At 58.9% G+C, this 57671-nt stretch carries 49 protein-coding genes, 4 tRNA genes, 1 pseudogene and 1 riboswitch (1 of these 55 running past the window's edge); of the genes and pseudogenes, 39 read left to right on the top strand and 15 right to left on the bottom strand.

The features are described 5' to 3' along the window. A pseudogene (locus AACY36_RS26790) lies at positions 1-37 on the bottom strand (ribonucleotide-diphosphate reductase subunit beta); its annotated part reaches 140 nt to the left of the window's first position; the annotation flags it as partial. 484 nt (positions 38-521) lie between these two features. Here AACY36_RS26790 and vapB point away from each other — a divergent pair. Both vapB and AACY36_RS26780 read left to right on the top strand, forming a co-directional pair. Continuing rightward, positions 522-752, top strand: coding sequence for a type II toxin-antitoxin system VapB family antitoxin (gene vapB, locus AACY36_RS26785; protein WP_339497736.1), 231 nt, complete (start codon positions 522-524; stop codon positions 750-752). Further along, a complete protein-coding gene (locus AACY36_RS26780; protein WP_339420784.1) occupies positions 749-1162 on the top strand; it encodes a type II toxin-antitoxin system VapC family toxin in 414 nt (137 codons plus the stop codon). The genes vapB and AACY36_RS26780 overlap by 4 nt, the downstream gene beginning before the upstream one ends. Before the next feature lie 159 nt (positions 1163-1321). Here the strand turns inward: AACY36_RS26780 and AACY36_RS26775 are convergent, their stop codons facing one another. Next, on the bottom strand, positions 1322-1591 hold the full coding sequence (locus AACY36_RS26775) for a DUF2790 domain-containing protein (RefSeq protein WP_339420782.1): 270 nt from the start codon (positions 1589-1591) through the stop codon (positions 1322-1324). 397 nt (positions 1592-1988) lie between these two features. Here AACY36_RS26775 and acs point away from each other — a divergent pair, with 397 nt between their 5' ends. The 7 genes from acs (at position 1989) to argR (ending at position 9884) form a co-directional block, all read left to right on the top strand. Continuing rightward, a complete protein-coding gene (gene acs / locus AACY36_RS26770) occupies positions 1989-3944 on the top strand; it encodes an acetate--CoA ligase (protein ID WP_339420780.1) in 1956 nt (651 codons plus the stop codon). A gap of 632 nt (positions 3945-4576) precedes the next feature. After that, a complete protein-coding gene (locus AACY36_RS26765) occupies positions 4577-5362 on the top strand; it encodes an ABC transporter substrate-binding protein (protein WP_339420778.1) in 786 nt (261 codons plus the stop codon). Between the two features lie 90 nt (positions 5363-5452). Further along, a complete protein-coding gene (locus AACY36_RS26760) occupies positions 5453-6142 on the top strand; it encodes an ABC transporter permease (RefSeq protein ID WP_032886746.1) in 690 nt (229 codons plus the stop codon). Then, complete coding sequence (locus AACY36_RS26755) at positions 6139-6837, top strand: ABC transporter permease (RefSeq protein WP_339420776.1); 699 nt, start codon at positions 6139-6141, stop codon at positions 6835-6837. Before AACY36_RS26760 ends, AACY36_RS26755 begins: the two co-directional genes overlap by 4 nt. A 1-nt stretch (position 6838) precedes the next feature. Further along, positions 6839-7951: a succinylglutamate desuccinylase/aspartoacylase family protein gene (locus AACY36_RS26750; RefSeq protein ID WP_339420774.1), complete on the top strand. Its 1113-nt coding sequence runs from the start codon at positions 6839-6841 to the stop codon at positions 7949-7951. Positions 7952-7978: 27 nt separating this feature from the next. After that, positions 7979-8743: an ABC transporter ATP-binding protein gene (locus AACY36_RS26745; RefSeq protein WP_005790637.1), complete on the top strand. Its 765-nt coding sequence runs from the start codon at positions 7979-7981 to the stop codon at positions 8741-8743. Positions 8744-8903: 160 nt separating this feature from the next. Further along, on the top strand, positions 8904-9884 hold the full coding sequence (argR, locus tag AACY36_RS26740) for a transcriptional regulator ArgR (RefSeq protein ID WP_339420771.1): 981 nt from the start codon (positions 8904-8906) through the stop codon (positions 9882-9884). A gap of 3 nt (positions 9885-9887) precedes the next feature. Here argR and AACY36_RS26735 read toward each other — a convergent pair whose 3' ends face one another. Then, entirely contained in the window at positions 9888-15776 is a 5889-nt protein-coding gene (locus AACY36_RS26735; protein WP_339420770.1) for a dermonecrotic toxin domain-containing protein, read from the bottom strand. Positions 15777-16022: 246 nt separating this feature from the next. On the opposite strand from AACY36_RS26735, the gene AACY36_RS26730 reads away from it, so the two are divergent. The 7 genes from AACY36_RS26730 (at position 16023) to astE (ending at position 23882) form a co-directional block, all read left to right on the top strand. Then, entirely contained in the window at positions 16023-17243 is a 1221-nt protein-coding gene (locus tag AACY36_RS26730) for an aspartate aminotransferase family protein (protein WP_339420769.1), read from the top strand. A gap of 243 nt (positions 17244-17486) precedes the next feature. Then, on the top strand, positions 17487-18506 hold the full coding sequence (aruF, locus tag AACY36_RS26725) for an arginine/ornithine succinyltransferase subunit alpha (RefSeq protein ID WP_339420768.1): 1020 nt from the start codon (positions 17487-17489) through the stop codon (positions 18504-18506). Positions 18507-18558: 52 nt separating this feature from the next. Next, a complete protein-coding gene (gene astA, locus AACY36_RS26720; protein ID WP_065874005.1) occupies positions 18559-19584 on the top strand; it encodes an arginine N-succinyltransferase in 1026 nt (341 codons plus the stop codon). After that, the gene (astD, locus tag AACY36_RS26715) at positions 19581-21050 is read left to right on the top strand and encodes a succinylglutamate-semialdehyde dehydrogenase (protein WP_339420790.1); all 1470 of its coding nucleotides are present in this window, start codon (positions 19581-19583) and stop codon (positions 21048-21050) included. The genes astA and astD overlap by 4 nt, the downstream gene beginning before the upstream one ends. 154 nt (positions 21051-21204) lie before the next feature. After that, complete coding sequence (gene astB / locus AACY36_RS26710; RefSeq protein ID WP_339420766.1) at positions 21205-22551, top strand: N-succinylarginine dihydrolase; 1347 nt, start codon at positions 21205-21207, stop codon at positions 22549-22551. Positions 22552-22575: 24 nt separating this feature from the next. Beyond that, positions 22576-22866, top strand: a complete 291-nt coding sequence (locus AACY36_RS26705; RefSeq protein WP_003214319.1) for a hypothetical protein — start codon at positions 22576-22578, stop codon at positions 22864-22866. An 11-nt stretch (positions 22867-22877) separates the two neighbouring features. Further along, positions 22878-23882 carry a succinylglutamate desuccinylase gene (gene astE, locus AACY36_RS26700; RefSeq protein WP_339420764.1) on the top strand — a complete coding sequence of 335 codons (1005 nt, stop codon included), beginning with the start codon at positions 22878-22880 and terminating at the stop codon, positions 23880-23882. Positions 23883-23938: 56 nt separating this feature from the next. Here the strand turns inward: astE and AACY36_RS26695 are convergent, their stop codons facing one another. Beyond that, entirely contained in the window at positions 23939-24448 is a 510-nt protein-coding gene (locus AACY36_RS26695) for a 6,7-dimethyl-8-ribityllumazine synthase (RefSeq protein ID WP_065874001.1), read from the bottom strand. A gap of 96 nt (positions 24449-24544) precedes the next feature. Then, positions 24545-24714: riboswitch (FMN riboswitch) on the bottom strand. A gap of 190 nt (positions 24715-24904) precedes the next feature. Here AACY36_RS26695 and ltaE point away from each other — a divergent pair. The 8 genes from ltaE (at position 24905) to mgtE (ending at position 32643) form a co-directional block, all read left to right on the top strand. Next, on the top strand, positions 24905-25909 hold the full coding sequence (ltaE, locus tag AACY36_RS26690) for a low-specificity L-threonine aldolase (protein WP_339420761.1): 1005 nt from the start codon (positions 24905-24907) through the stop codon (positions 25907-25909). A 146-nt stretch (positions 25910-26055) separates the two neighbouring features. Beyond that, positions 26056-28674 (top strand): alanine--tRNA ligase, encoded by a 2619-nt coding sequence (alaS, locus tag AACY36_RS26685; RefSeq protein ID WP_339420759.1) that lies wholly within the window; start codon positions 26056-26058, stop codon positions 28672-28674. 92 nt (positions 28675-28766) lie between these two features. Further along, on the top strand, positions 28767-30008 hold the full coding sequence (locus AACY36_RS26680; protein ID WP_049711891.1) for an aspartate kinase: 1242 nt from the start codon (positions 28767-28769) through the stop codon (positions 30006-30008). A gap of 174 nt (positions 30009-30182) precedes the next feature. Beyond that, positions 30183-30371: a carbon storage regulator CsrA gene (gene csrA / locus AACY36_RS26675; protein WP_003175645.1), complete on the top strand. Its 189-nt coding sequence runs from the start codon at positions 30183-30185 to the stop codon at positions 30369-30371. 62 nt (positions 30372-30433) lie between these two features. Then, positions 30434-30524: transfer RNA gene (locus AACY36_RS26670), tRNA-Ser, on the top strand. Between the two features lie 108 nt (positions 30525-30632). Next, positions 30633-30709 (top strand) — tRNA-Arg (locus AACY36_RS26665). Between the two features lie 72 nt (positions 30710-30781). Further along, positions 30782-30858, top strand: a tRNA-Arg gene (locus AACY36_RS26660). Positions 30859-31197: 339 nt separating this feature from the next. After that, on the top strand, positions 31198-32643 hold the full coding sequence (gene mgtE, locus AACY36_RS26655) for a magnesium transporter (RefSeq protein WP_339420757.1): 1446 nt from the start codon (positions 31198-31200) through the stop codon (positions 32641-32643). A 136-nt stretch (positions 32644-32779) separates the two neighbouring features. Here the strand turns inward: mgtE and AACY36_RS26650 are convergent, their stop codons facing one another. The 3 genes from AACY36_RS26650 to AACY36_RS26640 form a co-directional block, all read right to left on the bottom strand. Further along, a complete protein-coding gene (locus AACY36_RS26650) occupies positions 32780-33106 on the bottom strand; it encodes an Arc family DNA-binding protein (RefSeq protein ID WP_003175643.1) in 327 nt (108 codons plus the stop codon). Positions 33107-33483: 377 nt separating this feature from the next. After that, complete coding sequence (locus AACY36_RS26645) at positions 33484-33663, bottom strand: PA3371 family protein (protein WP_339420755.1); 180 nt, start codon at positions 33661-33663, stop codon at positions 33484-33486. A gap of 11 nt (positions 33664-33674) precedes the next feature. Then, complete coding sequence (locus AACY36_RS26640; RefSeq protein WP_339420753.1) at positions 33675-33902, bottom strand: hypothetical protein; 228 nt, start codon at positions 33900-33902, stop codon at positions 33675-33677. A gap of 325 nt (positions 33903-34227) precedes the next feature. Between AACY36_RS26640 and AACY36_RS26635 the strand changes: the two genes are divergently transcribed. Next, positions 34228-34304 (top strand) — tRNA-Arg (locus AACY36_RS26635). Between the two features lie 96 nt (positions 34305-34400). Here AACY36_RS26635 and AACY36_RS26630 read toward each other — a convergent pair. Both AACY36_RS26630 and AACY36_RS26625 read right to left on the bottom strand, forming a co-directional pair. Beyond that, a complete protein-coding gene (locus AACY36_RS26630) occupies positions 34401-36419 on the bottom strand; it encodes a TonB-dependent receptor (protein ID WP_339428335.1) in 2019 nt (672 codons plus the stop codon). A gap of 171 nt (positions 36420-36590) precedes the next feature. Next, positions 36591-36980: a DUF2946 domain-containing protein gene (locus AACY36_RS26625; protein WP_339420752.1), complete on the bottom strand. Its 390-nt coding sequence runs from the start codon at positions 36978-36980 to the stop codon at positions 36591-36593. A gap of 196 nt (positions 36981-37176) precedes the next feature. Between AACY36_RS26625 and AACY36_RS26620 the strand changes: the two genes are divergently transcribed. Beyond that, complete coding sequence (locus AACY36_RS26620) at positions 37177-37644, top strand: hypothetical protein (RefSeq protein ID WP_339420750.1); 468 nt, start codon at positions 37177-37179, stop codon at positions 37642-37644. Between the two features lie 246 nt (positions 37645-37890). Beyond that, positions 37891-39276, top strand: a complete 1386-nt coding sequence (locus AACY36_RS26615) for an MFS transporter (protein ID WP_339420749.1) — start codon at positions 37891-37893, stop codon at positions 39274-39276. 59 nt (positions 39277-39335) lie between these two features. Here AACY36_RS26615 and AACY36_RS26610 read toward each other — a convergent pair whose 3' ends face one another. From AACY36_RS26610 to flgA, 4 genes are all read right to left on the bottom strand, one after another. After that, complete coding sequence (locus AACY36_RS26610; RefSeq protein WP_339420748.1) at positions 39336-40085, bottom strand: flagellar brake protein; 750 nt, start codon at positions 40083-40085, stop codon at positions 39336-39338. Positions 40086-40181: 96 nt separating this feature from the next. Then, positions 40182-40652 carry a flagella synthesis protein FlgN gene (locus AACY36_RS26605; protein ID WP_339420747.1) on the bottom strand — a complete coding sequence of 157 codons (471 nt, stop codon included), beginning with the start codon at positions 40650-40652 and terminating at the stop codon, positions 40182-40184. A 48-nt stretch (positions 40653-40700) separates the two neighbouring features. Next, positions 40701-41015: a flagellar biosynthesis anti-sigma factor FlgM gene (gene flgM / locus AACY36_RS26600; RefSeq protein WP_339420746.1), complete on the bottom strand. Its 315-nt coding sequence runs from the start codon at positions 41013-41015 to the stop codon at positions 40701-40703. Positions 41016-41155: 140 nt separating this feature from the next. Beyond that, positions 41156-41926 carry a flagellar basal body P-ring formation chaperone FlgA gene (gene flgA, locus AACY36_RS26595; protein WP_339420745.1) on the bottom strand — a complete coding sequence of 257 codons (771 nt, stop codon included), beginning with the start codon at positions 41924-41926 and terminating at the stop codon, positions 41156-41158. Positions 41927-42007: 81 nt separating this feature from the next. Between flgA and AACY36_RS26590 the strand changes: the two genes are divergently transcribed. The 7 genes from AACY36_RS26590 (at position 42008) to AACY36_RS26560 (ending at position 48232) form a co-directional block, all read left to right on the top strand. Next, a complete protein-coding gene (locus AACY36_RS26590; RefSeq protein WP_339420744.1) occupies positions 42008-42940 on the top strand; it encodes a chemotaxis protein CheV in 933 nt (310 codons plus the stop codon). 43 nt (positions 42941-42983) lie between these two features. Further along, positions 42984-43811, top strand: coding sequence for a protein-glutamate O-methyltransferase CheR (gene cheR, locus AACY36_RS26585; RefSeq protein WP_339420743.1), 828 nt, complete (start codon positions 42984-42986; stop codon positions 43809-43811). 241 nt (positions 43812-44052) lie between these two features. Further along, positions 44053-44460, top strand: coding sequence for a flagellar basal body rod protein FlgB (gene flgB / locus AACY36_RS26580; protein ID WP_010208346.1), 408 nt, complete (start codon positions 44053-44055; stop codon positions 44458-44460). 3 nt (positions 44461-44463) lie between these two features. Next, entirely contained in the window at positions 44464-44907 is a 444-nt protein-coding gene (flgC, locus tag AACY36_RS26575) for a flagellar basal body rod protein FlgC (RefSeq protein WP_065873987.1), read from the top strand. Positions 44908-44923: 16 nt separating this feature from the next. Further along, positions 44924-45649 carry a flagellar hook assembly protein FlgD gene (gene flgD, locus AACY36_RS26570; protein ID WP_339420741.1) on the top strand — a complete coding sequence of 242 codons (726 nt, stop codon included), beginning with the start codon at positions 44924-44926 and terminating at the stop codon, positions 45647-45649. Between the two features lie 31 nt (positions 45650-45680). Further along, on the top strand, positions 45681-46985 hold the full coding sequence (flgE, locus tag AACY36_RS26565; RefSeq protein ID WP_339420740.1) for a flagellar hook protein FlgE: 1305 nt from the start codon (positions 45681-45683) through the stop codon (positions 46983-46985). A gap of 179 nt (positions 46986-47164) precedes the next feature. Next, positions 47165-48232: a hypothetical protein gene (locus AACY36_RS26560; protein WP_370467922.1), complete on the top strand. Its 1068-nt coding sequence runs from the start codon at positions 47165-47167 to the stop codon at positions 48230-48232. 88 nt (positions 48233-48320) lie between these two features. On the opposite strand, the gene AACY36_RS26555 is transcribed toward AACY36_RS26560, so the two are convergent. After that, on the bottom strand, positions 48321-51218 hold the full coding sequence (locus AACY36_RS26555) for a ribonucleoside-diphosphate reductase subunit alpha (RefSeq protein ID WP_339420882.1): 2898 nt from the start codon (positions 51216-51218) through the stop codon (positions 48321-48323). 726 nt (positions 51219-51944) lie between these two features. Here AACY36_RS26555 and AACY36_RS26550 point away from each other — a divergent pair. Beyond that, positions 51945-52670 carry a response regulator gene (locus tag AACY36_RS26550; RefSeq protein ID WP_339467752.1) on the top strand — a complete coding sequence of 242 codons (726 nt, stop codon included), beginning with the start codon at positions 51945-51947 and terminating at the stop codon, positions 52668-52670. Then, complete coding sequence (locus AACY36_RS26545) at positions 52667-54277, top strand: ATP-binding protein (protein ID WP_339420886.1); 1611 nt, start codon at positions 52667-52669, stop codon at positions 54275-54277. Before AACY36_RS26550 ends, AACY36_RS26545 begins: the two co-directional genes overlap by 4 nt. A 36-nt stretch (positions 54278-54313) precedes the next feature. Here the strand turns inward: AACY36_RS26545 and AACY36_RS26540 are convergent, their stop codons facing one another. Further along, positions 54314-55030, bottom strand: coding sequence for a 4'-phosphopantetheinyl transferase family protein (locus AACY36_RS26540; RefSeq protein ID WP_339420888.1), 717 nt, complete (start codon positions 55028-55030; stop codon positions 54314-54316). 136 nt (positions 55031-55166) lie between these two features. Between AACY36_RS26540 and AACY36_RS26535 the strand changes: the two genes are divergently transcribed. From AACY36_RS26535 to AACY36_RS26525, 3 genes are read left to right on the top strand one after another with little or no spacing between them, the layout of a single operon-like run. Continuing rightward, positions 55167-55475, top strand: coding sequence for a hypothetical protein (locus AACY36_RS26535; protein WP_339437447.1), 309 nt, complete (start codon positions 55167-55169; stop codon positions 55473-55475). Between the two features lie 18 nt (positions 55476-55493). Next, positions 55494-56171: a response regulator gene (locus AACY36_RS26530; protein ID WP_339420892.1), complete on the top strand. Its 678-nt coding sequence runs from the start codon at positions 55494-55496 to the stop codon at positions 56169-56171. Further along, a complete protein-coding gene (locus tag AACY36_RS26525) occupies positions 56168-57514 on the top strand; it encodes an ATP-binding protein (RefSeq protein ID WP_339420894.1) in 1347 nt (448 codons plus the stop codon). The genes AACY36_RS26530 and AACY36_RS26525 overlap by 4 nt, the downstream gene beginning before the upstream one ends. The last annotated feature ends 157 nt before the right edge of the window (positions 57515-57671 follow it).

Genomic DNA, 57671 nt, shown 5'->3' with positions numbered 1-57671 from the left:
CTTCTTCTTCTTTGTCGAATTCGTCCCAGCTCAGCATGACGTGTCGTCTCCTGCGTGAGGGCTCAAAGGTGCCCGTGTGAAACCGGATGGTTGGGTGTTCACACGGCCCAGAGGCCGCGGTGGATCTTAAGGAATCGTTTGTTGCAGCAGCTAGCGCAGGCATTAAACGGAATAGGGTTACGGGTACTCTGCGTGAGGCTTGAGGTGCGGAGCGGTGCGTGCTTGCTCCTGCGGAGGCCTCAGGTCTGGCTCTTCGTCCCTATGTAAAGGGATATTGCAGGCCCGATTTACCCGCGCATTGTAGGGGAAAAAAATGGGTTTGTGTTGGGACGGATAGTCTCGGAGGGAGAGCAAAATGAACGTCGTTACGGCCAGGGTCTTGGTTTGCAAGGGTTTGCGACTTCAGGATTTTTTTCGTGAATGCGGGAGGCTTCCGATCGTCGGCAAAGCGCCCTATGCCTTGCATATGTCTGTTTGGGTCCTTACATTGCATATGTCATGCATAGGTAGGAGTTCTAATCATGCGCACAGTCTCAATTTTTAAAAACGGAAAGAACCAAGCTATTCGGTTTCCAAACGATATGGCTTATGAGGGCGTCGGTGAGCTCGAAATTACTCGCAATGGCGACACGATTACGCTGCGCCCCGTCCGGCCTAGCTGGGGGTCTCTGAGTGATTTGCCTAAGGCGGACGAGGATTTTCTCCAAGAGCGTCAGGACGTCGTTGGCGATGAAGGCAAGTTCAATCTGTGACGACATACATGCTGGATACCTGCATTTGCTCGTTCATCATGCGTGAGCGGCCCGAGTGTGTATTGCAGCGGTTGGCGGCGGAGGTGGCGAGGAGTAATCGAATTGTTATCTCGGCAATTACCTATGCCGAAATGCGGTACGGGCAGATTGGTAAGAAGGCCTCTCCCCAGCACAAGACATTGGTTGATGAGTTTGTAAAGCGGCTTGATGAAGTACTGCCTTGGGGGCCGGCAGCCGTGGGTGCGACGGTCGAGGTGAAGCGAAGCCTTACTGAGACAGGGCTGATCATTGGTCAAAATGACACAGCTATCGCAGGGCATGCGATTGCGGCGGGGTGTACGTTGGTGACTAACAACGTTCGGGAATTCAGTCGGGTTGCAGGATTGTCGTATGAGGACTGGGTTCATTAGGGGAGGGGAATAGATTTAGAGCTGTGGAGTCGTCTGTACGGTCTTCGCGAGCAAGCCCGCACACCGTTGGATCTAGGTGTGCCAAGGGCGGGTCCTTGGCCGCAAGAACGATTTCTTGCGGCGGCCAAGATCCGGGGTTAAACCTGTCTTAATAAGTTATTACCCGTTAGAGCAACCATTGCCCATCACGTGGTAATTAAGAATATGACGCTGACCGTGCGAGTCTTCATATTCCATCTTCACCGGTACAACTTCGCAAACTTCCGGGACATTGCTCATCGACAATACTTTGGCGACGTCCAGGTGGGTGCTGTAAGTGTAGTCCTCAACAATCGGCGGGTTCTGGCCAGCCAGCTCAGTCGGGGCCTCGTCGGCCAGGGCGGCGGTGACGCACAAGCTGCTCAAGGCCATAACTAATAAAGCTTTCATTTCTTTACTTACCTTCTTCAGGGCGAAAGGGGGCACGGGGCCCTTGTGAGGCCACGTGTGTCACTTAGGATTGGTGAGTTCGGATTAACGTTGCCTTCGTGGGGGCTGTTGCGTTGTCAATCGCGGTGCCTTTGTTGGCGGAAGTGATTCTAGGCGTGTGGGTTATATTCATATACCCGCACTTTTGATAAACACTTTTGGCGGTTTTTGTAACAATCCCGTGGTAAAGCTTTTTTCACACAGCCGCCAAGCGCCGCAGCCCGCGGGCTAGAGGCGCGAACGGGGATGTCAGGGTAATTTGTAGGGGCTTGTTACTACCATCGTCGAATGGTTCTATAGGCCAGCCCCGGCTACAACAGGGCCATACAAAAACAACTATGTCACCGAGGTAAGAAAGATGAGTGCGGCTTCCCTGTACCCCGTTCGCCCCGAAGTAGCGGCCAACACGCTGACTGACGAGGCAACCTACAAGGCCATGTACCAGCAGTCGGTGGTCAACCCCGATGGTTTCTGGCGCGAGCAAGCCAAGCGTCTTGACTGGATCAAGCCTTTCACCACGGTGAAGCAGACCTCTTTCGACGATCACCATGTCGACATCAAGTGGTTCGCCGATGGCACGCTGAACGTTTCCTACAACTGCCTGGACCGTCACCTCGCTGAGCGTGGCGACCAAGCGGCGATCATCTGGGAGGGCGATGACCCAGCCGAGAGCCGCACCATTACCTACCGCGAGCTGCATGAACAAGTCTGCAAGTTCGCCAACGCCCTGCGCGGCCAGGATGTGCACCGCGGCGATGTAGTGACGATCTATATGCCGATGATCCCCGAAGCCGTGGTCGCCATGCTGGCGTGTACCCGCATCGGTGCGATTCACTCGGTGGTGTTTGGCGGTTTTTCGCCGGAGGCCCTGGCCGGTCGTATTATCGACTGTAAGTCGAAGGTGGTGATTACCGCCGATGAAGGCATTCGCGCCGGTAAGAAAATTCCGCTGAAGGCCAACGTTGACGACGCCCTGACCAACCCGGAAACCAGCAGCATCCAGAAAGTCATCGTGTGCAAACGCACCAATGGCCAGATCAAGTGGAACCAGCATCGCGACATCTGGTACGAAGACCTGATGAAAGTGGCCGGCACTGTGTGCGCACCCAAAGAGATGGGCGCTGAAGAAGCCCTGTTCATCCTTTATACCTCCGGTTCAACCGGCAAGCCCAAAGGCGTGCAGCACACCACCGGTGGCTACCTGCTGTACGCGGCCCTGACCCATGAGCGCGTGTTCGACTACCGCCCAGGCGAGATCTACTGGTGCACCGCCGACGTCGGCTGGGTCACTGGCCACACCTACATTGTCTACGGCCCGCTGGCCAATGGCGCAACCACGCTGCTGTTCGAAGGCGTGCCGAACTATCCGGACATCACCCGGGTGGCGAAGATCGTCGACAAGCACAAGGTCAACATCCTCTACACCGCACCGACCGCGATCCGCGCGATGATGGCTTCGGGCACCGCTGCCTGTGAAGGCGCCGATGGCAGCAGCCTGCGTTTATTGGGGTCGGTGGGCGAGCCGATCAACCCGGAAGCCTGGGATTGGTACTACAAGAACGTCGGCCAATCCCGTTGCCCGATTGTCGACACTTGGTGGCAGACCGAAACCGGCGGCAACATGATGAGCCCACTGCCGGGCGCTCACGCGCTCAAGCCGGGTTCGGCCGCGCGGCCATTCTTCGGTGTGGTGCCGGCGTTGGTGGATAACCTGGGCAACCTGATTGAAGGGGCTGCCGAAGGCAATCTGGTGATCCTCGATTCGTGGCCAGGCCAGGCGCGGACGCTGTACGGCGACCATGACCGTTTCGTTGATACCTACTTCAAGACTTTCCGTGGCATGTACTTCACCGGCGACGGTGCGCGCCGTGACGAGGACGGTTACTACTGGATCACCGGCCGCGTGGACGACGTGTTGAACGTGTCCGGCCACCGCATGGGCACCGCCGAGATTGAAAGTGCCATGGTTGCCCACCCGAAAGTCGCCGAAGCGGCGGTGGTGGGTGTGCCGCACGACATCAAGGGCCAGGGCATCTATGTCTATGTCACGCTCAAAAATGGCGAAGAGCCGAACGAAGCGCTGCGCCTGGAGCTGAAAAACTGGGTGCGCAAAGAGATCGGGCCGATTGCTTCGCCGGATGTGATCCAGTGGGCACCCGGGTTGCCGAAGACGCGGTCGGGCAAAATCATGCGTCGCATCTTGCGCAAGATCGCCACGGCTGAGTATGACGGGTTGGGGGATATCTCTACCCTGGCAGACCCGGGTGTAGTGGCGCATTTGATTGAAACGCACAAGACCATGAACGTCGCGTAAGGCGGGTTGGTGGGACAGAGCCCTATTCGGTGTGAGCCGGATGGGGCTTTTTTGTGGGATCCCGAAAACAATGAAGATCAAAGGTGGGAGCAGGCAAGCCAGCGCCCACCTTTTGACGGCATTTCAAAGCAGGCCTTATGGTGTCTGACAGATCTTCATTCCATCCAAGCCAATAAATATCGGTTTCTCACGTAGGAGGTTTCTGAATGTTACCGTCGAACGCAAATGTGTAACCTCACGCCCAAACATGAGGCAAAGTGCTACGTCCCCGCCCGCAAAAGCCGCATTCCAGACACCCCAACAAATTAGATTAAACGCCACACTTGCCGTGCTAGAAGGGTTTGCGAATAATAGGCCCGCAACTTGCAGCGTCTACAGGTTTAATGTCTTTTGTCTCTGCATAAAATACAGAGGCTGTCAATGAGTTGGAACGGCTTTCTCGGTGCTTCTGTAAATTGTTGTCGCATTGAGGAAATATCGGCTTCCAGCCTGTCGTTAGAATGCCGATCACTCGCTCGTCGTCGCAGGCTTAACTGGCGTAGGACGTAGCACCGCAATTCGGTTTCCTTTAAGTCGCATCGTGGGCCATGGCTCATACTGCTGTTTTTGCCCTATACCGATGGAGTCCCAAGATGAAGAAACTCGTGCTGTTGGGCGCCCTGGCGCTGTCCGTGCTGTCCATGCAGGCTTTCGCTGAAGGCAAGCCGCTGAAAATTGGTATCGAAGCGGCTTACCCTCCGTTTGCCTCTAAAGCTCCCGATGGCAGCATCGTCGGCTTTGACTACGACATCGGCAACGCGCTGTGCGAAGAGATGAAGGTCAAGTGCACCTGGGTCGAGCAAGAATTCGACGGCCTGATCCCCGCGCTGAAAGTGCGCAAGATCGACGCGATCCTGTCGTCCATGTCCATCACTGAAGACCGCAAGAAGTCCGTGGACTTCACCAACCGCTACTACCTGACCCCCGCGCGCCTGGTGTTGAAGGAAGGCACTGCGGTCAGCGACAGTCTGGATGAACTGAAAGGCAAGAAAATCGGCGTGCAGCGCGGTTCGATCCATGACCGTTTTGCCAAGGAAGTCCTGGCCCCTAAAGGCGCCACGGTTGTGCCTTACAGCTCGCAGAACGAAATCTACCTGGACGTGGAAGCCGGTCGCCTCGACGGCACCGTGGCTGACGCTACCCTGCTGCAGGAAGGTTTCCTCGATACCCCAGCCGGCAAAGGCTACGCGTTCACCGGCCCGGCCTTCACCGACGTCAAATACTTCGGCGACGGCGTAGGCATTGCGGTACGTAAAGGCGACAAGGAAAACCTGGACCGCATCAACGCAGCGATTGCCGCGATCCGTGCCAATGGCAAGTACAAAGAAATCGAGAAAAAGTACTTCGACTTCGATATTTACGGCGCTGAAGCCAAGTAAACCGTCGTAGCTGTCTGTCCTAAATGGCGCAAGCAACAGAGTTCCTGAGGTTTGCGCCATTTTTTCATCCCCTTTTCGAGGACCTGAATCATGTTGAAAGGCTACGGGGCCGTCATCCTCGATGGCGCATGGTTGACGCTTCAGCTCGCCTTGTCGTCCATGGCCTTGGCCATTGTTCTGGGTCTGATCGGGGTCGCATTACGCCTGTCGCCGGTGCGCTGGTTGGCTTGGCTGGGTGACTTGTACTCCACGGTGATCCGCGGGATCCCCGACCTGGTGCTGATCCTGCTGATTTTCTACGGCGGTCAGGACTTGCTTAACCGCGTCGCGCCGATGCTTGGCTATGACGACTATATCGACTTGAACCCCTTGGCCGCCGGCATCGGCACCCTGGGTTTCATCTTTGGCGCCTACCTCTCGGAAACGTTTCGTGGCGCCTTCATGGCCATTCCCAAGGGCCAGGCCGAAGCCGGCCTTGCGTATGGCATGAGCAGTTTTCAGGTGTTCTTCCGGGTGATGGTGCCGCAGATGATTCGGCTGGCTATCCCTGGGTTTACCAACAACTGGCTGGTCCTCACCAAGGCCACCGCGCTGATTTCGGTGGTGGGCCTGCAAGACATGATGTTCAAGGCCAAGCAGGCGGCAGATGCCACCCGCGAGCCTTTTACCTTCTTCCTCGCAGTGGCGGCGATGTACCTGGTGATCACCAGCGTGTCGTTGCTGGCCTTGCGTTATCTTGAGAAACGCTACTCGGTAGGCGTAAGGGCGGCTGATCTATGATCTTCGACTACAACGTCATCTGGGAAGCCATGCCGCTGTACTTCGGCGGCCTGCTGATCACTCTGAAACTGCTCGCCATCTCGCTGTTCTTCGGCCTGCTCGCCGCCTTGCCCTTAGGCTTGATGCGTGTGTCCAAGCAGCCGATCGTCAATGGCGCGGCCTGGCTCTACACCTACGTGATCCGCGGCACGCCGATGCTGGTGCAGCTGTTCTTGATCTACTACGGCCTGGCCCAGTTCGAGGCGGTGCGCGAGAGTTTCGTGTGGCCGCTGCTGTCCAGCGCCACGTTCTGTGCGTGCCTGGCGTTTGCGATCAACACCAGCGCCTACACCGCCGAGATCATTGCCGGTAGCCTCAAGGCCACGCCCAACGGCGAGATCGAAGCGGCCAAGGCCATGGGTATGTCGCGCTACAAGCTGTATCGCCGCATCCTGCTGCCGTCGGCGCTGCGCCGCGCGCTGCCGCAGTACAGCAACGAAGTGATCATGATGTTGCAGACCACCAGCCTGGCCTCCATCGTCACCCTGATCGACATCACCGGTGCCGCGCGCACGGTGAACGCGCAGTTCTACCTGCCGTTCGAAGCCTATATCACCGCAGGCGTGTTCTACCTGTGCCTTACCTTTATCCTGGTGCGCCTGTTCAAGTTGGCCGAGCGCCGCTGGCTCAGCTACCTGGCTCCGCGGAAGCACTGATATGGAACGTATCGATCACCTGTTGCCCTGGGGCCACCTGGGGTGCGAGCGCCAACTGAGCGTGTTCCGCTTTGGCAAGGGCGAGCGCAAGGCGTATATCCAGGCCAGCCTGCACGCCGATGAATTACCAGGCATGCGCGCTGCGTGGGAGCTGAAAAAGCGCCTGGCCGAGTTGGAACAGCAAGGTGCGCTCAATGGCGTGATCGAGCTGGTGCCGGTAGCCAACCCGATGGGCTTGGGCCAGTTGCTGCAAGGCAGTCACCAGGGCCGTTTCGAAGTGGGCAGCGGCAAGAACTTCAACCGCGATTTCGTCGAGTTGAGCGAGCCGGTTGCTGCGTTGCTGGACGGCAAGTTGGGCGATGATCCTCACGCCAATGTGCATATGATCCGCCAGGCGATGACCGATGCGCTCAGCGCGCTGCCCGAGCCGAGCAGCCAGCTGCAAGGCATGCAACGCATCCTGCTGAGCCACGCCTGCACCGCCGATGTAGTGCTCGACCTGCATTGCGACGCTGAAGCCGCACTGCACATGTATGCGCTGCCGCAGCACTGGCCGCAGTGGCGCTCGCTGTCGGCGCATTTGGGTGTGAAGGTCGGCCTGCTGGCGGAAGATTCCGGCGGCAGCTCGTTTGATGAAGCCTGCTCGCTGCCGTGGCTGCGCTTGTCCCAGGCGTTCCCCGAAGCACAGATCCCGTTGGCCTGCCTGGCGACGACCCTGGAACTGGGCGGCCAGGCCGACACTGGTCGTGACGAGGCGATCTTCCACGCGGAAGGCATTCTCGCGTTTCTCGCCGAGCAAGGCCTGATCAAGGGTGAATGGCCGGCTGCGCAACACGCACCGTGCGAAGGCATGCCCTTTGAAGGCACCGAGCTGCTGTTCGCCCCCCACGCCGGGGTGATCAGCTACCTGCGTAAAGCCGGTGAGTGGATCGAGAAAGGCGAGCCGATTTTTGAAGTGATTGACCCCCTGGACGACCGCGTGAGCACCGTTTGCGCGGGCACCTCGGGGGTGTTGTTTGCCGTTGAACGGCTCCGTTATGCCCAAGCGGGTTTCTGGCTGGCCAAGGTGGCGGGGCGCGAAGCGCTGCGTCACGGGCGCTTGCTCAACGACTGACCACCTGTTTTTGTGAGAACCGACCGCATGTACAAACTTGAAGTCCAAGACCTGCATAAACGCTATGGCAGTCATGAAGTGCTCAAAGGCGTGTCCCTGGCCGCCGCGGCCGGTGATGTAATCAGCATCATTGGTTCCAGTGGTTCGGGAAAAAGTACCTTTTTGCGCTGCATCAACCTGCTCGAGCAGCCTCACGCCGGCAAGATTCTGCTCAACAACGAAGAGCTGAAACTGGTGGCCAACAAAGACGGCGCCATGAAGGCCGCCGACCCTAAGCAGTTGCAACGCATGCGTTCGCGCCTGTCCATGGTGTTCCAGCATTTCAACCTGTGGTCGCACATGACCGCGCTGGAAAACGTCATGGAAGCGCCGGTGCACGTGCTGGGCATGTCGAAAAAAGAAGCCCGTGAAAAGGCCGAGCACTACCTGGCCAAAGTTGGGGTGGGCCATCGTAAGGATGCGTTCCCCGGCCATATGTCCGGCGGTGAGCAGCAGCGCGTGGCAATCGCCCGTGCCCTGGCGATGGAGCCGGAGGTGATGCTGTTCGATGAACCCACCTCTGCGCTCGACCCTGAACTGGTCGGCGAAGTGCTCAAGGTGATGCAGGACCTGGCCCAGGAAGGCCGCACCATGGTGGTGGTGACCCACGAAATGGGCTTTGCCCGTGAAGTGTCGAACCAACTGGTGTTCTTGCACAAAGGTATCGTTGAAGAACGTGGCAACCCGCGTGAGGTGCTGGTGAACCCGCAGTCGGAGCGTCTGCAGCAGTTCTTGTCAGGCAGCTTGAAATAATCAAGGCTGCTTTTGTGCACTGAAGTAGTGCATGCTCGGCAGTCTTCGGGTTGGCCCGCTCCCACATTTGGATCTTCATCAGCTTTAGAGATTTGCGTTGGTTTACGGGCTAGCATTAGCCCTTGTCTTCATTACCGTTCTTCGTTTCGGATAGCCCTCCATGACCGCCCATAAAATTGGTTTCCTGATTTGGCCCAGCACAAAAGCCCTGACGCTTGCGCTGGCTGAGGAGGCCTTGCGCGTTGCTCAGCGGGTGCATCCGGACGTGGTCTACGAGCTGTCGTTTTTGCTCGCGGAACCGGCGGCCGAAGGCGCGTGGCAACTGCCGGGCGAGCCGTGGGCCGGTAAGCTTGAGGGCTTCCAGAAACTGTTCCTGCTGGCGGACGAACCGCCGACCATCATCGCCTCGCAACTGAGCACCGCGCTCAAGCAGCTGGTGCGCGCCGGTTGCGTGATTGGCGGCTTGTCGGCGGGTGTGTACCCGCTGGCCCAGCTCGGCCTGCTCGACGGTTACCGCGCCGCCGTGCACTGGCGCTGGCAGGACGATTTCGCCGAGCGTTTCCCCAAGGTCATCGCCACCAGCCATCTGTTCGACTGGGACCGCGACCGCCTCACCGCCTGCGGTGGCATGTCTGTGCTCGATCTGCTGCTGGCAGTACTCGCCCGTGATCACGGCGCCGAACTGGCCGGTGCAGTCTCCGAAGAACTGGTGGTGGAGCGCATTCGCGAAGGCGGCGAGCGCCAGCGCATTCCACTGCAAAACCGCCTGGGTTCCAGCCATCCGAAGCTGACCCAGGCGGTTTTGTTGATGGAGGCCAATATCGAGGAACCGCTGACCACCGATGAAATCGCCCAGCACGTCTGTGTATCGCGACGACAACTCGAACGCATCTTCAAGCAATACCTCAACCGCGTCCCCAGCCAGTACTACCTGGAATTGCGCCTGAACAAGGCGCGTCAGATGCTCATGCAAACCAGCAAGTCGATCATTCAGATCGGCCTGTCGTGCGGCTTCTCCTCGGGGCCGCACTTCTCCAGCGCCTACCGCAACTTCTTTGGCGCCACACCGCGTGAAGACCGCAACCAGCGGCGCAGCAGCAGCCCGTTCGAGCTGTCTTCAGTGCCGTCCGAGCGCGGTTAGCCGTTACTCCTCATCCATGGCGTCGTCTTCCGTGACCAATGGGGCACCGTGTTCATCCACGGTCACGTCTTGGATTTGGAAATCGATCCCTGTCTGTTGGTAGTACGCGCGCAAGCGCCTCATGCTCTTTGGCGACCAGGAGTTGCCACTCAAATCCGAGTCCGCGTCGAACACCTGCAGCATTTCCATCAGTTGCGCTGGGATCTTCGTAATGGAGTTACTGCTCAGGTCGAGGTTTTGCAGCAGGGGTAGTTGAAACACACCGGCGGGCACTTCGCTTATTTCCGTGTGCGGTAAGTGCAGTGAGCTCAACTGTTGCAGGTGGGTGACGTCCGGCGCGTTATTGAGTGGGTTGTTGGCTAAGCGCAGATACTCAAGGCTGTGCAGGTCACCCATTGCCCGGGCCGCGGTCGTCGTCAGGCTGATCTCGCAGTGCGACAGGTCCAGCGTGTTCAGGTGGGGCATGCTGAAAATCGCAGATGGCAACTTACCGAGCGTGCAATGGCTGACGATCAAGGTCTGGAGGGCGCCGAAGCGGGTAAGCGTGCCATTCACATCCGTGACGGTGAATGCGCCTTTGATTTCGAGCGATGTCACATGTTCGAAACCTGCCCTCAAGACTGGCATTGCGCCGATGATCGACACGTCGAGTACTACGGCGTGAGAAAAACGATCCTCCAGGCTTTCTGTGTCTTCCGGGGTCTCGCGGCGCCACGCCTTTTCAAGCTGACGCTTCAGGCGCAGGCGATTGAGCTCTTCTTCGACGCGCAGACTGTCACCCAATACGCCGCCAACCAGTGGATGCTGCTCAGGAATATCCTCAGTCCAATGCTGGAGGTCCGCGACCAGTTGATGGTAGTCCGCCTCAAGTGCCATCAGTGCGTTATCGATGCCGTCCAGGTCGCCGGGCAGTCCAAAAATCAATCTGTTCAGGTCTTTTTCCTGTTTTTTGGGGTAGAGCGTTTTAGCGCGGCCTCGTTGTATGGCGGGTGTCTGGATATTAAAAAACACGTCAGTACGCTGGCAGTGGGTTTTGACCTGCTCAAGGGCTTGGCGCGTCAGTGGGTTGGCAGACAGGTCGATTGCTTGGCTGACGTGGCTGGGTAGCGCGAAAAGCTCGGGGGGCAGTTCAGTGATGCTGTTCCCGCCCAGATCAATGAGGGCGCGTGGTGTTTCCGTCAACAGGCTGAGGGGCACGGCTGAAAGCCCGGTGTCCCTTAGACGCAGGGTAGTCAGGTGGGTCAGTTGACTGAAGTCCGCTGTCTCGCCCAATGGGTTGTTGCTCAGGTTCAAGTAGTTGAGTTGGGTCATGCGTTCCAGGTTCGCGCGGCTGGTTTGCGTCAGGTGGACTGAGCAGTTTTCCAGATCCAAGAGTTCGAGTTTGAGGTGCGCAAAAATCGCGGATGGGATATCGCCCAGTCTCGCTCGATAAAGACTGATCGACCGCAGTTCGGGAAAGCGGTCGAGGAAGCTTTCGACGTTGATGAATACGTCGTTGCCCCGGATCATCAGCGAGGTAATGTGCGTGAACGAAGCGTCCAAAGTGGGGAGTTCGCCAGCCAGGTTGCGGGGAATGATCAGCGAGTGCCGTTGTTGGCTGCCGGTGGTCAATTCGCGTCGCCAACTGCTTTCCAGCAACCGGCGCAGCGCGATTCTGCGTTCAACCTCTTGTGGGGCAGTGCCGGGTGTCTGTTCCCACTGGCTGAGTTGCCCTTGCAGTGTTTCCAGCTCAGCAGCCCTGCGCGCCAGTTCGATACGGCCGGCTTCGAGTGTGCCCGGCAGGTTGTAGATCAATCGGTTGAGCTCTGTTTCTGTCAGGCTTGGGTACAGTCTATGTGCCTCGTGCACCTGCGCGGTCGGTGCGTCGGCTCCGAAATCAATGCCGTGGCGTTGGTAGTAGTTCTTGACCTGTTCCAGCGTGGGCAGCGACAACGGGTTGTCGCTCAGGAAGAACGTATTGGCTTTCTGCGGGGTGATCTCAAAAAAGCCAGGTGGCAGCGTCTGGATTCGGTTGTCGTTGAGCAGCGCCACTTGTAGCTCGGCGCGACTCAGCGCTCCGGCGGGTAACTGCGCGATACCGGTGTTCGAGAAGTCGAAGTGAATCAGATCGGGCATGTTTTCGATACTGGGTGCCAGGCCCAGAGGGTTGTTAGCCAGTTCCAGCGTCTGCAAGCGGCGCAGCGATGCGATCCGGGCCTGGCTGGCCGGGTCCAGGCGTATCTGGCAATTGCTCAAGCTTAGGGAATTCAAGCGTGGCAGGGTAAAAATGGAGTCTGGAACGGTACCGAGGTTAAAGCCCCTGAGCGAAAGGTGACGCAGTTGCCGGAAGCCTTGCACAAACGCGCTGGCGCCAGGGGTGTGGGGGTGTCCGCTCAGCGTTAGCAGCGACACGTGGTTGAAGTTGGCCGTCAGTTCCGGCAGCGCGCCGAGGATCGGGTACTCCAGTCGCAGGCTGTGGCCATCAACGGAGGGGTCGTCGAAGTAGTCGTCGACTTCGGTTTCGCGTCGCCAGCAGCGTCGCAACGCTTGGGCGATCATGCGCCGGTTCTGGCGCTCGTTGCTGCGTTCGGGCGCGGTTAAAGGCTGCCCAGTGTCGGGGTGGACGTCGATGACGTGTCGCCGCCAGGTACGCAGGTCACTGTCCAGTTGGCGGTACTCCTCGGCCAGTGCCGCAAGGCCGTTAGCAGCGCCTTCCGGTTGGCTGCGCAGATAGTTGAGCACGTCGTTGATTTGTCGCGCGTCGAATGCCGGGTACAGTGCCCGTGCGCGTTGCTCCAAGGTCAACGGTAACGCTGCTGGCCCTGCCTGAACGCGGTAGCCCGCATCCATTCCCAGTGCGTGCAGTGTTTCCCGACTCGGTGGGCGGATCACCTCAGGATTCAGGGCTTTTCGCAGTTCGTCGCGGGGCAGTGGGTGTTGCCGCAGGCGTTGTTGCAGCGCCGGGCCTTGATTGACGTGGAACCCTAGGGCGTTTCGTTGTGCGTCGGGCAGGGCGTTGAGCGTCGCGGTATATAGGTCGGTTTCGCCAAACAGCGGGCCTTTTTCGTCGTGAGGGACATAGCGTCCGTCGGCGGTGCGCACCAGCGTGCGTAAGAGCGGCGCATCATCCGAGCCGATGTGCAGCCATTTCTCCCCGTCGGCGGTCAGGTGTCGGGCTTCAATGCGCATATTTGGCGACCAGCCCGGTTGGACTCTCAACGTGTTCAGGGCCAGTCTTTCGCTGTCCAGGTTGGGGGATGCGATTAGGTGTTGACCCTCGTAAGCCCGGTTCAGGCGCAGTTCGGCCAGTGCGGCGCTTGCCAAGTCTGCGAGGCGCGGTGGTGTGCGTTGATGGTCGAGCTCAGACCGTTCATTCGCGCTGGCGTGGTCCAGCAAGTGTGCAGCGACCTTGGCCGGCAAGCCTGGCGCCGCCTGAGCCAACTGCTGCGTCGACGTACCTTGGCCCAGTTGCTGCTGGGCGTAACGCGACTCGAACAGCTCGGTGCGATTGCGTTCGGCGAGTCGCCCAAGCTTTTTGCGCAGTTGCTTGACGCGGTTATCCAGGCTCAGTTGCGGGTCAGCGGCGCTTTCGTCGAACTGGGCGCGGATTTCTTCCGGGCTGAGGGCTTGCAGTACGGTCTTGAGCAGTTCGCCATTGGCCAGTTGGGTTTCATGGATCTGCACGACCGGCATGCGCATGTCGCCAAACTCCCAGGCAGCCCTGCCTTCGGCGTTGAGCATGCGCAGGGAACGGGTTTTGGGCCAGTTGCCGTGGGTGGTCAGCAACTGGAGCGTGTCCTGGGGGTCGATCTGGGCATGGTCGTCAGGGTTGTCGCTGTTGAGCTGGTCTATCAGGGTTTGCAGGTCGCGATCGATGCGCAGCCGCTCAAGGGTATCGTCCAGCAGTGGCGGTATCGGCTCACCCCGTACGTGCATCTGGCGCAGGGCGTTTTCCTTGACGTTGCTGAGGTTCAAGGCCAAGCGTCGGTCGGCCTCACCCAGACCGCGCGCGCCATGTCCCAGGCGCCCCAGCAGGGTGGGTTCGTCCCATTGCAAGGGCGTGTCCAGTTCGCTGTGCCATGCGCCTGCGCCGTTGTGTTGCAGACGTGGGGCGTAGGCGTCGGGGCGGGTAGGGTGTTTGATCACATAGCCTTCGTCCCCAGCAGTTTTTTGCACGCTGTACAGCTTGTCTTCCAGTGCCAGCATGGGCTCGCCGCGCATCTGGTGCAGACCCAGGCGGTCATGGCCCAGTTTCGGCGGCAGTTTGATGTCTTGTTGATAAGGGGCAAGGTCGGGTTTCCAATAGCGCTTGGCACCATTGGCCAGGGTGACGGGCTTGAAGCGATCGATAAAGGTCAGCACTTCCTGAGGCAAAACTTTGCGCAGCTCGGCGACGCCAATGTGGCCGCCCAGGCCGAAAATACCCAGCTGTACCAAGGATTGCAGCACACTCATCAAGTGGCCAAAGGCTTCTTGGTCAAGCCCTTCGGCCCAGTCGATGACACCTTCGAAGAGGTCATCGAGCAGTTGATAGGCCATGTACGCCAGCATCAGCTCGCCCAGCCCGGGAATGAACGGTGCAACGATAAGCAGCGCGGCGTTGAGGATCGACGACGCCACATTGACGAACGAGTCCCAGCGCGCCCACCGCGCTGCGCGATCGGCCTCGGCGGTCGACACGGCCTGGGAGCGGGCGTCGTTGAGGATCTGGTTGAGTTTTTGTTGATAGAGGTGCTGCCAGGCATCGTCCTGAATCGGGGTGGCAACGAACTGTAGTTTGGGGTCGTCGGTCGGCTCCTTGCGCCACGGCGCCTGGCCGCTGCCATGCTCGGGCGGGTGCCAGGTAATGCGCGCCATGCGCTGGCTCAGGCCTGCGAAAAACACCCCGCGGTGCTCATGGGAGACGAAACGGCTGAAAAACGTCTGGTAATTGGCATCACGCAGTTGACGGGTGAGCTCCTGCTTGAACGCCAGCGCCGATGGGTATTCCTTGAGCGGATGCAGTGGATCATCCGGCACATAGGCGACCAGGCGCTGCACGGTGCGCGTGGTTTCCAGGTTGGGGGCAAGCAGCAGGATGCCGGCCAGCGGCGCACCCATCAGCGTCAAGCCGTGGCAACGCAGTGGCAGGTTGCCGAGCGTCAGGTCGCTGCGCCCTTGTAACAACCCCTCGACCTGTTGCGCAAAGTCGTCCTTGATATCTGCACCGATTTTCGCCAAATGCAGTGCGGCACGCAGGGCGGCTTTTTGGCTGGTTTCGACTTTGTTCTGGATGACAGCAGCGCTCAGCGGTTCGGTCAGACCCAGTTGCAGGCGCAGGTAACGACTGTAACGCGCGCCGATATCCAGTTCGCGGCACAGGCCGGTAAACGCGCGGATGCTGATTTTTTCCAACGTGGCCGGCAGGGTATAGAACTGTCCACTGGGCGTGGGGCGGGTGATAAAGGTTGATGCCGCCTCGTAGGCGCCCTCGACGGTTTCACCCTGCTCGAAGTTGTGCAGCGCGGCGTCCAGCAATGACACGGTCCAGGTGCGCGCGGCACCGGACGGTAGCTTAAACAACGTGATGGTCTGGGGAATGTACAGGCGCAGGTAGACGGCTTCGCTGTTGAGGTGCAGGCCGTAGCGCGTCAGCAGCGCTTCTTCGAGGATGCCACGTGCGTAGGTCCTGGGGTCCTGCACATTGTTAAGCGCGTCATCCACGGTATTTTGCGCGCTCCAGTGAGCGGCGTTCAGGCGTTTGAGTTCGCCCAGCAGCGCGGGGCTGGTGTGCAGTGGTTTTGGTTGGGCTTGGGACATGGCTTGGTGCTTGGCGCTGGAGGCCTTGCCCAGCCAGTCGGGAATGGCGGTTTGCAGCAGGTGATAGTGGCTGTCGGGCTGAACGGTATCAGTAGGGGGTGTTGGCGTGCTCATGGGCGCAACTCTGAATGGCAACAAAGCACATCAGTAGATCAGTGCGTTTCCCCCGGCCTGCTCTAGATAGTTAGTTTAAACTGCGCCATTGCGATGCTATTTGTCGCATTGGCGTAAACCCGCCAAAATCGCGGGTTGGCGCTATAAGAAGTTGTCGCTTGGCGGCAAGGCCCTACTGAAAACTGTCCTTACAATCCCTGCATCGCCCGCCAGTTCCAGGCAGGCGTTCCTCTTCAGGAGACTCCGATGTCCGTTGAGCAAGCCCCGGTGCAACGTGCCGATTTCGACCAGGTCATGGTTCCCAACTATGCACCTGCTGCCTTCATTCCCGTACGTGGCGAAGGTTCGCGCGTGTGGGACCAGGCCGGTCGCGAGCTGATCGACTTTGCCGGCGGCATCGCGGTCAACGTATTGGGCCACGCCCACCCGGCGTTGGTCGGGGCTCTGACCGAACAGGCCAACAAGCTGTGGCACGTCTCCAACGTCTTCACCAATGAGCCGGCCCTGCGCCTGGCGCATAAACTGATCGACGCCACCTTTGCCGAGCGGGTGTTCTTCTGCAACTCCGGCGCCGAAGCCAACGAGGCCGCGTTCAAGCTGGCCCGTCGCGTCGCGTTCGACCGTTTCGGCACCGAGAAGTACGAGATCATCGCGGCGCTGAACAGCTTCCACGGCCGTACCTTGTTCACCGTTAACGTCGGTGGCCAGTCCAAGTACTCCGATGGCTTCGGGCCTAAAATCACCGGCATCACCCACGTGCCTTACAACGACCTGGCTGCGCTGAAAGCCGCCGTGTCTGACAAGACCTGCGCCGTAGTGCTGGAGCCGATCCAGGGCGAAGGCGGCGTACTGCCGGCCGAACTGGCTTACCTGCAAGGTGCCCGTGAACTGTGCGACGCGAATAACGCATTGCTGGTGTTCGACGAAGTGCAAACCGGCATGGGCCGCAGCGGCCACCTGTTCGCCTATCAGCGTTACGGCGTGACGCCGGACATCCTCACCAGCGCCAAGAGCCTGGGCGGCGGTTTCCCGATCGCAGCGATGCTCACCACCGAAGCGCTGGCCAAGCACCTGGTCGTCGGCACCCACGGCACCACCTACGGAGGCAACCCGCTGGCGTGCGCAGTGGCCGAGGCAGTGATCGACGTGATCAACACCCCTGAAGTGCTGGCCGGTGTGAACGCCAAGCACGACCTGTTCAAGGCGCGCCTGGAGCAGATCGGCAAGCAATACGGCATCTTCACCGAAGTGCGCGGCATGGGCCTGCTGATTGGTTGCGTGCTGAGCGATGCGTTCAAAGGCAAGGCCAAGGACGTGTTCAACGCAGCCGAGAAAGAAAACCTGATGATCCTGCAAGCTGGCCCGGATGTGGTGCGTTTTGCACCGAGTTTGGTGGTGGAAGAAGCGGATATCAACGAAGGCCTGGAGCGTTTTGAGCGTGCTGTAAAAGCACTGACGCAAGTTTGATCTACCGCTCGGCGCCTGGCGATCGGGCGTCGAGCAAAAATTCTATATGCCGGACCGAGTCAAATGTGGGAGCTGGCTTGCCTGCGATAGCATCACCTCGGTGCAACTGACAGACCGAGTTGCCTGCATCGCAGGCAAGCCAGCTCCCACATGGATCTGCTTGCACATCGAGATGTATGTGAACTCAGATCTCGTGTCCGGCATTTTTCCCTCTATGAAGTTTTCGAGTTAAGGAGTGACACCATGCTGGTGATGCGCCCCGCGCAAATGGCTGATCTGGGCGAGGTACAGCGTCTGGCTGCGGACAGCCCGATTGGTGTCACCTCCTTGCCGGACGATGTGGAACGCCTGAGTGACAAGATCGCTGCCAGCGAAGCGTCCTTCGCGGCCGAGGTCAGTTTCAACGGAGAAGAAAGCTATTTCTTCGTATTGGAGGACACCGAGACCGGCAAGCTCGCGGGCTGCTCGGCCATCGTCGCCTCGGCCGGTTACTCGGAGCCGTTCTACAGCTTCCGTAACGAGACCTTCGTGCACGCCTCCCGCGAGCTGAAGATCCACAACAAGATCCACGTGCTTTCCCAGTGCCATGACCTCACCGGCAACAGCCTGCTCACCAGTTTCTACGTGGTGCCGGAGCTGGTCGGTTCGCTGTGGTCGGAGCTCAACTCCCGTGGCCGTTTGCTGTTTGTCGCCAGCCACCCTGAGCGTTTTGCTGACTCGGTGGTGACCGAAATCGTCGGCTACAGCGACGAGAACGGGGATTCGCCGTTCTGGGACGCCATCGGCCGCAATTTCTTCGACCTCAACTACGCTGCCGCCGAGCGCCTGTGCGGGCTGAAAAGCCGTACGTTCCTCGCTGAGCTGATGCCGCATTACCCGATCTACGTGCCGCTGCTGCCGGACGAAGCCCAGGAAGCGATGGGCCAGGTGCACCCACGGGCGCAGATCACCTTCGACATCCTGATGCGCGAAGGCTTCGAGACCGACCATTACATCGACATTTTCGACGGTGGCCCGACGCTGCACGCACGGGTTTCGGGCATTCGCTCGATTGCCCAGAGCCGCGTGGTACCGGTAAAGATCGGCGAGAGGGTCAAGGGTGTGGGGCGCCAGTACCTGGTGAGCAACGTGCAGTTGCAGGATTACCGTGCGGTGATGCTGGAGCTGGACTATGCGCCCGGCAAACCGGTGACCCTGGACCTGGCAGCCGCCGAGGCCTTGGGCGTCGGCGAAGGCGCGAGCGTGCGCTTGGTAGCGGTTTAAAAGCAGAGTTTCGCGGGTGGCCTGAAGCAGGCGGCCCGTCTGAGGAGATAGCATGATCGTTCGTCCCGTACGCAGCAGCGATTTACCGGCCCTGATTGATCTGGCGCGCAGCACCGGCACCGGTCTCACCACTTTGCCGGCCAACGAAGAGCGCCTGACCCACCGGGTTGGCTGGGCGGAAAAAACCTTTCGCGGCGACGCCGGGCGCGGCGATGCCGACTACCTGTTCGTGCTGGAAAACGACGAGGGCCGCGTGGTGGGTATTTCCGCCATTGCCGGCGCCGTTGGCCTGCGCGAGCCCTGGTACAACTTCCGGGTCGGCCTGACTGTCAGCGCCTCCCAGGAGCTGAATATCTACCGCGAGATTCCGACGCTGTTCCTGGCCAATGACCTTACCGGTAATTCCGAGCTGTGCTCGTTGTTCCTGCACGCCGATTACCGCACCGGCCTCAACGGCCGCATGCTGGCCAAGGCGCGCTTGCTGTTTATCGCTGAATTTCCGCAACTGTTCGGCAACAAGATCATTGCCGAGATGCGCGGTGTGTCCAACGACGCCGGGCGTTCGCCGTTCTGGGAAAGCCTGGGCCGCCATTTCTTCAAAATGGAGTTCAGCCAGGCCGATTACCTCACCGGCGTGGGCAACAAAGCGTTTATCGCCGAGCTGATGCCGAAGTTTCCCCTGTACAGCTGCTTCCTGTCGGAAGACGCACGCAACGTAATCGGCAAGGTCCACCCGGACACCGAACCTGCGCTGAGCATGCTCAAGAGTGAAGGCTTCAGCTACCAGGGCTATGTCGACATCTTCGACGCCGGCCCTGCGGTGGAATGCGAGACCAGTAAGATCCGCGCGGTCCGCGACAGCGAAGCGCTGGTGCTGGCGATCGGCACGCCCGGCGACGACGCCACCCCGTTCCTGATCCATAACCGTAAACGCGACGATTGCCGCATCACCGCCGCCCCAGCGCGGCTGGCGGCAGGCACCCTGGTGGTTGACCCGCTCACCGCCAAGCGCCTGCAGCTGATCGCCGGCGATCAAGTGCGTGCCGTACCGTTGTCCGCTGCCCGGGAGTCGAAATAATGAATTCGCTGTATATCGCAGGTAGCTGGTTGGAAGGCCAGGGTGAACTGTTCGAATCGCGCAACCCGGTGACCCAGCAAGTACTGTGGGCCGGCAATGGCGCCACTGCCGAGCAGGTCGAATCCGCCGTGCAGGCCGCACGCCAGGCATTCCCTGCGTGGGCCAAGCGCCCGCTGGAAGAACGCATCAGCGTGCTGGAAACCTTCGCCGCCACCCTGAAAAGCCGCGCCGATGAAATCGCCCGTTGCATCGGCGAAGAAACCGGCAAGCCGCTGTGGGAATCGGCCACCGAAGTCACCAGCATGGCCAACAAGATCGCGATCTCGGTGCAAAGCTACCGCGAACGCACCGGCGAGAAGAGCGGCCCGTTGGGCGACGCCACCGCCGTATTGCGTCACAAACCTCACGGTGTGGTTGCGGTGTTCGGTCCGTACAACTTCCCTGGCCACTTGCCGAATGGGCATATCGTGCCGGCGTTGCTGGCGGGCAATACTGTGCTGTTCAAACCGAGTGAGCTGACCCCCAAAGTCGCCGAGTTGACCGTGCAGTGCTGGATCGACGCGGGGTTGCCGGCGGGTGTGCTGAACCTGCTGCAAGGCGCGCGTGAGACCGGTATCGCGCTGGCGGCCAATCCTGGCATCGACGGTTTGTTCTTTACGGGCTCCAGCCGCACCGGCAATCACCTGCACCAGCAGTTCTCCGGGCGCCCGGACAAGATCCTGGCCCTGGAAATGGGCGGCAATAACCCGCTGGTGGTCGACGAAGTGGCCGATGTGGACGCGGCGGTCTACACCATCATTCAGTCGGCGTTTATCTCCGCCGGCCAGCGTTGCACCTGTGCCCGCCGTTTGCTGGTGCCGGAAGGCGCCTGGGGTGATGCGTTGCTGGCGCGCCTGGTGGCGGTCAGCGCGACGATTGAAGTGGGTGCGTTTGACCAGCAACCGGCGCCGTTCATGGGCTCGGTGATCTCTCTTGGCGCCGCCAAGGCCTTGATGGACGCCCAGGAACTGATGCTGGCCAACGGCGCCGTGGCGTTGTTGGAAATGACTCAGCCTCAGGATCAGGCCGCCTTGCTGACCCCAGGCATCATCGACGTGACGGCCGTGACCGAACGCGAAGACGAAGAACTGTTCGGCCCACTGTTGCAAGTGATCCGCTACGCTGATTTTGAAGCGGCGATTGTCGAGGCCAACAACACCCAGTACGGGCTGGCCGCCGGTTTGTTGTCGGATTCTGAGGCACGCTACCAGCAGTTCTGGCTGGAAAGCCGCGCAGGCATCGTCAACTGGAACAAACAGCTGACCGGCGCCGCCAGTACCGCGCCGTTCGGTGGGGTAGGGGCGTCGGGCAACCATCGCGCCAGTGCGTATTACGCGGCGGATTATTGCGCGTACCCGGTGGCGTCGCTGGAAACGCCTAGCCTGGTTGTTCCAGCCACACTAACCCCCGGCATTACGCTGATCTAAATCGGGGAGCGGGCTTGCTCGCGAAAGCGGTGTGTCATTCAACATTTCAGGTGACTGATCCAGCGCATTCGCGAGCAAGCCCGCTCCCACTTGATTTGTGGTGTATTCAAGTAATTTGAAGCCTATAAAAACAGATGTTCGTGGAGCCTCGCCGATGAAATCCTATGAAGTCAATTTTGACGGTCTAGTGGGGCCGACCCATAACTACGGCGGTTTGTCCTTCGGCAACGTCGCGTCCCAGAGCAACAGCCAGCAGCATTCAAGCCCCAAGGAAGCGGCGTTGCAGGGCCTGCAAAAAATGAAAGCCCTTATGGACATGGGCTTTGTGCAAGGCGTATTGGCGCCGCAGGAGCGCCCGGACGTGGCCGCTTTGCGCAGCCTTGGTTTCAGCGGCACCGATGCTCAGGTGATTCAGCAGGCGGCCAAGCAGGCAATGCCTTTGCTGGTCGCGAGCTGCTCGGCGTCGAGCATGTGGGTAGCCAATGCCGCGACCGTCAGCCCAAGCGCTGATACGGCCGACGGCCGCGTGCATTTCACCGCTGCCAACCTCAATTGCAAATACCACCGCAGCATCGAACACCCCACCACCAGCCGTGTGCTGGGCGCGATGTTTGCCGATGAAAAGCACTTTGCTCACCACGCTGCGTTGCCGGCAGTGGCGCAGTTCGGCGACGAAGGCGCGGCCAACCACACGCGCTTCTGCCGGGAATACGGTGAGGCCGGCGTTGAGTTTTTCGTGTTCGGTCGCAGTGCGTTCGACCCCCGCTACCCGGCGCCGCAGAAGTACCCGGCGCGCCAGACGCTTGAAGCGTCCCAGGCAGTTGCACGCCTGCACGGCTTGAAGGATAACGGTGTGGTGTACGCCCAGCAGAACCCGGCGGTGATCGATGCCGGCGTGTTCCACAATGATGTGATCGCGGTGGGCAACGGTGAAGTGTTGTTCTATCACGAGGACGCGTTCCTCAATACCGAGCAGATGCTTGGCGAGCTGCAAGGCAAACTGGGCAAGTTGGGCGGCAACTTCCAGTCTGTTTGCGTGCCCCGCGCCCAGGTCAGCGTCGAGGACGCGGTGCGTTCCTACCTGTTCAACAGCCAGTTGCTGACCCGTGCCGACGGCTCAATGCTGCTGATCGTGCCGGACGAATGCCGCGTCAATGAACGCGTCTGGCATTACCTGCAAAGCCTCACGGCTTCAGGCGGGCTGATTCGTGAAGTGAAAGTCTTCGACCTCAAGCAAAGCATGCAGAACGGCGGTGGTCCGGCGTGCCTGCGCTTGCGCGTAGCCTTGAACGAAGCCGAGCTGGCGGCGGTGAATCCAGGCGTTATCATGACTGCACCGTTGTACGAAACCCTGACCCAGTGGGTCGACAAGCACTACCGCGACAGCCTTCGTGAAACCGACCTGGCTGACCCGCAATTGCTGCTGGAGTGCCGGACGGCATTGGATGAACTGACGCAAATCCTTAAACTGGGCTCGGTTTATCCTTTCCAGATCAATTAATGCCGTATGGCTGAGAGTTATTTTATGACCACCGACACCCTGAAACTGATCCTTGAAGACACCGACGGCACCCAGCTGGAAACCTCCTGCACCCGCGTCGCTGTGGTCTGGCAGGGCAAGGAAATCTGGATTCAGCACGACGGCCGTGGCCAACTGCTGATCGGCGTAGACGTGGAAGAAGGTGACGCGGAATACGCCAACCTGCTCATGCGCCCATTGGCCACCAACCTGATGAGCCTGCAACTGGAAATGGAACCGGCCGACGTCGAAGGTGATGACGACGATCACGTCCACGGCCCAGGCTGCAACCACTAAGGAAGCTGCGTATGCTCGCCCTCGGCAAACTGCTTGAACTGACCCTCGCCGGTCGTGAACCGGCGCAAAAAATTCAACTGACTGTCGACGGCGTGCAAATGCGCTGGCTCAGCGAGGGCGCACTTGAAGTGCGCCCGCCGCAAGCCCAGGACAAAGGCAGCGACTTGCTGCTGTCGTCCGGCATCCATGGCAACGAAACCGCGCCGATCGAACTGCTCGACCGCCTGTTGCATGGCATCGCCCGTGGGGAGATCAAACCCCGCAATCGTATTCTGTTCCTGTTCGGCAACCCCGAGGCCATGCGCCGCGGCGAGCGTTACCTCGAACTGGACGTCAACCGGCTGTTCAACGGCCGTCATGAAAAAAACATCGGCCCTGAAGCCATGCGTGCCGCCGAGCTTGAGCAATTGGCCCGCAGCTTCTTCAGCGTGCCTGACCGTTCGCGCCTGCATTACGACCTGCACACGGCTATTCGCGGCTCGAAGATCGAGCAGTTTGCCCTGTATCCGTGGAAGGAAGGTCGCCAGCACTCTCGCCACGAACTGGCGCGCCTCAACGCTGCCGGCATGCAAGCGGTGCTGCTGCAAAACAAGACCTCGATCACCTTCACCGCGTTTACCTACGAGCAGCTGGAAGCCGAGGCCTTCACGCTGGAGTTGGGCAAGGCGCGACCGTTTGGGCAGAACCAGAGTGTGGATGTGTCGCGTCTGGAAACTCGCCTCAAGCAGATCATTGAAGGCACTGAGCCTGATACCGATAGCCTTGAAGGCCTGAAGCTGTTCGCCGTTGCGCGTGAAGTGATCAAGCACAGCGATGCCTTCCTGATGCACTTGCCGGCGGATGTGGAAAACTTTTCGGAACTGGAAAAGGGCTATCTGCTGGCCGAAGACGTGGCCAAGACCCGTTGGGTGATCGAAGAGGAGGGCGCGCGCATCATCTTTCCCAACCCGAAGGTGAAGAATGGCTTGCGGGCGGGGATATTGATTGTGCCGACGACGGACGCTGGTTTGGCCTGAATTCCAAGCCAGCTCCCACACAAGCCCAGCTCTGAGGCTGGGCCTGGCGGTATTGTTTAGACCGCTACAGCACGCGGCTCGCTGCGACGGATCGCACGCACTTTGTGCAGCGTATCGGCGCAGGTCCGCGCCGCTTCCTGGCCTTTGTGCACGAAGTGCTCGTAGAAAAAGGTGTGGTGCTCAGTGCCCGCATGGAAGTGATGCGGTGTCAGCGATACCGAGAACACCGGCACTTCAGTTTCCAGCTGCACCTGCATCAGGCCGCTGACGACCGATTGGGCCACGAATTCGTGACGGTAGATGCCGCCATCCACCACCAGCGCAGCAGCGACGATACCCGCGTAGCGGCCGGTCTTGGCCAGCAGCTTGGCGTGCAGGGGCATTTCAAAGGCGCCGCCGACTTCAAAGAAATCAATATCCGATTCCTGGTAGCCCTGGGCGATCATTTCGGCGAGGAAGCCTTTGCGGGATTGGTCGACAATATCCTTGTGCCAGCAGGCCTGGATAAACGCGACGCGCTCGCCGTGATGGTTTTTGCTTTTGCTGTCGATTGCGGTGGGTTGCATGTTCTGACTCCTGTTTAAGAAAAAAACAGGGCGTTATGAATCGAATGGGATTTAAGGGTACGCAAGCACATTTCGTGCACGGCCCTTAGGCGCCAATCCCGTTCTCTCTTCATCCGGACTATGACCGTCGGCCCCGGGATCACACCGGGTCTGCTGACCTTGTCGCCGTCCTGCGTGAGCAGTTCGAGGCGCCAAGCGCTCGCGGGCTATACACATTGCGTGTAATTACCGCCGGTGGGGAATTGCACCCCGCCCTGAGAACGTTGCCACCAGAACCCTGGCGGCGGAGAGTTTTTAACACGGTTTTTCGCAAACTGCACGATCACCGTATCGATAAGCTATATCGGTTTGTTTGGTCGGTATTCGATTGAATGCAGCGGGGGCTTGATATTCCGTGGCTTTGCCCGCAGTAATCACTCACAAAAGGAACTTACTGAACCCCTAGAGGCTTGTTTCATGTCTGTGATCGACCTGCGCAGCGACACCGTGACCCAACCCACTCCCGGCATGCTCGACGCCATGGCCACTGCTGTCAGCGGCGATGATGTGTATGGCGAAGACCCCAGCGTCAATCGTCTGGAGGCCGAGCTGGCCAAGCGCCTGGGCTTTGCCGCTGCGCTGTTCGTGCCTACCGGAACCATGAGCAACCTGCTGGCGTTGATGGCTCACTGTGAGCGTGGCGAGGAATACATCGTCGGCCAGCAGGCCCACACCTACAAATACGAAGGTGGCGGGGCAGCGGTGTTGGGTTCGATCCAACCGCAACCGCTGGACGTGCAGGCGGATGGCTCCCTGGACCTGGACCAAGTGCTGGCGGCGATCAAGCCGGACGACTTCCATTTCGCCCGTACCCGCCTGCTGGCACTGGAAAACACCATGCAGGGGAAGGTATTGCCGCTGGACTACCTGGCGAAGGCGAGGGCATTCACCCGGGAACAGGGTCTGGCCCTGCATTTGGATGGCGCACGGCTCTACAACGCCGCGGTCAAGCTGGGCGTGGAGGCGCGTGAGATTGCCAAGCACTTTGATTCGGTGTCGGTGTGCCTGTCCAAGGGCCTTGGCGCGCCGATTGGCTCAGTGTTGTGCGGTTCCACGGCGTTGATCGCCAAGGCCAGGCGCCTGCGCAAGATGGTCGGCGGCGGCATGCGCCAGGCCGGTTCCCTGGCGGCGGCCGGGCTGTATGCGCTGGATCACCAGGTGCAGCGCCTGGCCGACGACCACGCTAACGCCCAATGGCTGGGCGATGAGCTGCGCAAAGTGGGTTATGAAGTGGAGCCGGTACAGACCAACATGGTCTACGTGCAGATCGGTGATCGGGCCGAAGCCTTGAAGGTTTTTGCTGCCGAGCGTGGTATCAAGTTGAGCACTGCGCCGCGCCTGCGCATGGTCACGCATAGGGATGTCAGTCGGGCGCAGATCGAGCAAGTCGTGCAGGCATTCGTCGAGTTTTCGCGCAAATGAGCCTGCAGACCGTCTAATTGAACCGTTCAATCGTATAAACACGCTGTACCCCCGGCAAAGGGCCGATATAATGCGGCCCTTTGCCGTCGCTCCGTCTGATGATGTTGCGCACTGGCCTTTGGCCGCAGCCTCCGTGGAAGAACCTAATGAAAAGCGCAGAAATCCGTGAAGCCTTCCTTCGCTTCTTCGAAGAGCAAGGTCACACCCGTGTCGCCTCCAGCTCCTTGATCCCAGGCAATGACCCAACCCTGCTGTTCACTAACGCGGGGATGAACCAGTTCAAGGACTGCTTCCTGGGCCAGGAAAAGCGCGCCTACACCCGCGCCACCAGCAGCCAGAAGTGCGTGCGTGCCGGCGGCAAGAACAGTGACCTGGAAAACGTGGGCTACACCGCCCGCCACCACACGTTCTTCGAAATGCTGGGTAACTTCAGCTTTGGTGACTACTTCAAGAAAGATGCGATTACGTTCGCCTGGACCTTCCTGACCGGCGTGTTGAAGCTGCCAGAGGAAAAACTCTGGGTTACCGTGTACGCCACGGACGACGAAGCGTACGACATCTGGACCAAGGAAGTCGGCGTGCCCGTCGAGCGCATGATTCGCATCGGCGACAACAAGGGTGCGCCGTACGCTTCCGACAACTTCTGGACCATGGGCGATACCGGCCCGTGTGGCCCTTGCACCGAGATCTTCTACGACCACGGCGCCGACATCTGGGGTGGCCCCCCGGGTTCGCCCGAAGAAGACGGCGACCGTTACATCGAGATCTGGAACAACGTGTTCATGCAGTTCAACCGCACCGCCGATGGCGTGTTGCATCCGCTACCTGCGCCGTCGGTGGATACCGGCATGGGCCTGGAGCGGATCAGTGCGGTGCTGCAGCACGTTCACTCCAACTACGAAATCGACCTGTTCACCCAGTTGTTGAGCGCGTCGGCCGCGGCGATTGGGTGTGCCAATGAAAGCCAGTCTTCCCTCAAGGTGGTGTCTGACCACATCCGTTCCTGCGGTTTCCTGATCGCCGACGGTGTGTTGCCGTCCAACGAAGGCCGTGGCTATGTGCTGCGCCGTATCATCCGTCGCGCCTGCCGTCACGGTAACAAGCTGGGCGCCACTGGCAGCTTCTTCTACAAAATCGTGGCCGCACTGGTTGCCGAGATGGGCGAAGCCTTCCCGGAACTCAAGCAGCAGCAAAGCACTATCGAGCGCGTGCTCAAGGCTGAGGAGGAGCAGTTCTCCAAGACCCTCGAACACGGCCTGAAAATCCTCGAGCAGGACCTGGCTGAACTCAAAGGCTCCGTGGTGCCAGGCGATGTGGTGTTCAAGCTGTATGACACCTATGGCTTCCCGATGGACCTGACCGCCGACATCGCCCGTGAGCGTGAGCTGACCATTGATGAAGCGGGTTTTGAGCGTGAGATGGAAGCCCAGCGCGTGCGTGCTCGCTCCGCCAGCTCCTTTGGCCTTGACTACAACACCCTGGTCAAGGTTGACGTGCCCACCGAATTCATCGGTTACAAGGCTACCGTTGGCGCTGCCAAGATCGTTGCCCTCTATAAAGACGGCAAGTCGGTCGACGTGTTGAGTGAAGGCGAAGAGGCGGTTGTGGTCCTCGACCAGACGCCGTTCTACGCCGAGTCGGGTGGCCAGATTGGTGATTGTGGTTTCCTGAGTTCGACGTCCGGCCGTTTTGAGGTGCGCGACACCACCAAGACCGGCGGTGCGTTCCTGCATCACGGTGTGTTAGTGCTGGGCAACTTGACGGTTGGTGCGCCGGTGGACACCCAGGTCGATGCCGATGTACGCCATGCGACCGCGTTGAATCACTCGGCCACTCACCTGCTGCACGCCGCGCTGCGCCAGGTACTGGGCGAGCACGTTCAGCAGAAAGGTTCGTTGGTTGACAGCCAGCGCCTGCGCTTCGACTTCAGCCACTTTGAAGCGATCAAGCCCGAGCAGATCAAGGCCCTGGAAGACATCGTCAACGCTGAGATTCGCAAGAACACCCCAGTAGAAACCGAAGAAACCGACATCGAGACCGCCAAGGCCAAAGGCGCCATGGCGCTGTTCGGCGAGAAGTACGGCGACAACGTGCGTGTCTTGAGCATGGGCGGCAGTTTCTCTGTGGAGCTGTGTGGCGGTATCCACGCCAACCGTACCGGCGACATCGCCCTGCTGAAAATCATCAGCGAAGGGGGTGTAGCGTCCGGTGTGCGTCGTATCGAGGCCGTCACTGGCGCTGCAGCCCTGGCCTACCTCAATGCGGCTGAAGAACAACTCAAGGAAGCGGCCAGCCTGGTCAAGGGCAGTCGCGACAACCTGATCGACAAGCTGTCCGCTGTGCTGGAGCGCAACCGTGCGCTGGAGAAACAGCTGGAGCAGTTGCAGGCCAAGGCGGCCAGTGCGGCGGGCGATGATTTGTCGGCTTCTGCGGTGGACGTCAAGGACGTGAAAGTGTTGGCTGCGCGCCTGGACGGTCAGGACGGCAAGGCGCTGTTGGCCTTGGTCGATCAGTTGAAGAACAAGCTCGGCCGCGCAGTGATCCTGCTCGGCGGTGTCCATGAGGATAAGGTCGTTCTGGTTGCCGGTGTAACCAAGGACCTGACTGGCCAACTCAAGGCCGGTGATTTGATGAAGCAAGCCGCCGCGGCAGTGGGCGGGAAGGGCGGTGGTCGTCCGGACATGGCGCAAGGCGGTGGTGTAGACGCTGGCGCCCTGGACGCAGCCCTGGCCCTGACCGTGCCGTTTGTCGAGGCAGGTATTTAAGGCACTGTTAATCAGCCCGTGGTCTAGTCGCGGGCGGGTTCGGTGCTGGTTGATTTATCAGGCGCCCCTTTACGGGCTGAGGCGGCTTAGAAATGGCTTTGATCGTACAGAAATTTGGAGGCACCTCGGTCGGCTCTGTCGAAAGAATCGAGCAGGTGGCCGACAAGGTTAAGAAATTCCGCGATGCTGGCGACGACCTGGTGGTGGTGCTGTCGGCCATGAGCGGCGAGACCAATCGCCTGATCGATCTGGCCAAGGCAATCAGTGGTGATCAACAGCCGCTCCCGCGTGAGCTGGATGTGATCGTGTCCACCGGCGAGCAGGTGACCATCGCCTTGCTGGCCATGGCGCTGAATAAGCGCGGTGTGCCGGCGGTGTCCTACACTGGCAGCCAGGTGCGTATCCTCACTGACAGCGCGCATACCAAGGCGCGCATCCTGCAAATTGATGATCAGAAAATTCGCACTGATCTAAAAGCCGGCCGCGTGGTAGTTGTAGCGGGCTTCCAGGGTGTGGATGAGCAGGGCAATATCACCACCCTCGGGCGTGGCGGTTCAGATACCACCGGCGTGGCGCTGGCGGCGGCGCTCAAGGCCGATGAATGTCAGATTTACACCGATGTGGATGGCGTCTATACCACCGATCCGCGTGTAGTGTCCGTGGCTCAGCGCCTGGATAAGATCACCTTTGAAGAGATGCTGGAAATGGCCAGCCTTGGTTCCAAGGTGTTGCAGATCCGCGCGGTGGAGTTTGCCGGCAAGTACAACGTTCCGCTGCGCGTATTGCACAGCTTCAAAGAGGGTCCGGGCACCCTCATTACTATTGATGAAGAGGAATCCATGGAACAGCCAATCATTTCCGGTATCGCTTTCAACCGTGATGAAGCCAAGCTGACCATCCGTGGCGTGCCAGACACCCCGGGCGTGGCGTTCAAAATCCTGGGCCCTATCAGCGGCGCGAACATCGAAGTCGACATGATCGTGCAGAACGTATCGCACGATAACACCACCGATTTCACCTTCACCGTGCACCGCAACGAGTACGATGCGGCGGAGCGGATCCTGCAGAACACTGCGAAGGAAATCAGTGCCCGCGAAGTGATCGGCGACACCAAGATTGCCAAGGTGTCGATCGTGGGTGTGGGCATGCGTTCGCATGCCGGCGTTGCCAGCCGTATGTTTGAGGCCCTGGCCAAGGAAAGCATCAATATCCAGATGATCTCTACCTCGGAAATCAAGGTTTCGGTGGTGATCGAAGAGAAGTACCTGGAACTGGCTGTACGTGCGCTGCATACCGCTTTTGAGCTGGACGCTCCGGCCCGACAGGGCGAGTGATGCAGTGCCAGAAAGGCGCGGTTTACCGCGCCTTTCATTTTTTTGTAGGGCGCATGTTCTTTTGCGTGGGCTCGACAATACTTAGGTGGTAGAGCTACGGCTTTTAGGTTGTAGGTCGAATGCCTTTTTTTTGCAGACTGTTGTTCCTGAACTGAAATGCGTGAGGAGAAAGGTATGTTGATTCTGACTCGTCGTTGCGCAGAAAGCCTGATTATCGGTGATGGCGAAATCACCGTGACCGTGCTTGGCGTCAAAGGCAATCAAGTACGTATCGGGGTTAACGCTCCGAAAGAGGTAGCGGTGCACCGCGAGGAAATCTACCTGCGGATCAAGAAAGAGAAGGACGAAGAACCAAGCCTTTAATTTTTATCGTTTTTTATGTTTGCAAACGGGGATGAACGTGGTTAATATACGCCCCGTGTTGCGGAGAGCTGGCCGAGTGGCCGAAGGCGCTCCCCTGCTAAGGGAGTACACCTCAAAAGGGTGTCGGGGGTTCGAATCCCCCGTTCTCCGCCATTATTTGCTTAGTACGTTGCAATCTGGTTTTTTCGGTAAGTTGTTGAAGTTACTCGAAAAAATAGCTTTACATAGAGATTGAACGGCCTATAATGCGCGGCAACAAATGCACTCGTAGCTCAGCTGGATAGAGTACTCGGCTACGAACCGAGCGGTCACAGGTTCGAATCCTGTCGAGTGCACCAATTAAGAGTCAGTTGCAGCAATGCAGGTGATTCGGTTGCAACCAGTTGTGATCTGGTCTAAAAACACAATCTGCACTCGTAGCTCAGCTGGATAGAGTACTCGGCTACGAACCGAGCGGTCACAGGTTCGAATCCTGTCGAGTGCACCATACAAACAAAAAGCCCGCCTAGTGCGGGCTTTTTGCCGTCTGGAGTTTGTGTAGGATTTTTTCTTTTTCGCTTCTCTCATGTGTTTTCCTTCCACACTGCGTCGTCGCAGTTCATAGATGCAGCCAATGCTTAGCGTTGGCTCGCAAGCGCTTGTTCTTTCCAGTTTTTTAACGTTTAAAGTGGCCGGGCGGTGTATCATTGCGCCCGTCAGCCCCGCCGGGGCTTGTGGAATACCTCCATGGACTTACCCAGTAGTTACTCAGTACCCCGTTTTACCAATCATGAATTGACTGATTGATCCTTCCGGCGTGCCCCGCTGCTGGGAGTGGAGTTCGCCTATGACCGAAGTAGAAGTAAAGAAAAAAACACAAGACAGCCTGCAGGATCGCTTGGCTCAAGTCATTGAGCTGCTGCAGCGCCAGCGCGTGGTCGAAGACCTTACGCACCGCCAGGATGGCCCGAATAACGACTTGGTCGAAAACCTTGTCCACCGGCAAAACCTCGTCGAGCTGCAACGCAAGCTCGATGACCTGCACTCCGCCGACGTCGCCTATATTCTCGAAGCCCTTCCGCTGGATGACCGACTGGCCCTTTGGCAATTGGTCAAGGCTGATCGTGACGGCGACATCCTGCTCGAAGTATCCGACTCAGTCCGTGAAACCCTGATCGCCGACATGGACGATCATGAGCTCCTGGCTGCGGCCAGGGAGATGGACGCCGATGAGCTGGCTGACCTTGCCCCCGAGCTGCCACGTGATGTTGTCCATGAGCTGATGGAGGCGCTGGACACGCAACAGCGCGAGCGCGTGCGCTCTGCGTTGTCTTACGATGAGGATCAAGTCGGCGCGCTGATGGACTTCGAGATGGTCACCATCCGCGAAGACGTCAGCCTGGAAGTGGTCCTGCGCTACCTGCGCCGGCTGAAAGAGCTGCCTGGTCACACCGACAAGCTGTTCGTGGTCGACTACGAAGGCATTCTCAAGGGTGTACTGCCGATCAAGCGTCTGTTGGTCAATGATCCCGACAAGATGGTTGCGGATTTAATGGCCAGCGATACGGTGAGTTTTCACCCAGATGAAGATGCCTACGACGCGGCGCAAGCATTCGAGCGTTATGACTTGATCTCGGCGCCGGTGGTCGACAAGAACGGTAAATTGATTGGCCGTTTGACCATCGATGAGATCGTCGACCTGATTCGTGAAGAGAGTGAAACTGAAGTCCTCAACATGGCGGGTTTGCGTGAAGAGGAAGATATCTTTGCGTCGGTCTGGCGTTCGCTGCGTAACCGCTGGGCCTGGCTGGCGGTCAATCTGGTTACCGCCTTTATTGCCTCGCGTGTGATCGGCTTGTTCGAAGGCTCCATTGAGAAGCTGGTAGCCCTGGCGGCATTGATGCCGATTGTGGCCGGTATTGGTGGCAACTCCGGCAACCAGACGATCACGATGATCGTGCGCGCGATGGCGCTGGACCAAGTGAGTACGGCTAACTCATCGCGTCTGTTGCGCAAAGAGCTGGCCGTGGGCCTGATCAACGGGTTGGTGTGGGGTGGGGTGATCGGTGTGGTGGCCTACTTGCTATATGGCAGTTGGTCGCTCGGCGTGGTGATGACTGCTGCCATGACCCTCAACCTGCTGTTGGCGGCCCTGATGGGGGTGTCGATCCCCATGACCCTGGCGCGTCTTGGGCGGGACCCGGCGATGGGTGCCAGCGTGATGATCACAGCCATGACCGACAGTGGTGGATTCTTCATCTTCCTGGGCTTGGCAACAATTTTCCTGCTCTGATCCCTTTCGGCGGGGGCAAGTCTGCCCCCTAACGAGCTCCCGGCGTAGCACCAGCACATCAAAATGTGTGGATGCCTATACAAATTCCAGGCAAAAAAAAGCCAGCACATGGCTGGCTTTGGCTTTCAGCTGCAAATCAATTGGCTTCTGCGGCCGCCTCAACGTCGTGCGCGATGAGCGAGACGAGAGCATTTTGCTGGCGGTGGGAAAGCTGGCGAAAACGCTGCAGCAGTTCGCGTTCGTGCAGCGACAGCTCGGGGCTGTCCAGACGCATGCTCAACTCGTCGCCCAGCGCACCTTCCTGAATGAGGCTTTGTTCCAGGCGCGCGATGATTTCGGAGTTCATGCTGCGGTGATGATTGCGAGCCACCTCGGCAATGCGTTCACGCATTCCGTCTGGCAGACGTACGACGAACTTGTCAGCCGTACGGCTGGAATAAATTGCCTGTTTCAATGGGCGCATATATTTAACCGGTTAGTTCAGGGGAGCGGTTTTTGGAATTGGCCGCAAGATGAATGTTAAGACAAGACTCACGACCAAAGTTCAACCCGAATTGCAAAGAGGCCGCATCATGCCTCAGATTTGCCAGTTCCTTGGCGTCAATTCTGTGACAAATATTGAACTGACTAAAGGCTTTATGCCAGCACTCATTTGTTTTTTTGCGGACTGGTTTGAAAAATCTTCTACGGGTGATTCCGCGAGGGAACTTCCCATAACTCCAGACTGGCACAGGGCTTGAGGCCGAACATCCTACAGCAAGGTGGCACTTTGCCCTTAGTTTTAAGAATAGTGGCAATCTGCCGATTAGCCAGAACAAGGCGACGTAAGGTAGGAGGGGATCAGCGCAGGACAGGGTCGAACTTGATACGACGACCGACAATGAGGGAGATCAACAACAGGCTGGCAAACACACCGGTGGCAATAAATGCGGTGGTTTGGCCGTCTTGCGATTCGGCGCCCAAGCCCACAGCGCCGGTGAAGGCGGTCAGGCACAAAAACAGCCAGGCAGATTTGGTCATTTACGATTTCCTTAGAAAACCCAGTGTTCAGATGCAGGTGCAGCCTGGGTGCCTTCGGTCAGGCGTACCAGCGATTGCGCGTTGGGCGTCATTACCGCCAGTTGCGGCCGCTGTTGCAGGTGATGCGGGACAGCCTGACTGATCTGCGCAGGATCGTCAGCGCCAGTCGATTGAAAATGGAATGTTACTAATGCAGCCAAGGCTACGGTGTTGAGGGCTAACAGAAGGGCACTGTTCATGGTCATGTTCTCCGCTTAACGCCGTGGCCTGTTGGGTTTGTAGGAGAAGTATTGCAGGTCTCGTGCCAATCCATTAATCCAATAAAATCAATGGTTTAAGTGTACTTTAAAGGTGCGAAAGGTTGCAATTTGCAATGATGGCATTTTGAGGGAGTGCATTTTGCACGATGGCGGCAAGTGCCCGGATTTACGGGGCGAAACTGCGATCAGCCGCGCAGGGATCGGCCTACACTCAAAAAGCCGACGGACGACATGACAAAACCCACCTCGGCCGTTAACATGCACGCCGTCCGTCGCCGTGCCCTTGGCCAGACGACTGTCATTTGTCCCAGTAGCTCAATTGGATAGAGCATCCCCCTCCTAAGGGGAAGGTTGGCCGTTCGAACCGGCCCTGGGACACCATATACCTCAAGGCTTTCAGCTACCCTCCCTCTGCTCGGTACGGCATCTCCGTGCCCCGGGCTGCGCAGCCCATATTGACCTGCGCAATGCCCCCGCTCAGAAGTCCACAGTTACGCCGGTGTAAAGCGCGCGCCCATCACCTGGAGAATGCAGGGATGCCTGTGCACCATCCGGGTCGTACCAGACGTATTCATAGTATCGGTCTGTAAGGTTTTTCAGTTGTAGGTCGACGCTGACGGACTGCGTCACCTTGTAGGTTGCACCCAGGTTAACCAGCACGTAGCCGCCATAGGTTCCTTTGGTGTTTTCCCGCTCCAGATAATAGTGAGTCTGGCCGTTCATCCAGGCGGTGAGCTGCAAGGCAGGTGTCACGTCATAGCTTATGCCTGCGTTGTAAAGGTGATGCGGGATGTGATCGATTTCCTGACCTTTGCTGTTAGGCAGCGTTGCGCTCGGCCGGAGTATTTTCGAGTACTGCCACGAGTACGCCATCCAAATTTCGGTGCGGTCGTCAGGGTGCAGGTTCATTTGCAAGTCATAGCCCCACCGCCGGGTTTCACCAACGTTATCGGACTCGCCGCTCGGGTCATTAAGCCTGCGACTGACTTCCCCAGAGGCCTCTTGCTGCCAATAGGCGACTCGCCCATCGACCCAGTCAGCCGGCGTGAACTTGATGCCCGTTTCCCAACCTTCGTTGATCGAAGGTGCCAGGTCAGTATCCCGGGGCGGAATTTTATAGGCCGCCGCTCCCGTGCCTACCTGAAAGGTGCGCCCCCAGTTTGCGTAAACGCTGGCGACCTCCCATGGGGAATAGACAACGCTGATCTTCGGCTGCTTGATCAGTCCGTAATCGTTGATGTCGTAGTCGGCGCCGGTCATTTCGTTGGTGAAGTCACCCTGGATCTTGTCGACCCGGTAGGCCGGTACGATCTTCAGTGACTCGAAAGGTTTGATCTCGGCTTGGATATAAGCGCCGTAGGTGTCGAAGTCGAACTGTTGATTGCGAGTGGTCGCCAGGCGTGCACGGTCTTTGGTGCGATAGCGTTCGCTCTTGTTTTGCTGTTGTTGTACGTCTGCACCACCTTCCAGGGCAAAATCGTATAGCCCGCTGACGTCCGGGCGCCAGGTCAATGACGTGAGGGCGCCGTATTGAGTCTCGTAGGTGTCGCGCTCCTGCTGCGAGCTTGTTTGCCAGTATTGCGTCCAGCGCCTGTCATCGAAGGTGTTGACGTAAGTCTTGGCTGACCAGGCGAGCGTATCAGCCAGGTCGGTATCGAAATGCAGGCTGACCTGGTTCATGCGCCGGGTGCCTTTATCCGTGGCATTGAAACGGTTGGTCATCTCGGGGTGATGACGTGCATCGTCCTCAGCCAGATAGCCCGGCTCCAGAGCCTCGGTTTCGTAGTGACGTGCGATCAGGCCGATGCGGTAGCTGGCATCGTCGGGCGTATAGAACCATTTGCCTGACATTGAGAACTTGTCGGCTTCGGCATGATCCCGGTAGCCCTCGGACTTCTGATAGGCGAAGAAATAGTTTTGAGTCCAGTTGCTGCTTTCAATGCCTTTGGCGAGTTGGGCCTCCTGGGTATTGAAGCTGCCATAACGAAGCCGCGCTTTTGTGTAGTCGCCACCCGTGCGGCTCAGCATATTGACGTTGCCGGCGATGTTATTCAGGCCATAACGCGCATCGCTGGTGCCACGCACCACCTCGATGCTGTCCAGCTCCATGGGAAAAATCATGTCCATGTACGGCATGTTGCCGTCGTTGCTATTGCTTGGGATTCCGTCGATCAGCAATTTGACCGCATTCACTTCCCCTTCGCCGTTGAAGCCTCGCAAGGAGATCTTGCCGGAGGTGGTGCCTTGGTTGAACTCCGTAAGCATCACTCCCGGGGCGCGGCTGAACAGTTCCCAGCTGTAATTGACGGGCATCTTTTCGAGGATGTCTGCCCCCAGGATATCTACCGAGCTGAGGACAGTGCTGGTGCTCAATGGGCCGCTGGGCGCCGCTTGAACATTTACTGTGCCGAGGGTCAACGTTGAGTCTTCCACCTTGGTGACGTCAGCCAACGCGGAGCACAAGGGGCTTATTGCGAATAAACCAGCGGACATCATCGGCCACAGGGGACGGGGCACAGGCAAACGCTTTGCGTGACGCAAAGGCAATGGAGCAGGCATAGCACGCACTTCCTGATGATCAAGAAACTTTAAGGGCGTTCAGCGTCCTTCGCGGGCCGCTAAAAGGATTTAAAGAGAGCTGCACCGGACAATGTCGCGGTGTTGTGATCAGGCGAGGGGGGAGGCGCGTGGACTGAGGCTGGGCCAACGAATCCTTGGGTGCCGGGTTGGCAACTCTGGATTTTCGAGGGAGGTATCGGGTGTGTACTGCGGCAGAAAATGCCGGTAGTAGTTGGAGGGTAATGCGGCCAGTCCGGCGTGGCCACAACAGCAGTCACCGTGTTGCATGACCGATTTCGACTGAGGTACCTGTAAGGCATCGATCACTTTGCTGAATGCTTGAGGCAACGCGCTCGAGTTTCCACCCGAACAGAACCCGCCCCAGAGCATCAGGCGCGTGTCGGGCGTCTGCATCGCACGGCTCAAGGGCATGGCGAACAGGTTCAGCAAGACCGCCAGGCAGGCGATCCAGGGGCTGATGCGCTTCAACGAACCCATAAATGAAATCGCCGTAAAGGGGCCACTATTTAGCCCGCTTTAACGGATGAAGTAAATTTTTCCAGGGTGCGCTATTTCGCCACAGGTGCTACATCTTTGTGGGCGCATGATGGTAATCAGGGGCATTATCGCTGCCTACTCACGGCACCCGCCACATCCGTTTGATCAAGTGACAGCAGGGAGTAGGCGACCTTTGATGGATATTCAATTTTGCGGTAATGGCACGCGTGATAACCCGTCTATAGGTACATGCGATGAATACCGCGTGAGCGGCATTACCAGCATCGATGATCTGACCGGGGCTTATCGTAAGCTGGCTGACACCCACCCTGGTTTTAAGCCCTTATTCTCGCTTGATGATCTGTCCCAGGCCCGTTACACCTCAGGGCATGCGCGCAATAATCTGGGGATGGGCGACGCATCGGCGCAGGACATCATCGGGTTGCCTCCAGCGTGCTTCGAGATGGGTGAATACATCGGTTATCCGACGACTTCATTCGTGCTGAGCCGCCCGATATATCCTTGGCTGACCGCGTTGCGAAGGATTTTTGTGCGCTCTACAACACTGACGATGAAAGCCTGCCAGCACGGGTCCGTGCAGTCGCAGAGGCGATCTCAGGTCGCACGCACCAGTGGTTGCGTTACGTGGAGTGACGCTTTGTGAAAGCCATAAGCCCTGACGGCCGAGCATTTTCGATACTTTGTCGAACCTTGTCGGTGTTCAGGGTTCTCAGCACGTGCGCGGTGTATTTATCTCAACTTATGTACCTTGCAAGCGGTCGGGCAGCGTCTGAGCTATTACGCACAATAATCCCCGGAAACAGCGAATGTTGCCTGTCCGGACCCGGCCACCCCGGACTATCATGCCGATAGTCCTACCTCTCACCGCAAGGAGCCGCTCGGAACGCCGATGCGCCAAATCTGGAAATCTTTTCGAGCCCTTTATTTCGCCTCTTTGATGATGCTGATCGGCTCCGGCTTGCTCAGTACCTACCTGGCGTTGCGCCTGGCGGCGGACCATGTCGACAGCCTGTGGGTGGGTGCGCTGATGGCGGCCAACTATTTTGGCCTGGTGCTGGGAGGCAAGATCGGGCACCGCCTGATTGCCCGGGTCGGGCATATCCGTGCCTATGCCACCTGTGCTGGGATTGTCGGCGCAGCGGTGTTGGGCCATGGCCTGGTCGACTGGCTGCCGGCCTGGATTGTGCTGCGGATCATCGTAGGCCTGGGGATGATGTGCCAGTACATGGTGATCGAAAGCTGGCTCAATGAGCAGGCCGACGTCAAGCAGCGTGGGGTGGTGTTCAGCGGTTACATGATTGCGTCCTACCTGGGCCTGGTACTCGGCCAACTGATCCTGGTCATGCACCCCCAGCTTGGCCTTGAATTGCTGATGTTGGTCGCGCTGTGTTTTGCCCTGTGCCTGGTGCCGGTGGCCATGACCCAGCGTATTCACCCGGCACCGCTGCATCCGGCGCCGATGGAGCCCCGCTTCTTTATCAAGCGCGTGCCACAGTCACTGAGTACTGTGCTGGGGTCGGGCTTGATTGTCGGTTCTTTCTACGGTCTGGCGCCGCTCTATGCGTCGCAGCAAGGGCTCAGCACCGAGCAGGTCGGCTTGTTCATGGGTAGCTGCATTTTTGCCGGCCTGCTGGTGCAATGGCCGCTTGGCTGGCTATCGGATCGGTATGACCGGGCGCTGCTGATCCGCTGTTTTGCCTTGTGCCTCGCGGTGGCGGCGTTGCCGCTGGCCATCATGTCCAAAGTCCCCCTGGAAGTGCTGTTTGTCGCTGGGTTCTTGTGCTCGCTGGTGCAGTTTTGCCTGTACCCGTTGGCCGTGGCGTTTTCCAATGACCACGTCGAAGGTGATCGTCGGGTCTCCCTGACAGCGATGCTGCTGGTGACCTACGGTGTCGGCGCCAGCATCGGGCCTTTGTTGGCGGGCGTGGTGATGAAGCTCTTTGGCAGTCAGATGCTGTACGCGTTCTTCAGTCTGTGCGCGGTGATCCTGGTATGGCGCATCCGCCCGAAAGCCGTGACCAACCTGCACCAAGTGGAAGATGCGCCACTGCATCACGTGGCGATGCCTGACAGTATGTCCAGCTCACCGCTGGTCGCTGCCCTGGACCCGCGGGTTGATGAGCAGGTGGTGCAAGAGCAGATGCAAAACACCGTTCCCGACCCGGAGCCGGAGACCGAGCCGCAACCACCGACGGATGAGCCGCCCTTTGAGGGGCCGCCGGAGCCGCTGGGGCCCGAAGAGCATCCGCATGACTTGAGCAGGGCGCGTCCCTGAAAGCAAAAACGGGCAGATCCCTCAAGGATCTGCCCGTTTTTTATGGCGGTTGTTAAGCCTTAAAAATCGTCGTCTTTGTCGAAGCGCCGTGCTTCACGTTGGAGCTGGTATACAAAACGCTCGACCTGACGCTGCACCAAACCACTCATGTTATGGAAGCGCACGCCGGCGAAGGTGGTGTTGATCCTTTCTTCGAAATGCAGATAACGCAGTTCGACCGAGGTGGTCATGCTGCCAAAGGGCAGTGCCGCGATAAACCGATCGTAGACCTGGCCCAGTTGCAAGCGCTCGGAAATGTCGCCTTCAAAACGCAGTTTGCAGCCGGTAGCGGAAATATCCAGCAACTTACCGTTGACCGGCGCTTGGAGTTTCTCGCCGCCCAATTCGATGTTGATCAGTTGCGCCAACTTCAACGCGGCGCGAAAGGCATTGCGCCGTTGATGGTAGACCACCTCGTCAGGCAGGCCGCCGGTGTAAATACGGTGGCCGTCCTTTTCGCTTACGGTAAGCGTACCGTTGCTTTCCCATGCGATACGCACACCGTCATGGAAACCTTCAATGCGGAACGGTTCGCCATTTTCGAGGTGGCGTTCACCGTCGCGGGGGATCATTTCATCCAGGGCGAGGGTACCGCCGTCCCGATTGACGTCCACCAGGTAGCTCTGGAAGCGTTGGCTGCGTTCATGGAAGGTGATGATCAGCGGGTCATGGCTTTCTTGCAGCATCCGCAAGGTGCTGGCGATTTCCAGAGGGGTGGTGAGGACCTTGGGTGGCTGCGGGGCATCTTCCGCATTAAGGGCGTTGAACACGGTTCTTCCATCTCCAGACAAAATACGACTACACGCAAGAGCAGGCATTCTGCCAGTATGTTGCGCGCCTTGGATAGGCCGCGCTGTAAACGGGCGTCAGGCTTGGCTGCGGGTGCTTGGCTTGACCAGGCGCGAGGTGGAGCCTTGCGCGTTATATAGCGCCGGAGGCTCACCGCCGTGAAGTATACGCAACTGGTTGGCGGTCGTAGCTTGCTGAAGCTGGATCGACTGACCGTTGAGCCGGTTGGCTTCCTGGCACAAGGAGAGCAATTGATTGAGTTCTTTGCTCTGGGCCAGTAATTGGTCACCGACCGAGGAGTGGCTGGCCAGCTGCGCCAGGCCGTCCTGGTCGGCGGGCAGGCCCAGGCTGATGAGGATCTGACTGCGTTTTTTGCCGTGCTGTTCCAGCAGGACAATCAACGACTGCTTGCGCGCCAGAATTTCTTCCAGCAAGGGCATATCGCGGCCGTAGAGGGCCAGGGATTCCTCCCTGAGCAGCTCGAGCAGCTGTTGCGTCGGCGCTAGATCATCAATGATCAGCTGAAGCAGATTTTCGTCGTGATGCATGGCTGGCCTTGGGTTTTAAGCGTCCAAAAGCCCGGCGCAGGCCTTTGCCTAGCGCTCGGCTTCGAAGTTAAGCAGCTTGCTGGCTACACGGTTGCTGTCGACTTTATAGCTGCCGTCGGCGATTGCCTGTTTCAATTCAGCCACACGGGCTTTATTGACCACCGGTTGATCGCGCAGCGAGTCAGTGACCTTCTGCAACTGTTGAGCCTCATTGCTCAGGTGTACGGATTCCCCGCTCTGGCTGACGCTGGCCTGTTCTGCCTTGGCTGGCAGAGGCTGGGCCTTGGCTTCCACGCTTTCCTTGGAACGCGTAGTGCCTGCCGTTGATGGGGCGTTATTCAAACGACTGAAATCGATGACCATGATAAAAAACCTCTGGGTATTTGGACGCTTGCCATGTTTTCGGCAATACCCGGATTAACTTTAGGCGCGAATGACAATAAATCTCCGCACGGAACATCTCGTGCACAGTGTAGAAAAAGCCAGCGTCCACTACCAGCAATCTATAAAGCGACCTCGACTTGCCCCGGCGCCGTTACCCTGGCCTTGATTACCCGGTTGGAATTGAGGTTCTTGACGCGTATCTGTTCGCTCATACCGCCGTTGGACAAGGCTTCCCCCGGCATTTTTACCTGCAGTGCACCACTGCTGGCGGAAATGACCACCTGTTCGCCTTTGCGAATCACCTCTGCCTGCTCAAGATGCACCAGCGTGATCACCTGGTCAGTGACCACTGGTCGGGTCAATTTCTGCCCGATGGCCTGATCGAGGGACGTCAGGTAGCCCTGACTGATCATGCTGATGTCGCGCTCGCGCAACACAACGTCCTCGAAACCGATGATGCCGGTGCGTTTGAGTGGGCGGGCCACCACCACCACATCGCGAAACAACTTGACCTGGGCCGGCACGAACACGGTCCAGGGCGAGGCGCCGTCGCAGCGAACCTTGACCGTCACGCGGCCGATGGGCTGTGCCGGGCTTTCCAGGGTGGCTGTCAATTCCTTGTCGCACATTGGCATGCGCAAACGCGGGTCCAACTGGTTGACCTGGATTTCATAACGCCCTGGCGTCTGGGTGGTCGCCAGATAATCTTCTACAGTGAACTCAAGAAAGCCTTGAGTGACGCCGATAAGTAGATCAGGCAGGGTGACGTTATCTGCGCGGGCTGTGGCGCTCAGGCCCAAGGCGAGGGCGAGTATCGCCAGCGGTGTGCAGAACAATCTGCAAAACCGTGTAGGGTTGGAGCGTCGGGAAACCGTCGTTTTAATGTCCATAATCAATAAATAGCAAAGCTCGTGCCGTTTAGCGTTGGGTGCGCGTCGCACCCTCAAAGGTTTTAGCGTAGGAGTCTGGGCATGGCAGGAGTAATGGATTCAGTAAACCAGCGCACACAGCTGGTAGGGCAGAATCGCCTGGAGTTGTTGCTTTTTCGCTTGGATGGCAAACAGCTGTATGGCATCAACGTGTTCAAGGTGCGGGAAGTGCTGCAATGCCCCAAGCTGACGATCATGCCCAAGTCCAGCCCGGTGGTGTGCGGCGTTGCCAATATCCGTGGCGCGACGATCCCGATTCTTGATCTGGCCCTGGCCACCAGTTCTGCAGGTTTGCAGGATCGCCAGAATCCATTCGTGATCATCACCGAGTACAACACCAAGACCCAGGGTTTCCTGGTGCGCTCGGTGGAACGCATCGTCAACATGAATTGGGAGGAGATCCATCCGCCGCCCAAGGGCACGGGTCGCGATCATTACCTCACGGCAGTGACGCGGGTAGATAACCAGTTGGTCGAAATCATCGACGTGGAAAAAATCCTCGCCGAAGTGGCACCCACCTCGGAATCGATTTCCGTGGGTGTGGTGGACGCTGAAACTGCGCACAAGGCAGTCTCCCTGCGCGTGTTGACGGTGGACGACTCTTCTGTGGCACGTAAACAGGTGACCCGTTGCCTGCAAACCGTCGGCGTGGAAGTGGTGGCTCTGAACGATGGTCGCCAGGCGTTGGATTACCTGCGCAAGCTGGTGGATGACGGCAAGAAGCCAGAAGAAGAATTCTTGATGATGATCTCCGACATCGAGATGCCGGAAATGGACGGCTATACCCTCACGGCCGAGATACGCAACGATCCACGCATGCAAAAATTACATATCATCCTGCATACTTCGTTGTCGGGTGTATTCAACCAGGCAATGGTCAAGAAGGTCGGTGCCGATGACTTCCTGGCCAAATTCCGCCCCGATGACCTGGCATCCCGGGTCGTCGAGCGGATCAAAGCAGCAGATCACGGCTAGGGGCTTTTTCCCTGGCGATCACACGATTTAAGAGGCGGTATCAGTGTCTACAGGTAATTTGGATTTTGAACAGTTCCGGGTCTTCCTGGAAAAGGCCTGTGGCATATTGCTTGGTGAAAACAAGCAGTATCTGGTATCCAGCCGTCTCAACAAACTGATGGAGCAGCAGGGCATCAAGTCGTTGGGTGAGCTGGTCCAGCGCATCCAGGGGCAGCCGCGCAGCGGGCTCAAGGAAATGGTGGTCGATGCCATGACCACCAACGAAACCCTGTGGTTTCGCGACACCTACCCCTTTGAAGTGCTCAAGAGCAAAGTGCTGCCGGAGGCCATCAAGGCCAGCCCGGGCCAGCGCCTGCGCATCTGGTCGGCGGCGTGCTCCTCGGGGCAGGAGCCGTACTCGATCTCGATGTCCATCGATGAGTTCGAGCGGACCAACATGGGCCAGTTGAAGGCCGGGGCGCAAATCGTGGCCACCGACCTGTCCGGCACCATGCTCACCAACTGCAAGACCGGCGAGTACGATAGCCTTGCCCTGGGCCGTGGCTTGTCCCCGGAGCGCCTGCAGCGTTACTTCGACTCCAAAGGGGCGGGACGCTGGGCAATCAAGGCGCCGATCAAGAGCCGCGTCGAGTTTCGCTCGTTCAACCTGCTCGACAGCTACGCCAGCCTGGGCAAGTTCGACATGGTGTTCTGCCGCAACGTGTTGATCTATTTCTCCGCTGAAGTGAAGAAGGACATCCTGCTGCGCATCCACGGTACGCTCAAGCGGGGCGGCTATCTGTTCCTCGGTGCATCCGAAGCGCTGAACGGTTTGCCGGATCATTACCAGATGGTGCAGTGCAGCCCGGGGATCATCTACCAGGCTAAATAGTACGCAAATCTAAAGGTGGGAGCGGGCAAGCCCGCTCCCACTTTTTTTGTGGCAATTCTCCCAATAGCGGCAACCCTCCATTGCCGCTTTACTGGCGCCACGCGGAAACCCCTTGCCGCTTTTCTGGCATTGCCGCCGGCAACCGCCTCGCAAACCCTTGATATACGGGCCTGCGCAAGATTGGCATGCACCTTGCTATAGCTCTGTTAACGAAAAGCAGGTCAGCCTAAAGGTTTCCGCCATGAGCATCAGCTTCGATAAAGCGCTCGGTATCCACGAACAAGCCCTGGGCTTCCGCGCCCAGCGTGCCGAAGTCCTGGCCAACAACATTGCCAACGCCGACACCCCGAACTACAAGGCTCGGGATCTGGACTTCTCCGCCGTGCTCGCCGCACAGCAGGACAAGACCAAAAACGGCACCTTCGCCTTGAACATGACCAACAGCCGTCATATTGAAGCGCAAGGCCTGAGCAATGGTGACGAGTCGTTGCTGTATCGCACGCCGATGCAGCCGTCGATCGACCAGAACACCGTCGACGCCCAGCTGGAGCAATCGGCCTATGCCGAGAACTCGGTGAACTTTCAAGCCAGCTTCACCCTGCTTAACAGCAAATTCAAAGGGCTGATGTCAGCCCTGCGTGGAGAGTAAGCCATGTCCCTGTCCAGTGTTTTCAATATTGCCGGCAGTGGCATGAGCGCGCAGACCACGCGTTTGAACACCGTCGCCAGTAACATCGCCAACGCCGAGACCGTGTCTTCGAGCATTGACCAGACCTACCGTGCCCGTCACCCGGTGTTCGCCACCATGTTCCAGGGTGGCCAGGCTGGCGGCAGCGATTCGCTGTTCCAGGACCAGGGTAATGCCGGTTCTGGCGTCCAGGTGCTTGGTGTGGTCGAAGACCAGAGCAACCTTGAAGCCCGCTACGAACCCAACCATCCCGCCGCGAACGAAAAGGGTTATGTCTACTACCCCAACGTCAACGTGGTTGAGGAAATGGCCGACATGATTTCCGCCAGCCGTTCGTTCCAGACCAATGCGGAAATGATGAACACCGCCAAAACCATGATGCAGAAGGTCCTGACCCTGGGTCAGTGATAAGGGGCGCCAAATAATGGCCATCGTTGATACGAGTAACAACACGGCAGTCCAGGACCTTTTCAACTCCAAGGTCAAGGCCGCGACAGACAACAGCAGCGTCGGTGATGCAGCCAAGACGGCGACGGGCAGCCAGTCGCTGGGCAAGGATGCGTTCCTGCAACTGCTGGTGACCCAACTGAAAAACCAGGACCCGTTGTCGCCGCAAGACAACGGCGCGTTCGTGGCCCAGTTGGCGCAGTTCAGCAGCCTGGAAGGCATCAACACCCTGAACGACTCGGTGAACAACATCTCGAGCAACTTCAGCTCGTCGCAAGCTTTGCAGGCGTCGTCGCTGGTAGGGCGTTCGATCATCACCCAGACCGACAAGGCGCTGGTGGACACCAGCAAGAGCATGACCGGTTCAGTTGCAGTGACTGCGGCGACAGGCAACGTCGCCATCAAGATCACCGACAAAGACGGCAACGTGGTGCGCACTATTGATACGGGCGCCCAGAGTGCAGGTAACTCCGACTTTATCTGGGATGGCAAGAACGACAAGGGTGAGGTCGCCCCAGCGGGCACTTACACCTTCGCGGCCACTACCAAGAATGACAACGGCGACGCGGTTGCCTTGGCAACTTCGCTGCCGGCAACGGTAACCAGCGTGACGTTGAGCAAGACCGGCGGCGAAATGCTGCTGAACCTTGCAGGCGGCATGGGCAGCGTCAGGCTGTCGCAAATCCAGACTATCGGTACATAGAGCCGGCTAACTACGGCAGAGGGAGAGAAACATGTCTTTTAATATCGGCCTTAGCGGCCTCTATGCGGCCAACAAACAACTGGACGTGACCGGCAACAACATCGCCAACGTCGCGACCACTGGCTTCAAGTCGTCCCGTGCGGAGTTCGCGGACATCTACGCGGCCTCCAAGCTGGGCACCGGCCAGAACAGCATCGGCAACGGCGTGAACCTGGCGGCTGTGTCCCAGCAGTTCACCCAGGGTGACGTCAACAACAGCGGCGGCGTGCTGGACATGGCGATCCAGGGCGGTGGCTTCTTCGTTCAGAAGGGCAGCGACGGCTCGCTGGAGTACACCCGCAGCGGTGCCTTCCGTGCCGACAAAGACGGCTATATCACCAACAATACCGGCACTTCGCGCTTGCAAGGCTACGCCGCGGACGCGGACGGCCAAATCGTCAAGGGCGGCTTGACCGACCTGCAACTGAACCTGTCGTACCTGCCACCCAAGGCGTCCACCAAGGTGGATTCCACCAGTAACCTGAACTCGTCGTCGCCGGTGATCGACCAGGTTACCAAGCTGTTTGATCCTACTGATACGAGCACCTTTACCACCCAGAACAGCACCACGTTGTATGACGCCCAGGGTAACTCCCACGAAATGGTGCAGTACATGGTGAAATCGGACGCCAACGAGTGGAAGGCTTACACGTTGATCGACGGCCGTAACCTGGATGGCTCTAAGCCTACAACCACCGGCGCCACCGCCCCCGTGCCGGCGACCTATACCTTTGACGGTGCCGGTAAGCTTCTGGGGGTCACCGGTACAGGTGTGGTCGGCACGACCCTGACACTCACGGGTTGGGTCCCGGGTACGGTGACCAACGGTACATGGGCGCCAAACAACGCTACAGCGCCGGATATTGCCGTCAATCTGGGCAATGTCACCCAGTACAACTCGGCCAGTTACCGCAACCCGCCGACCACCGATGGTTACGCTACCGGGCAGATCACCGGCCTGAAAATCGACGGCAGCGGCGTACTGTTCGCCACGTTCAGCAACCAGCAGAGCAAGGCCATCGGCCAGATTTCCCTGGCCAGCTTCAACAACGAACAAGGTTTGCAGCCGTCGGGCGGCACCACTTGGAGAGAGACCTTCGCCTCGGGTCAACCGGGTTACGACACTCCGCAATCCGGTACCCTGGGTTCGATCGTGGCCAACTCCCTGGAGAACTCCAACGTCAACCTGACCAACGAGTTGGTGGACCTGATCAAGGCCCAGAGCAACTACCAGGCGAACGCCAAGACCATCTCCACCCAGAGCACCATTATGCAGACCATCATTCAGATGACGTGATGCAGTCGTGCTCCATAAGAAGCCCCTCGTAAGAGGGGCTTTTTTGTGGGCGTAAGAAAAATACCTGCGACCACTAGGGTTACGCGCTGAATCGTTTGGTGGGGAACGTCCAGTCCCCGTCTTGCCACTGATCGGATCAGAGCCCCAGAGGCTCACCAATCATTGGGAGGGCGCGGGATATGTGGAGTTCTGGGATTTTCGGGCCAGGTGCCGGACGCGCAGTTTCTGTACCCGGTGCAGCGCCAGGGAGGGCAACACCGGTTGCGCCGGTTGCCGAAGTGACCGCGATCAAGACGCTGCTCAGCGAACTGTTTGATGCGCAGCAAACAGGTAAGACCCAAACGGTTCAGGACACACGCGATAAGTTGAACAAGCTGCGTGAGCAGCTGGGTGATGCAACATTCAAGGACATCCTTAACAAGCTGATCGATCAGGCTGATCAGCAGTTTCTTGAATTTCTCAAGCGGCTGCTGAAGGCGCTATTTCCCGAGAATGAGGATGTTGCTCCGCCTCCGCCTTCACCGGGAGGAGGTGGCGGCGGCGGTGGACGCAGGGTCAATCCACGGGATTTCGGCGGCAGCGAACCCATGACCAACAAACCATTCACTGAGGGTGCGCGCCACTTCGACTACAAACCTGACCACAGTAACCCTGGCAAGAAACCGGGCGTAGGCAGGGGGGACGGCAATATCTGGAGTGGTTTCAAGCAAGGTCCGGATGGAAACTGTGTCACCGTTTCAGCCATAAAGGCATCAATGATGCAGTTTGGCCAGAAGCCCACGGACGTCTTCAAGGACGTCAAAGGAGTGGGAGATGGCTACGACGTAAAGATGCGGGATGGGTTCGAGCTGCATTTATCCAAGGCCGAATTGAAGCAGGCAGCGAGGTATGCACAGTTCCAGGGTGATGATCCGACCATGATGGCCGATGCTAACTTCATGTACGCGGCGAGTGCCAAGCGAGCGCAGATGGAGGGTAATGGGTTCGATGATGACAAAAATGTCGCAAAGCAGAGTCTTGCTCATGCGATGCAAAGTTTGAACAATGGAGAAATGGGCTGGGAAGCGCTGGATAGGCTTGGCTTGAAAGGTTTGTACAGGAACTCTTCGAGTTCTGAACTTGCAAGCGGCAAGTTGGGTGTCGTTGATTATGGTGGTCATTCGATGGCCGTGATAGGCGGCAGCATCGAGCTATGGGGGCAGCGGGGCCAGGCGCCACGGCCCGGTAACGCGTATGCGTTTAAATGACCGCCAATAAAAAACCGATAACCCCAGCGAGTACAGAGGTTATCGGTTTCATTCAATCCCGGGCGTTTCAGCCTGGGATTGGCTTAGCTTATTGGCAAGCTTCGCAATCCGGCTCGTCAATCGCACAAGCCTTTGGCACCGGGGCCGGACCTGCTGGAGCGGCGAGTACCGAGTCATCACCGTGGTTGCCGCCGCTGGAAACTGCGTTCAGCTTGCCGGTGTTGATGGTCGACTTCTCGGTGCTGGTCGCTGCCAGGGCACGGAGGTAGTAAGTGGTTTTCAGGCCACGGTACCACGCCATGCGGTAGGTCACGTCCAGCTTCTTGCCCGAAGCGCCGGCGATGTACAGGTTCAGGGACTGCGCCTGGTCGATCCACTTCTGGCGACGGCTGGCGGCGTCAACGATCCACTTGGTGTCCACTTCGAAGGCAGTCGCGTAGAGCTCTTTGAGTTCTTGCGGGATGCGCTCGATCTGCTGCACGGAACCGTCGTAGTACTTCAGGTCGTTGATCATGACCGAGTCCCACAGACCGCGGGCTTTCAGGTCGCGAACCAGGTACGGGTTGATCACGGTGAATTCGCCGGACAGGTTCGATTTCACATACAGGTTCTGGTAGGTCGGTTCGATCGACTGCGATACGCCAGTGATGTTGGCGATGGTGGCGGTCGGAGCGATGGCCATGATGTTGGAGTTACGAATGCCCTTCTGCACACGGGCACGTACCGGCGCCCAGTCCAGGGATTCTTCCAGGTCAACGTCGATGTACTTCTGGCCACGTTGCTCGATCAGGATCTGTTGAGAATCCAGCGGCAGGATGCCTTTGGACCACAGCGAACCCTGGAACGTCTCGTAGGCGCCGCGCTCGTCAGCCAAGTCGCAGGAAGCCTGGATCGCGTAGTAGCTGACCGCTTCCATGGACTTGTCGGCGAATTCGACCGCTGCATCCGAACCGTAAGGAATGTGCTGCAGGTACAGCGCGTCCTGGAAGCCCATGATGCCCAGGCCGACCGGACGGTGCTTGAAGTTGGAATTCTGCGCCTGTGGCACCGAGTAGTAGTTGATGTCGATCACGTTATCGAGCATACGGACGGCGGTGTTGACGGTGCGTTCCAGCTTGGCGGTGTCCAGCTTGCCGTTGACGATGTGATTCGGCAGGTTGATCGAGCCCAGGTTGCAAACGGCGATCTCGTCCTTGTTGGTGTTCAAGGTGATCTCGGTGCACAGGTTCGAGCTGTGGACCACGCCCACGTGTTGCTGCGGGCTGCGCAGGTTGCACGGGTCTTTGAAGGTCAGCCATGGGTGGCCGGTTTCAAACAGCATCGACAGCATTTTACGCCATAGGTCTTTGGCCTGGATGGTCTTGAACAGCTTGATCTTGCCAGGGTACTGGGACAGCGCTTCGTAGTACTCGTAGCGCTCTTCGAAGGCCTTGCCGGTCAGGTCGTGCAGGTCCGGAACTTCGGAGGGCGAGAACAGGGTCCACTGGCCGTCATCGAAGACTCGCTTCATGAACAGGTCAGGGATCCAGTTGGCGGTGTTCATGTCGTGGGTACGACGACGGTCATCACCCGTGTTCTTGCGTAGCTCGATGAACTCCTCAATGTCCATGTGCCAGGTTTCCAGGTAGGCACACACCGCGCCTTTGCGCTTGCCGCCCTGGTTGACCGCTACGGCGGTGTCGTTCACAACTTTGAGGAACGGCACAACGCCCTGGGACTTGCCGTTGGTGCCCTTGATGTACGAACCCAAGGCACGTACTGGCGTCCAGTCGTTGCCCAGGCCGCCAGCGAATTTGGACAGCATGGCGTTGTCGTGGATCGCGTGGTAGATGCCCGACAGGTCATCCGGCACGGTGGTCAGGTAGCAGCTAGACAGCTGTGGACGCAGGGTGCCGGCGTTGAACAGGGTCGGGGTCGACGACATGTAGTCAAAGGACGACAACAGGTTGTAGAACTCGATGGCACGGTCTTCTTTGTGCTTCTCTTCAATCGCCAGGCCCATGGCCACGCGCATGAAGAACACTTGCGGCAGTTCGAAGCGGATACCGTCCTTGTGGATGAAGTAACGGTCGTAAAGGGTTTGCAGGCCCAGGTACGTGAACTGCTGGTCGCGCTCGTGGTTGATTGCCTTGCCGAGTTTTTCCAGGTCGAAAGTGGCCAGGATCGGGTTCAGCAATTCGAATTCGATACCCTTGGCGATGTAGGCCGGCAGGGCCTTGGCGTACAGGTCGGCCATTTCGTGGTGGGTAGCGCTGTCGGCGACACCGAGGAAGCCCAGGCCTTCGGCACGCAGGGTGTCCATCAGCAGGCGCGCGGTCACGAACGAGTAGTTCGGCTCACGTTCAACCAGGGTACGGGCGGTCATTACCAAGGCGGTATTGACGTCGGTCAGGGCCACGCCGTCGTACAGGTTCTTCAGGGTTTCGCGCTGGATCAGGTCACCGTCGACTTCTTCGAGGCCTTCGCAGGCCTCGGTGATGATGGTGTTCAGGCGGCCCAGGTCCAGCGGTGCAAAGGTACCGTCGGCCAGGGTGATGCGGATCGATGGGTGCGCTTGAACGGCGGCTTCGTCGGCCGGAGTGCGCACGGCACGTTCCTTGGCACGCGAATCACGGTAGATCACGTAGTCACGGGCAACTTTTTGCTCGCCGGCACGCATCAGGGCCAGTTCGACCTGGTCCTGGATTTCTTCGATGTGGATGGTGCCGCCCGAGGGCATGCGACGCTTGAAGGTCGCGGTGACTTGTTCGGTCAGGCGGGCAACGGTGTCGTGGATGCGCGACGAAGCGGCAGCGGTGCCGCCCTCAACTGCAAGAAACGCTTTGGTGATCGCGACGGTGATTTTGTCATCGGTGTAAGGAACGACAGTGCCGTTACGCTTGATCACGCGCAATTGGCCAGGTGCAGTGGCGGACAGATCCAGGTTCGAATCAGCGGCCTGCGGCACGGAGCCCTGCGGGTTCTCGCGAGTTGTGTCGGTTTGCATGGGGGGGTGTCTCCACATTCTATATTTATTTGGGCACCATCTCGGTGCCCACCGTTCCGTCCTGAAGCACTTACAGCAGGCCTGGGCCTGGCATAACAACTTCGGGACAGGAGGAAGGGAGCTATACGCGCCGCTTCCATGCCGAAGTCTTCGGATCGGGGCTGAAAAGCCCTTGGCCGTATTCCTGGTGGGTGACAGTTGCCAGGTTCAGGCACTGCAACACCCGTACCGTTTTCCGCTGTATGAGCTTGAAAACGGCTGCCATCCGCGTGCGCGGTTTGGGCTTTCAAAAAATGCGTGGGTTCAACCAAGCGAGTGCAAGAAAGGGCTTGAGTTTCTTGTCTGATCTGTGTTTGGTTTTTTCGCTCAAAACGCTACATGTAGGGTTTTTTTAGCGCCGGGCTACAAGATAATGCGTTTTGGGGGTCTTAGCAACGCACTACCTGTGGATAACGTTGTGGGTAAAATGTGTATGAAACGTGGAGCACCCGTGTAGGCCGCATTGCTGCTGGATTCGGCCGTTTGTCACCGGATATTCCAAGATAAAAACAGCGGGTTGGATTTTTGAGGGCGCGAACCCTATCACAAAAAAACGCGATCACCGAATGGATTTCCCAACTTGTGTTTGGGGGTTGGGGCATGGCTACAATCGGCCATTGTTATGCCCTTAAAACATGACAAACAGGGTATGGCCAACGCAGTTTCTAATAACAACGAGGACCACCCGTGGAGCAAGAAGCCTGGCAAATACTGATCGTCGAGGACGACCAGCGACTGGCCGAACTGACCCGTGAGTATCTGGAGAGCAATGGCCTGCGGGTGTCAGTGGAAGGCGATGGCGCCCAGGCGGCCGCGCGTATCATCGCCGAGCAACCGAACCTGGTGATTCTGGACCTGATGCTGCCCGGCGAAGACGGCCTGAGCATCTGCCGCAAGGTGCGCGAGCGCTATGACGGCGTGATCCTGATGCTCACCGCGCGCACCGACGACATGGACCAGGTGATGGGCCTGGACATGGGCGCCGATGACTACGTGTGCAAACCCGTGCGCCCGCGTCTGTTGCTGGCACGCATCCAGGCCCTGCTGCGGCGCAGCGAACCGGCGGAACCGCCTGCGGTAGAGAATCAGCGCCGCCTGCAATTCGGCCGTTTGGTGGTGGACAATGCCCTGCGCGAGGCCTGGTTGAATAATGACGGTATCGAGTTGACCAGTGCCGAATTCGACCTGCTCTGGCTGCTGGTGGCGAATGCCGGTCGCATCCTGTCCCGCGAAGAAATCTTCATCGCCTTGCGTGGTATCGGCTACGACGGCCAGGACCGTTCGATTGATGTGCGCATCTCGCGCATCCGCCCGAAAATCGGCGACGACCCGATCCACCCACGTCTGATCAAGACCGTCCGCAGCAAAGGCTATTTGTTCGTCCCCGAAGCCGCCGCCGACATGCCGCTGTGAATTCGATCTTCCTGCGTATCTACGGCGGCATGTGCGCAGCGCTGATTCTGGTGGCGCTGCTCGGCGTACTGGCCCTGCACCTGCTCAACGAGGTGCGCAGCGGCCAGTACCGCGAGCGCCTGGCCCATGGCACCTTTGCCTTGATGGGCGACAACCTGCAGCCCATGAGTCCCATCGAGCGCCAACGCGCCCTGGCGGTGTGGGAGCGTTTGCTGGGGATCCCGCTGGAATTGCGCCCCCTGGCCGATGCGCACTTGGACTTGAGCCAGCGCAACAGCCTGCAACGTGGCCAAGTGCTGGTGCAACAGACTGGGCCTCACGCCGCGCGGGTGCTGCGATTGGTCAGTGCCCAGGAACCTCTCGTGCTGGAGGGGGAGGTGCAGCAGATCAGTGAGCAACTGGCGCGCGCGACGATCTACCTGCTCGCCGACGAACTGGTGCGCTTCCCGGTGGCCGAACAGCCGCAGCGCCTGGCAGACATAAAAGAAGCCAAGGGTTTTGGCTTCGACATGCACTTGATGACCCTCGACCAGGCTGATATGGACGAAGACCAACGCCGTCGCGTATCGGAAGGCGATACAGTGATGGCCCTGGGCAAGGGCGGCGATTCGATCCGCGTGTTTGCCGGCATGGTTGGCACGCCGTGGGTGTTGGAGCTCGGCCCCCTGTATCAGATGAACCCTTATCCGGCGCAGTGGCTGATCTTGATCGCCTTGATCGGCCTGACCCTGATCGGTCTGATCGTCTATCTATTGGTGCGTCAGCTTGAACGTCGCTTGCGCGGCCTGGAAGCCGCCGCCACACGCATTGCCAAGGGCAACCTGGAAGTCCGCGTGCCGGCCCGTGGCGCTGACTCGGTGGGGCGCCTCGCTGCAGCGTTCAATGGCATGGCCGAGCACTTGCAGCAGTTGCTGGCGATCCAGCGTGAACTGGTGCGTGCGGTGTCCCACGAACTGCGCACGCCCGTGGCGCGTCTGCGTTTCGGCCTGGAGATGGTCGGCGATGCCACCACCCCTGAGGCACGGCGCAAATACCTGGAGGGCATGGACAGCGACATCCAGGACCTCGATGGCCTGGTCGATGAAATGCTCACTTATGCGCGTCTGGAACAGGGCTCGCCGGAGCTGAATTTCCAGCGGGTCGACCTCAATGCGCTGCTCGATCAGGTGATCGGCGAATTATCGCCACTGCGCCCGCAGATCAACGTGGCGCGGGGTATCTGCCTGTCTTCGACGCATTGGGATGACGCCTGGGTCGACGCCGAGCCGCGTTATTTGCACCGTGCCCTGCAGAACCTGGTGAGCAACGCCATGCGCCACGCCCAAGGCCGCGTGCTGATCAGTTATCAGGTGGGCCAGGTGCGCTGCCGCGTCGACGTGGAAGACGACGGCCCTGGCGTGCCGGAAAGCGCTTGGGAGCGCATCTTCACGCCGTTCTTGCGCCTTGACGACAGCCGCACTCGCGCCTCGGGTGGGCATGGCCTGGGCTTATCGATTGTGCGTCGGATTATCTACTGGCACGGCGGCCGGGCGTTGATCAGCAAGAGCAACAATTTAGGAGGGGCGTGCTTCAGTCTGAGTTGGCCCAGGGATCAAGAGAAACCCTGATGCCGCCTTCGCGGGCTGGCTCGCGAAAGCGATCGATCAGGCGCTGATAGCCACCAGGCTCAACAACTGCCCATCGGTCACCGCAAACTGCCCCACCAACGCCTTGCCATGGCACCACTCACTGGAAAGATCCGTCAGCAACCGTAGCCGCAGTTGGCCCGACTCGGACCACTCCAGCAACTCCGCATGCTCAAAATAAAAACGCTTCTGCACAATAGGATAGAGCGCCTTGAACAGGCTCTCCTTGGCGGAAAACGTCAGCGTCACCAGCAATGCGACCTGCTCTCGCGGGAGGGCGGCCATACGCCGCATTTCATCGGCAGTCAGGATTTCCCCGGCCAGCCGTTCAGCCCGCTCCAGCGTCAGCACATTCTCCAGGTCCATCCCAAGCCCGCGCCATTGTGCCGTGTGCGCGGCAATCGCAGCGGCATGCCCGGTGCTGTGGGTGATGGAGCCACAGATGTGCGCGGGCCACACCGGTGCGCGGTCTTCACCGATGGCCGGCACGCAATCGAAGTGATCGAGCTGTTGCAGTGCCGCGCGGGCGCACAGCCGGCCGGCCAGGAACTCGGCCTGACGCTTGGCCACTGAACGCTGGATGCTCGCGGGGGGCGGCACGGCACTGCGCTGGAAGTCGCCTGGCGCTAATAAGGCTGGGTCAAACCGGGTGCTGAAAAACACCGTGCCCGGCAAGGGATCGGGCAGCGGCCAATGGGCGTCGAGCGGAGTGCAGCAAGCGGGTAGGGAATTCATGGGCGGTATTTTGCCGAGTTGATGGGCAACAGGATAGCCCGCTGCGGTTCAGGTGCGGTTCAGAGCCTGTTCAGGGGGAGTTCAGGGGCGCCTGCGTAGTCTGGTCCTACAGCCAAAACGCGTGGAGGTAAGCACCATGAGTGCGATCAAAAAGCTGATGTTGGCGTTAACCATGCTCAGTGCCACTGCAGGGGCCCAGGCCGCCGATGGTGCCTTTGCCGCATTCGGCAAAGAAAAGACCCGAAAAACCAGCACTTTGATTCAGCGTGTCAGCGTCGAAGACGCTGGCAGCCAACCTACGCCTTGGGGCCAGTCCCTTGGCCTTGTAACCCCGCAGCCGGCCTACCGCGCTGGCTATGAACACCTGACCGGTCAGTTCAATGGTATTAAACTGCGCCCGCAAGATCTGCAGGGCCGCTATGATATCCCTCTGTCGGACAGTTGATTTGCTTTGGAGAGCCTTATGAAATTGCTGGTGGTGGAAGATGAGGCGCTGCTGCGCCATCACCTGTTTACCCGCCTGACCGACAGCGGCCACGTGGTCGAGGCCGTGGCCAATGCCGAAGAGGCCCTCTACCAGACGGGCCAATTCAACCATGACTTGGCCATCATCGACCTGGGCCTGCCCGGCCTGGGTGGGCTGGACCTGATCCGCCAACTGCGTACCCAGGCCAAGACCTTTCCGATCCTGATCCTCACGGCTCGCGGCAACTGGCAGGACAAGGTCGAAGGGTTGGCTGCCGGCGCGGACGACTACTTGGTCAAGCCGTTCCAGTTCGAAGAGCTGGAAGCGCGGATGAACGCGTTGCTGCGTCGCTCCAGTGGTTTCACCCAGTCGACCATCGTGGCCGGGCCGTTGCTGCTGGACCTTAACCGCAAGCAAGCGTCCCTGGACGAACAGCCCCTGGCGCTGACCGCCTACGAATACCGGATTCTCGAATACCTGATGCGCCACCACCAGCAAGTGGTCGCCAAGGACCGTTTGATGGAGCAGCTTTACCCTGATGATGACGAGCGTGATCCAAATGTCATCGAAGTGCTGGTCGGTCGCCTGCGCCGCAAGCTGGAAGGCCCGGTTGGGTTCAAGCCGATCGACACCGTGCGTGGCCTGGGCTACCTGTTCAATGAGCGCTGCCGTTGATTCGCTCGTTACGCGTGCGCTTGATGCTGGCGGCCGCCACCCTGGCCGTGCTGTTTATGCTGGGTTTGTTGCCGGCCATGCAGGGTGCGTTCAGCCTGGCATTGCAGGATTCCATCAAGCAGCGCCTGGCGTCGGACGTCACCACCCTGATTTCCGCCGCGCGGGTCGACAATAACCGCCTGCAGATGCCGGCGCAGTTGCCGGACGAACGTTTCAACCTCACCGACAGCCGCCTGCTCGGCTATATCTACGACCGCGAGGGCCACCTAGTGTGGCGTTCGCGGGCGACCAAAGAAGAAAACATCAACTACAAACCGCGCTACGACGGGCGCGGTAATGAATTTGCGCGAATTCGTGAGGCCAATGGTCAGGAATTCTTTGTATATGACGTCGAGGTCAGGTTGCTGGGCGGCAAGAGCGCGGCGTTCAGTATCGTCGCCCTGCAACCGGTGCGTGAATATCAACTGACCCTCGAGGGCCTGCGCGAAAACCTTTACCTGGGTTTTGGTGCGGCGTTGCTGGTGTTGCTGACCTTGCTCTGGCTGGGCCTGACCTGGGGCTTACAAGCCTTGCGGCGGCTTAGCCAGGAACTCGACCAGATCGAAGGCGGCACCCGAGAGAGCCTTAGTGAACAACACCCCCGCGAATTGCTGCGCCTCACCGGCTCCCTCAACCGTTTGCTGCACAGCGAACGTGAGCAACGTGCGCGCTACCGCGACTCCCTCGACGATTTGGCCCACAGCCTGAAAACCCCGCTGGCGGTGTTGCAGGGCGTGAGCGAAGACATGGCCCAGCGCCCGGAAGATCGCGACCAGGCCTGGGTTTTGCAGTCGCAGATTGAGCGCATGAGCCAGCAGATCAGTTACCAGTTGCAACGCGCCAGCCTGCGCAAAAGCGGCCTGGTGCGCCACCAGGTACGCCTGGCGCCGGTGCTGCAAAGCCTGTGCGACACACTGGACAAGGTCTACCGCGACAAACGCGTCACCGTCTCCTTTGAACTGCCGGATGAATGCGACGTGCCCATCGAGAAGGGCGCCTTGCTGGAATTGCTCGGCAACCTGCTGGAAAACGCTTACCGCCTGTGTTTGAGCGAAGTGCGCATCAGCCTGGTGGAAAGCCTGGAGGGCAGTGAGCTGTGCATCGAGGATGACGGGCCGGGTGTGCCGCCGGACCAGCGTGCACGGATTCTGCAACGGGGTGAAAGGCTGGATCGCCAGCATCCCGGGCAGGGGATTGGCTTGGCGGTGGTCAAGGATATTATTGAAAGCTACGGCGCACGGTTGACCCTGGGGGATTCACCGTTGGGTGGCGCTGCGTTCAAGATTCATTTTCCGGCCTTGTGATCTCTAATGACTCCACTGGCCTCTTCGCGAGCAAGCCCGCTCTTATCAAACAAAAAATAACTCATTGTTTTTGCTCTTAAAATTTAAGCCGCTTTAACCAGCTGCAATCCAAGTTTGCGTGCCTTGCGTTCCAAGGCGCGCATCTGCCGATCACGGC

It is taken from the genome of Pseudomonas sp. EA_15y_Pfl1_P101 (assembly GCF_963970835.1).
Taxonomy (GTDB): Bacteria; Pseudomonadota; Gammaproteobacteria; order Pseudomonadales; family Pseudomonadaceae; genus Aquipseudomonas; species Aquipseudomonas tritici.
Note: the sequence above shows the minus strand (reverse complement) of the source record. Positions and strands in the feature narration are given on the sequence as shown.

Excerpts from the sequence above, each read along its gene's own strand:
- vapB (WP_339497736.1), top strand. The coding sequence starts at position 522 with ATGCGCACAGTCTCAATTTTTAAAAACGGAAAGAACCAAGCTATTCGG.
- AACY36_RS26775 (WP_339420782.1), bottom strand. The coding sequence starts at position 1,591 with ATGAAAGCTTTATTAGTTATGGCCTTGAGCAGCTTGTGCGTCACCGCC.
- acs (WP_339420780.1), top strand. The coding sequence starts at position 1,989 with ATGAGTGCGGCTTCCCTGTACCCCGTTCGCCCCGAAGTAGCGGCCAAC.
- AACY36_RS26765 (WP_339420778.1), top strand. The coding sequence starts at position 4,577 with ATGAAGAAACTCGTGCTGTTGGGCGCCCTGGCGCTGTCCGTGCTGTCC.
- AACY36_RS26760 (WP_032886746.1), top strand. The coding sequence starts at position 5,453 with ATGTTGAAAGGCTACGGGGCCGTCATCCTCGATGGCGCATGGTTGACG.
- AACY36_RS26755 (WP_339420776.1), top strand. The coding sequence starts at position 6,139 with ATGATCTTCGACTACAACGTCATCTGGGAAGCCATGCCGCTGTACTTC.
- AACY36_RS26750 (WP_339420774.1), top strand. The coding sequence starts at position 6,839 with ATGGAACGTATCGATCACCTGTTGCCCTGGGGCCACCTGGGGTGCGAG.
- AACY36_RS26745 (WP_005790637.1), top strand. The coding sequence starts at position 7,979 with ATGTACAAACTTGAAGTCCAAGACCTGCATAAACGCTATGGCAGTCAT.
- argR (WP_339420771.1), top strand. The coding sequence starts at position 8,904 with ATGACCGCCCATAAAATTGGTTTCCTGATTTGGCCCAGCACAAAAGCC.
- AACY36_RS26735 (WP_339420770.1), bottom strand. The coding sequence starts at position 15,776 with ATGAGCACGCCAACACCCCCTACTGATACCGTTCAGCCCGACAGCCAC.
- AACY36_RS26730 (WP_339420769.1), top strand. The coding sequence starts at position 16,023 with ATGTCCGTTGAGCAAGCCCCGGTGCAACGTGCCGATTTCGACCAGGTC.
- aruF (WP_339420768.1), top strand. The coding sequence starts at position 17,487 with ATGCTGGTGATGCGCCCCGCGCAAATGGCTGATCTGGGCGAGGTACAG.
- astA (WP_065874005.1), top strand. The coding sequence starts at position 18,559 with ATGATCGTTCGTCCCGTACGCAGCAGCGATTTACCGGCCCTGATTGAT.
- astB (WP_339420766.1), top strand. The coding sequence starts at position 21,205 with ATGAAATCCTATGAAGTCAATTTTGACGGTCTAGTGGGGCCGACCCAT.
- AACY36_RS26705 (WP_003214319.1), top strand. The coding sequence starts at position 22,576 with ATGACCACCGACACCCTGAAACTGATCCTTGAAGACACCGACGGCACC.
- astE (WP_339420764.1), top strand. The coding sequence starts at position 22,878 with ATGCTCGCCCTCGGCAAACTGCTTGAACTGACCCTCGCCGGTCGTGAA.
- AACY36_RS26695 (WP_065874001.1), bottom strand. The coding sequence starts at position 24,448 with ATGCAACCCACCGCAATCGACAGCAAAAGCAAAAACCATCACGGCGAG.
- ltaE (WP_339420761.1), top strand. The coding sequence starts at position 24,905 with ATGTCTGTGATCGACCTGCGCAGCGACACCGTGACCCAACCCACTCCC.
- alaS (WP_339420759.1), top strand. The coding sequence starts at position 26,056 with ATGAAAAGCGCAGAAATCCGTGAAGCCTTCCTTCGCTTCTTCGAAGAG.
- AACY36_RS26680 (WP_049711891.1), top strand. The coding sequence starts at position 28,767 with ATGGCTTTGATCGTACAGAAATTTGGAGGCACCTCGGTCGGCTCTGTC.
- csrA (WP_003175645.1), top strand. The coding sequence starts at position 30,183 with ATGTTGATTCTGACTCGTCGTTGCGCAGAAAGCCTGATTATCGGTGAT.
- mgtE (WP_339420757.1), top strand. The coding sequence starts at position 31,198 with ATGACCGAAGTAGAAGTAAAGAAAAAAACACAAGACAGCCTGCAGGAT.
- AACY36_RS26650 (WP_003175643.1), bottom strand. The coding sequence starts at position 33,106 with ATGCGCCCATTGAAACAGGCAATTTATTCCAGCCGTACGGCTGACAAG.
- AACY36_RS26645 (WP_339420755.1), bottom strand. The coding sequence starts at position 33,663 with ATGACCAAATCTGCCTGGCTGTTTTTGTGCCTGACCGCCTTCACCGGC.
- AACY36_RS26640 (WP_339420753.1), bottom strand. The coding sequence starts at position 33,902 with ATGAACAGTGCCCTTCTGTTAGCCCTCAACACCGTAGCCTTGGCTGCA.
- AACY36_RS26630 (WP_339428335.1), bottom strand. The coding sequence starts at position 36,419 with ATGATGTCCGCTGGTTTATTCGCAATAAGCCCCTTGTGCTCCGCGTTG.
- AACY36_RS26625 (WP_339420752.1), bottom strand. The coding sequence starts at position 36,980 with ATGGGTTCGTTGAAGCGCATCAGCCCCTGGATCGCCTGCCTGGCGGTC.
- AACY36_RS26620 (WP_339420750.1), top strand. The coding sequence starts at position 37,177 with ATGGATATTCAATTTTGCGGTAATGGCACGCGTGATAACCCGTCTATA.
- AACY36_RS26615 (WP_339420749.1), top strand. The coding sequence starts at position 37,891 with ATGCGCCAAATCTGGAAATCTTTTCGAGCCCTTTATTTCGCCTCTTTG.
- AACY36_RS26605 (WP_339420747.1), bottom strand. The coding sequence starts at position 40,652 with ATGCATCACGACGAAAATCTGCTTCAGCTGATCATTGATGATCTAGCG.
- flgM (WP_339420746.1), bottom strand. The coding sequence starts at position 41,015 with ATGGTCATCGATTTCAGTCGTTTGAATAACGCCCCATCAACGGCAGGC.
- flgA (WP_339420745.1), bottom strand. The coding sequence starts at position 41,926 with ATGGACATTAAAACGACGGTTTCCCGACGCTCCAACCCTACACGGTTT.
- AACY36_RS26590 (WP_339420744.1), top strand. The coding sequence starts at position 42,008 with ATGGCAGGAGTAATGGATTCAGTAAACCAGCGCACACAGCTGGTAGGG.
- flgB (WP_010208346.1), top strand. The coding sequence starts at position 44,053 with ATGAGCATCAGCTTCGATAAAGCGCTCGGTATCCACGAACAAGCCCTG.
- flgC (WP_065873987.1), top strand. The coding sequence starts at position 44,464 with ATGTCCCTGTCCAGTGTTTTCAATATTGCCGGCAGTGGCATGAGCGCG.
- flgD (WP_339420741.1), top strand. The coding sequence starts at position 44,924 with ATGGCCATCGTTGATACGAGTAACAACACGGCAGTCCAGGACCTTTTC.
- flgE (WP_339420740.1), top strand. The coding sequence starts at position 45,681 with ATGTCTTTTAATATCGGCCTTAGCGGCCTCTATGCGGCCAACAAACAA.
- AACY36_RS26560 (WP_370467922.1), top strand. The coding sequence starts at position 47,165 with ATGTGGAGTTCTGGGATTTTCGGGCCAGGTGCCGGACGCGCAGTTTCT.
- AACY36_RS26555 (WP_339420882.1), bottom strand. The coding sequence starts at position 51,218 with ATGCAAACCGACACAACTCGCGAGAACCCGCAGGGCTCCGTGCCGCAG.
- AACY36_RS26540 (WP_339420888.1), bottom strand. The coding sequence starts at position 55,030 with ATGAATTCCCTACCCGCTTGCTGCACTCCGCTCGACGCCCATTGGCCG.
- AACY36_RS26535 (WP_339437447.1), top strand. The coding sequence starts at position 55,167 with ATGAGTGCGATCAAAAAGCTGATGTTGGCGTTAACCATGCTCAGTGCC.
- AACY36_RS26530 (WP_339420892.1), top strand. The coding sequence starts at position 55,494 with ATGAAATTGCTGGTGGTGGAAGATGAGGCGCTGCTGCGCCATCACCTG.